The sequence below is a fragment of the Pseudomonas sp. 24 E 13 genome (assembly GCF_900004715.1).
In the GTDB taxonomy this organism is placed as follows: domain Bacteria; phylum Pseudomonadota; class Gammaproteobacteria; order Pseudomonadales; family Pseudomonadaceae; genus Aquipseudomonas; species Aquipseudomonas orientalis_A.
Window position 1 is genome coordinate 1 of the sequence record NZ_CVTO01000127.1, and the last position, 45,226, is coordinate 45,226.

Genomic DNA, 45,226 nt, shown 5'->3' on the forward strand with positions numbered 1-45,226 from the left:
GATAGGTCGCGCCACACTGCCAGGCGGCGAGCATGTGCATCACCAGTTCGCGGCTGCGCGGCAGGCAAAGGGCAACCCGATCACCGCTCGCACTCAGCGAACCGTGCAGGCGCTCGCCACGGGCGACCACGGCGCTGGCGAGTTCGGCATAGCTCAGTTGCCCCTGCTGATCCTCCAGGGCGATGGCCTGGGGATTCTCCATGCAGTGTTTGGCAAAAGCGTTCCAGGCGCTCTCTTCCGGTACCGGCAGGCATTCGCCAGACAATTGCGAACGCTGGTCGAGAGGCAGCCAGTCCAATTCGGCAAACGGCACGTCCGGCTGCTCCAGGGCCGCCATGACCAGGGCAATGAACTGCGCCTGGAAGCGCTCGACGCTCTCGCGCCGATACAGCGCCTTGCTGTAACGCCAGCGCCCGACGAACTCGGGCAGGTCATCGATGATCACCAGGTTCAATTCGTGGGCCGCACCACGCTGCTCGCCAATCATGCGCTCGATGTAGCGCTCGAACGGCACGTCACGCTCCTTGTTCAGCGTGAACATGTGCTGGAACACCGGTGCCCGGCCCATTTGCCGCGGCAGATCCAGATGCTTGGCCAGGCGCGCGAAGGGATAGTGACGATGGCGCAAGGTCTGCCGGACAGTGGCCGCCACCTGCTTGGCCCACTCAGCACTGGACAGGTCACGGCGCAAACGGCAGCGCACCGGCAACGGGTTGACCAGATAGCCCGGCAGTTCAGCCTGCTCGCGCTTCAGGCGCCAGCCACTGGGCGTACCGAGAACGAAATCATCCTGCCCGGACAGCACCCCGAGAAATTGCTGGAACAGTGAGAACCAATAGACGTAGGGCGTCACGCCCAGGCGTTTGGCGACCGCACGCAGCCGCTCGCTGTTGTCCGCGCCAAAATGGAACGACAGCTCTGCGCCCTCGAAGCCCTGGGTGCTGCCACGGGCGAAGTCGATGGGCAGGTCCAGCGCCGGCGCTTCGGCCAGTTGCGCCTGCCACCAGGTCAGTTCCTCGGCCTCGATCGCCTCGCTGCGCAGGTACAACGCGCTGCCCCAGTTGCGATAGGCCTCGGGGTCGACATCGGCAAGCACGTCGCCATCGACCAGGGCGAACAGCTCACCGAACAGCACGTCGAACGTGGTCAGGTCGGAAGCGATATGGTGGATGCCCAGCAGCAGCGTATGCTCGACACGGTCGCCCAACTGGTTGCTCAACAGCACCAGTCGGCTGACCTCACCGGCAGCCAGATCGAAGGGTTTGTCGGCCAACTCAATGACACGTTGCTGCACACTGGCGGCATCCGCGTCCTGCCGGATTTCGCATTGCAATGAGGTGGGCTGCGGGCGGCTGTCCCACTGCAGCAACTCGTCATCACGTTCGACATAGGCGCTGCACAGGTGCGGATAACGCTGCTGCACCGTCTGCCAGGCCCGCTCCAGACGATGCGGCAGATCTGCCCAGAGGTACTGCGGCCTGATACGCCCGGCCAGGGCGATGTTGTAGGCGCAACTGCCGGGCTCCATACGCTGCAGGAACCACAGGGCCCGCTCGTTATCGTTGAGCGGGCGCGCCTGGAAATAGTCAGGGTGAAGCGCCAACCAGGGCAGAATTTCCGCACTGCGCACGTGCAGCTCACGCTCCAACTCGGTACTCAGAGCCTCAGGCAAGCCCGTGGAAATCATCAGGCGGCCTTCGCTCGCGGACAGGCGGATACCGCGCAGCCAGCAGTCATGCATCAAGCGATCGAGCATGTGTCGTCCTTCATCGTGCGGATTCGAGGTCAGCCACCCTGGCAGTGGCTTCGAGGATTATTCAGCGTCAGACGGCCGAGGCGGGCTCAGCCATGGCCACCACCACCTTGCGTGCCCCCTGAAAGGTGGAGCGGCCATGGGCGACCAGCATGTTGTCGAGCATCAGCACATCGCCCGCCTGCCAGGGGAAGCTGATCTGGGTGCGCTGCAGGACATCGCGCACATGCTCCAGCGCCTCCAGCTCGATGGGCGAGCCATCACCGTAGAAGACGTTACGCGGCACGCCCTCCTCGCCGACGATCGACACCAGCGTTTCGCGCAGCGCTTCGGGGAGGTTGGAGATGTGGAACAGATGCGCCTGGTTGAACCAGACCCACTCCCCGGTGACCGGGTGCTGCGCGACGGCCTGGCAGACCTGGCGCGTGCGCAGCTCGCCGTCGTCCTTCCACTCGAAGTCGATGTGGTTGAGCCGACAGAAGCGCTCGACCTCGCTGCGATCCTCGGTGCTGAACGCCTGCTGCCAGGAGAGATCCAGACCATTGCCATAGTTGCGCACGTACATCAGGCGCTTGTCGGCGAAACGCTGGCGGATGGCGGGATCGATGCGCTGGTAGACCAGGCGACTGTCGGCGATGGGCGTCTCACCGCCGACCGGCGCGGTCTGGATGCAGTGAAACCAGATTTTCATCGGCCAGTTCAACGAGTAGGACTGCTCGTTGTGCAGCGGAATGACCTGGTGGGCGGGGTATTCGGTCGACGTATACACGCGGCTGTTGAGTTTGGTGCGTGGCGTGGAGGCGTAGTCGTAGGTCAGCAGTTCGTGACCGAAACAGCGGGCGAACTCCTCGAAGTCGTTAGCGTCGCGAAAGGCGAAATCGCGAAAGAGGATGCCACCGGTGGTCTGCAGGTTGCTGTCGGCGGCACGCCGGATCAGCTCTGCGTGATCACGCCAGGAGTCGCCTGGCACAGGGGCCCGCAACACGAAGGGCAGCGGTCCCTCGACACCCGCCTGAACCTCATCGAGTGAATGGTTTGCGCGGTTGAGCAAATCGGTAAGCATCTGCGTTCCTTTGTGCTACTGACGAGGGGCACAAAATTATCGCAAAACCGACTCATTATCAAACAGGAATTAATATTACTTAAACATAAGGTCCTGGGCACTATTTAGCCATCACCTGCGCGGCCGCAGCCGCTTACCCAGGCTGGATGGATCACTTTTCCTGCAGGTTGTAATCGCGCTCGCCAATATGCGACAGCAGCAGGTAGGCCGAGCCGATCATGCCCTGCATGGTGTCGGCAAAACGACTTCGGTTGAAATACAGGAACTGATGGTTCTTCACCGCGAACAGGTTCTGCCACTGCGGCGAACGGCGGAAGGCCTCGGTGCCAGCCTGCGAACCGAGCATTTCCTCATAGGTATCGATGATGAAATCACTGTCGAAGTCGCCAATGCGCTCCAGGCTGTAGGGCACGTTCTGACGCGCCTCCTTGAAGGCCGACACACGCCCCAGGCCGAAGTCGGCGATTACGTCATCCATGCCGGAACGGCCGATCAGCTGGAAACCGTCCGGATACACCTCCAGGGTGGTGACCGTGATACGCCCCGGCTCCTTCACCCGCTTGGCGAATTCGCCGACGATCCATTCGTATTCGTTCAGCAGCTTCTGGTAGCGCTGCTGCTTGCCTACCAGTTCGGCCAGCTCCTTGGCGTAAGTCTTGATGTCGGTCTCGCGCGCCGGCAGCAGCACCACCGGGGCAATGCGGCTGAGGCGCTCTTTCAGGTCCTGGTGATAGGACAGTCCGATGATAAGGTCAGGCTTGAGCGCCGCGATGGCCTCGAGATCGGGTGACTGGTGCGAACCCACATAGCGAATACCGGAGACATCGAAGCGCTGCTGAGCGCCACGGAACAACGCGTCCGAGAACATCTTCTTGCGCCCCGTGGACCCGCACGGGGTTATGCCCAGTTCGAGCAGTTGGGTTGTCAGGCTGAGGTCATGCAGGGAGACCACGCAACGCGGTGCGACGGGTACCTCGACACGGCCGAAACGGTTCTCGAAGACACGGGTTTCGGCGGCGACGGCCTGCATCGAACTCAGGCCCAACAGTACACAGGCTATCAGGGAAAGGGCTTTGAACTTCACCAGCATCTTCGTCATATCCTTAAGTGACCACGCGTCAACGGTTGCGTTGCCGCGCCAGCAAAACCAACAGATAAGGCGCACCGATAATCGCCACCACCAGACCGGCCGGCAGTTGCAACGGCGGCAGCAAGCCGCGCCCCAAAGTGTCACCCAGCAGAACCAGTACGGCCCCGAACAGGGCCGACAGCGGCAATAACGCGCCATGCCGGTCACCGCACAACTGCCGCGCCAGGTGCGGCGCGACCAGACCAACGAAGGTCATCACGCCGATATTGGCCACCGTTGCCGCCGTCAACGTGACGCTGCACAGCAACAGCAAGAGCATTATCACCGGTGCATTCAGGCCGCGACTGAGCGCCACGCTCTCGCCCAGTTGCAGGAGATTGAGCTGGCGATGACAGAACAACAGGGGCGTGCCCGCCACCAGCAGCCAGATCAGCAGGCTCTGCACCTGCGGCCAACCACTGCGATGCAGGCTGCCGCCAAGCCACATCAGCGCCGATTCGACCCGATCGATATTGCCGTAGGTGATCAGCAGATCGGCGACGGCACCGAGCATGGCCGTGAGCCCCACGCCAACCAGAATCAGACGCAGCGGGGCAATGCCGCCGCGCCAGGATAGCGCGACGATAAACAGCGCCACCGCCAGACCGCCGAGCAACGCTGCCAGGGGATAGAGCGACAGCGGCAAGGCCTCCGGCCACAGCACCAGGATCAGCAGCATGGTGACGCTGGCGCCCGCCTCCACCCCGACCAATCCCGGCGCAGCCAGTGGGTTACGCGTCAGTGACTGCATCAACACGCCAGCCAGAGCCATCGCCGCGCCCCCGAGTATCGCCAGCAGGATACGCGGCAGACGCAACTCCCACAGCACGCTGGCCGCCAGCGCCGTCTCATCATCGGCGAACAGGCTCTGCCAGAGCTGAGCCATGCCCGTCGTGTAGCTGCCTACGCTCGCCGCGTACAACGTTAGGCCCATCAGCAACAAGAGCAGCACCAACGCCGCCAGCACATCGATGGGTCGGCCGACCCAGGGCAACCCGGGGCAACGCCTTGGCGTAGTCAGCCAGCGACTCACTTGAGCTTCCTCAGTACCAGCGCGACGAATACCGGGCCGCCAATCAGCGCGGTGACGATGCCGGTATTGAGTTCGTACGGGCTCACGAGGGTGCGCGCCACTATATCGGCCAGCACCAGCAGCAAGCCGCCCAGCAGCGGCGCGGCCAGCATTAGCTGCCGCAGGTCGTGGCCAACCAGCAGCCGCGCCGCATGGGGCACTACCAGCCCGACAAAACCGATGGGGCCAGCCAACGCCACCGCGCAACCGGACAGCAGCACCACGGCCGCCAAACTCAACAGCCGCATCCGCAACAGGTTGACGCCCATGCTGGAGGCCACCTGCGCGCCCAGCCGATAGGCATTCAACGCCCGCACGTTGATCAGGCAAAGCAACATGCCGACGATCAGGTAGGGCCAGAGCCAGCTTGGCAGGTTTGCCCCGCTGATACCCAGCGAGCCGGTCAGCCAGCGACGCAGGCTGTCCAGCCCCTGCTGATCGAGCAACAGCAGAATCGCGGTGATGGCGCCGAACAGCGCGGCCATCATCGCTCCCGAAAGCGTCAGGCGCACCGGATTGGGCGTGCGCCCGGCCAGCAGCATGACGCCGATGGCGGCCACCAGAGCGCCGCTGAAGGCAAACAGGGGAATCATGGTCATGTCATTGCCGGGTAGCACCAGCAAGCCAATCACCACGAACAAGGCCGCACCACTGTTGATGCCGAGGATGCCCGGGTCGGCCAATGGATTGTCGCCCACCGCCTGCATCACCGTGCCGGCCAGCCCCAGGCAGGCGCCCACAACCATCGCCACCCACAGGCGCGGCAGGCGCGAACCGCGGATGACACTGTGATCAGAATTACTCGGGTCATACGCCAGCAGCGCCTGCCAGACATCGCTCCAGGGGATCGACTTGGCCCCCACGGCCAGGTGCAGCGTCGACGCCAGACCGATGCCGATCAAGATCGATAACCAGATCGACCAGCGCCACCCACCCGTCATCGGGCTACCTGGCTGTGGAGTGCGCGAATGCGCGCAGGCGAAGCCGGCACGCACAGAGGATCACCGGAATGTGGATCGATGAGAATATGCGCATCCAGATCGAACACCGCCTTGAGGTTGGCCGCAGTGAAGACCTCGGCGGGCGTGCCCTGGGCGTGCACCTTGCCCTGGCGCAACATCACCAGTTGATCGGCGTAGCGCGCGGCCTGGTTGAGGTCATGCAGAACCGCGACGACAGTGCGTCCCTGGTCACGCAGATCGGCGAGCAATTCGAGCAAGGCGATCTGATGAGCGATGTCGAGAAAGGTGGTGGGCTCGTCGAGCAGGATGACCGGGGTCTCCTGCGCCAGAGTCATGGCAATCCAGCAGCGCTGTAACTGCCCTCCGGACAGGCTGGTCAGGGTGCGGTCCAGCAGCATGCCGACGTCGGCCAGTGCCACGGCGCGGTCGATCGCCTGCTGATCGGCGTCACTCCACTGCTGCCACCAGCTTTGCCAGGGGTAGCGCCCCTGCATGACCAGCTCGCGCACGGTTATCCCGGCAGGCGAAGCGGTGCGTTGCGGCAACAGCGCTATTTGCCTGGCCAGATCACGTCGCGAGAGCTGAACGTGAGGCTTCCCCTGCAGCAGTACGTCGCCGCTGGCCGGGCGTAGCATGCGCGCCAGCACGTTCAGCAACGTGGTCTTGCCACAACCATTGGCCCCGATCAATGCGGTAAAGCAGCCTTCGTGAATGGTCAGACTGATGTCATCGAGCACCTTCAATTCGTCGAATTGAAGATGAAGCCCCATCGCTTTCAACATGCATACACACTCGAATTCGAACCACCGCGCCAGCGCCCTCTTGGCTCAGAGCCAGCGCAGATTGCCGGGCATGCGGGTTCACCGCGAATCTCGTCCAGCTCAGGGCGGACATTGCCTATCGGGCAGCGTCCAGGCCTTGAACATTTATGCGCATTAGCTTGCAGTAATATCTTGGTGATGACAATAACGCGTGAGCTAGTACAAATATTTCTCATTTAGATGTAGAGTTCGCGCGCTATTGCTGACTGCCACGGCGCACTGGCGTGAAGGAACACAGAAAGTCCTCCGCATTGCGCACACATACCAGAAGACCAGAGGATGTACCTTCACCATGCGCCAGGTTACGCACCTAAGCCACGAACGTTTCGCCCGACGCCCAGCCTTCAGCATTACCGCGCTAGCACTGGCCATTGCCAGCCTGGGCTCGGGCAGCCTGCATGCCGCTGAGACCAACCCGGCAGCCACGGCTGCGCCGTTGGAGATTGATGCCATCAACGTTACCGGGCAAAGCGTTGAGCAGCCCACCGAACATGTGGTCGGCTATGTAGCCAAACGCAACATGAGCGCTACCAAGACTGACACGCCGATCACCGAGACGCCGCAGTCGCTGTCGGTGGTGACGAGCGACGAGATCCGCGACCGCCAGGCGGAAACGTTGGCCCAGGCGCTGAGCTACACGCCAGGGTTCACCGCCAGCGCGACCTCGTTCAACCGCACTGCGGACCGCTTCCGCATGCGCGGCTTCTCCGTCGAATCCGCCACCGGCGGCTCGCTGCGCGACGGCCTGCGCCTGCAGAACAACTCCTACGACGGCATTCAGGAACCCTATGGCCTGGAGCGCGTCGAGGTCATTCGCGGCGCTGCCTCGGTGCTCTACGGCCAGCTCTCGCCCGGCGGCATGGTAAATGGCGTCAGCAAGCGCCCAACCGAAACGCCGCTTCATGAGCTGCAACTGCAGACGGGCTCCAATGACCGCAAGCAGCTCGCCGCCGATTTCAGCGGCGCACTGCCCGGTAGCGACACCCTGAGCTATCGCCTGACCCTGCTCAGCCGCAACAGCGACACCCAGCAGGATCATCTCAACGACGACAAGATCTACATCGCCCCGGCGCTAACCTGGCGCCCTGACGAAGACACATCGCTGACCCTGCTGTCCTTCTACCAGAAGACCGATACGCGTTTCCCCGCACCCCTGCCCTATCAGTTGGTCAAAGGTGCGGGTGACGGCACCTTCAAGATCGGCCGCCACGACTTCATCGGCGAGCCGGGCTACGACGACATGAATGGCGAGATGTCGGCCCTGGGGTACGAATTCACCCACCACTTCAACGAACACTTCACGCTTAATCACAAGCTGCGTTACTCCGAGTCCGATGTGAAGTGGAACTACCTGCAAGCTCAGACGTCCGCAGCGGCTATCCGCAATGCCGCCAACACCGGCATCCTTGCACGGCAATACAGTGATCGCCGTGAGCGTGCTCGAACCCTGGGCAGCGACACCAATATCGAATCGAAATGGCAGCTCGGCAGCGTCGAGCACACCGTTCTGGTCGGTTTCGACGGCTATGACACTTCCTACGACTCCCATAACTTCCGAGGCGCAGCCCCCAGCCTGGACCTGAGTCGCTACAACTATGGTCAGCCCGTAGTGGTCAACAAAAACCGCTCCTTAGACCGTGGCTCGCAGCTCGACATGCTGCAAAAAGGTGCCTATTTCCAGGATCAGATCAAGTTCGGCGACAAATGGGTCCTGCAGGTGGGTGGCCGCCACGACTGGGCTGACCAGCAGCAGACAGCGCATCGCAATGGCGCCAAGGCCAGCCAAAGCGACGAAGCCACCACCTGGCGCGCAGGCCTGGTCTACCTGGCGGACAACGGCCTGGCGCCCTACATCAGCTATAGCGAGTCGTTCTTCCCGGTTTCCGTTGCGCAAGTCACCGGCCAGACCTTCACCCCCACCGAAGGCAAACAGTACGAAGTGGGTGTGCGCTATCAGCCCAAGGACAGCAATATGCTGCTCAGCGCAGCCGTCTACGAGCTGACCCAGACCAACGTGCTCAAGCAGGATCCAGCGACCGACGAGTTCCGCCAAACCGGCGAGGAACGCTCCCGCGGTCTGGAGCTGGAAGCCAAGGCGGATATCACCCCGGCACTCAGCGTGATCGCCACCTACGCCTATACCGATGCACGCACCACCAAGAGCGCGATCGCCGCCGAAGTGGGTCAACGTACCGACGAAACGCCCTACCACCAGGCAGCCCTGTGGACCCGCTACGACTTCGTCAACTGGGGCATTCCGAAACTGACCGTGGGCGCCGGCGCTCGCTACATGGGCACAACACAGGCCTCGGGTATGGATTCGGCCATGCCAGCCTATACCCTGTTCGACGCCATGGCGCGCTACCGGATCGACGAACACTGGGACGTGACCGTCAACGCCAACAACCTGACCGACAAGCGCTACGCGCAGTGCAGTTTCTCCACCTGCCTCTACGGTGACGAGCGCACCCTGCTGACCTCGGTGAACTTCAACTGGTGACCCGCCGCTCCGCGCGCCGAGCAAGCCCCTTGCTGCGGCGCGCGGCCTTACCTGCCTGACTGACAGAGGCAGTGGGCGACCCATTCTCCGCTCTGGAGAAACCAGATCCTTGATTAATTCCCACGATGCGTCAGAGAGTTCGTAACGCTTTGCCAACCCGGCATGGCGGCATCCTCGGACGCCCCCACGCTCGGGTTAAAGGTTAGAAATCCACCGACGCCGACAGCTGCAGCGTACGCGGCGTACCCAGGCCACCGGACAATCCGCTGCCGTCGCCGCCGCTGTACGAACCGATCCAGTAGGCACGGTTGGCCACGTTTTCGACATTGGCGCGCAAGGTCACGGGCTTGGACATGACCTTGGTGGTGTAGCGGCCGCCCACGTCAAACACGGTGTAGGACGGCAGTTCCATACGATGGTCGTCGGTGACGTAGCGGCGGCCCACGTAGTTGGTGTTGGCGGTCAGGGTCAGGCCCGGCACCGTTTCCAGGTCGTATTCGGCGCCCAGTTTGGCGATGATCTTAGGTACGCCGGTCACTTGGTTGCCTTCGTTGGATTTGACCAACGCCTTGGTCAGCTCAGCCTGGGTATAGGACGCGCCGCCCATCAGGCGCAGGCCGGGTTGGACTTCACCGAAGAAACTCCATTCCACGCCACGGTTACGCTGCTCGCCGTTGGTGGCGTAGATATTGGTGACAGGGTCGGTGTAGGCGCTGGGTTTTTCAATCTGGAACACGGCCAGGGTGGTGGCGAAGGTGCCCAGGTCGAACTTGGCGCCGGCCTCATACTGCTTGGTCTGGTAAGGGCTGAGGATTTCACCCGAGTTGGCGGCGCTGGTGGGTGCCGTGCCTCCTTGGGACAACCCTTCGATGTAGTTGGCATAGAGCGAAACGTCGTCGGTGACCTTGACCAGCAACGCCGTCGCCGGCGACACCTTGCTGTCGCTGTAGCGGGACGTCTTGACCCGGGCCGGCGTCAGGCCGGCGCTTTCCACGGTCTGGTTGCGCCAGCCTACGGTCCATTGCACGCGGCCATCGAGGAACGACAGGGTGTCGAGGAACGCAAAGCTTCTCAGCTTGGCTTCGCTGCGGGAGGTGACGGCGCCATATTTGCCCAGGGGCGGTGTCGGGCCGAAGTCGAGGTTGTCGTAGTTGGTGACCACATAGTTGGGGATCATCAAGTCCTTGTAGCTCATCTCCGTTTTGTACTGGGTGGCGGCCACAGACCAGGCGTGGCCTACCGGGCCGGTGTCGAACGTGCCCTTGAGGCCGGCTTCACCGGACTTCTGCGTGCCCTGCCCGTCCGAGCGATAAGCCAGCACGTTGATGTCCCCGGTGTTGTTGATCAGCGTGTCACGGGTCATCAGGGCATTGCGGCCACCGTCGCGCTGGCCATAGGCGGCAAAGGCGGTGAGCGAGTCATTCAGGTCGACCTCGCCACGGACCAGCACGGTTTCGGTGTCGTTGATGGTGTAGGCCCAGTCCGGTGCCAGGGAGTGGTTGCCCTTCCTCGGGCTGGGCACTTTATTGACCGCCGGCGAGATGCCGATGCCGAAATAGGTGGCGCCATCCAGGCGCTCACGCTGCTTGTAAGCGTCCAGGGACAGGCGTACGCGCTTAGTGCGCCAGTCCAGGCCCAGGGCGTTGAGTTGCATTTTTTGCTGCTGGTCGTTCACGCTGGTGTCGCCATCGCGGTACACGCCGTTGTAGCGGATACCGAACTGGTTCTGCTCGCCAAAACGTCGACCCACGTCAGCGTGGGCGCCGTACAGCCCCCTGGATTCGTAACTGGTGGTGATCCGCGTCAGCGGTTCGTCGGCGGCGCGCTTGGGCACCATGTTGATGCTGCCGGCGACGCTGCCATCGGGCGGCATGCCGTTGAGCAGTGCGGACGGGCCCTTGAGCACTTCGATGCGCTCGGCCAGTTCGGTCGAACCGCGCAGGTTCGGCGCCATGCCGGCCAGGCCGTTGAAGGTGACGTCGTTGGCGCTGGTGTTGAAGCCGCGGATGAAGAAGGTTTCGAGGATGGAGCGCTTGGACGGCACGTTGACCGACGGGTCAGTGGCACCAATCACCGAGCCGATGTCCTTGGCCTGGTGGTTACGCACGAATTCATCGGTGTAGCTGATGGCGTTGAACGGTGTTTCCATGAAGTCCTTGTTGCCCAGCAGCCCGATACGCCCGCCCGTGGCGACCTGCCCACCCGCGTACGCAGGTGGCAGGTCGTCTGCGGCGAGCCGCTCGCCCACAATGGTGGTTTCCGACAGCACCAGGCGGTTCTTTTCCGCTTCGGGCCGGACCTCGGTGGCCGCCTCCGGTTCAGGCGCCGCCGACACGGCCAGCGAGCCGCCGCTCAAACCGAGCAGCAAGGCCATCTGCACGGCGCAGAACGTGCGGTTCAAGGTAAACGGGAAAGTACGCGGTGTGGCCTGGGATAAATCAGGGTGGGCGCGAGTTGGGCGGCCGTGTTCCGACATGCTGGATTCCTTTCGATGCGAAGTATTGAAGTGCATTCACTAGGATTCCGTACCAGAACCACAAACCCTCAATCTAAATGATAAATATTCGCAAAAAAAGCCGCGACCGGAATGGCAGCGGCTTTGGGTACACGAACGCGTGTCTGGATCAGCCTTTGTAGCCTTGCACCACCTCGTCCGCCATGCGGTTAAGGCAGGTCACACTGGCCGTGCACAGGTACCAGGTCTGGGCGTCGACGAAGATCACGCGGCCGTTGTTCCATGCCTTGGTCTTGCGCAACAGGGGGTTGTCCAGGCTCTTGAGGTCGAGGGCCGGGCGGTGCTCCATCACTGCCGTGCGGTCGATGACGTACAGAATGTCCGGGTCGGCCTGCTGAATGAACTCATTGGAAATCGGCTGGCCATGCAGGCCGGCCTCGATGTCGGGGCTGGCCGGTTTAACGCCCAGGGTGTCGAACACAAAACCGTAGCGTGATTTCACGCCGTAGGAGGTAAAGGCACCGTTGTTATGCAGCACGATCAAGGCCTTCTCGGGGCGACCGGCAGTGACTTGGCGGGTCTGCTCGACCTTGGCATCCATTTCCGCCACTTTCTGGCGGGCCAGTTCCGGCTTGGCGAGGATGCGCCCCAGCAGGGTCATATGGGCCTTGGCGGTCTCGATGAAATTGCCCTTTTTGTTGGTCAGGTCCACGTCGTCGTACACGGTTGGCGCGATCTGGCTGAGCTCCTTATAGCTCTGGGCCTGGAGCGGAGAGATCAGGATCAGGTCGGGCTTGAGCGCATGCAGGCGCTCCAGGTTGGGCTGGATGGTCGTGCCCACATCCGCGACATTCGTGTCGTCACGGTAGCGAGTGAGGAAGCTGGCGACGTAGTCCTTGGCGATGCCGACCACCGGGGCCCCGAGTTGATCCAGGGTGTCGAGCTCGCTCATGTCGAAGGCCACTACCCGCTGGGGCAACTGAGTGACCACGGTGGTGCCCAGCGGATGCTCGATGGTGATCGGCGCGTAGGCCGCCTGCGCCGCGACCGGGGCCTTGGCCTCCGGTGCCGGTTTGTCACACCCCTGCAGCCCGGCCGCCACGGCCATCGTCAGCAGCAGCGCGCGCATTCTGTTCGTGTGATCAGTGCTCATGTCAGTTCCCTTGAAGGTGATGGATTGAAGTAGTTGCAAACGAAGCCTTGTTGGCTGTGCAGAATCTCGAAATCCAGGTCGAACAGCTCGCGCAGGTTGGCCTCGGTCACTACCTGGTCGACCGGGCCGTGACGGTGGATAGCGCCGCCCTTCATCGCCACGATATGGTCGGAATAATTGGCCGCAAAGTTGATGTCATGCACCACCAGGATCACTGTGCGACCTTGCTCATCACACAGGCGGCGCAAGGCGCGCATGATGTGAACAGCGTGCTTCATGTCGAGGTTATTGAGCGGCTCATCCAGCAGCAGGTAATCGGTCTGCTGGGCGATGGTCATTGCCAGGAACGCCATCTGCCGCTGCCCGCCGCTGAGCTCGTCGATGTAGCAAAGGCGCAGCGGTTGCAGTGAAAGAAACTCGATGGCTTCGTCGATCACCACCCGGTCCTGGGCGGTGAGTGCGCCTCGGCTGTAGGGGAAACGCCCGAAGGCCACCAGCTCTTCGACGGTCAGGCGCAGGTTGAAATCCGGCGACTGGCGCAAGGTGGCGACGCGCTTGGCATAGTCACGCACCGGTACGTCGGCGATGTTGCGCCCGCCTATCAGTACATCGCCACGGGTAGGCGTCAACAGACGGGCGATCAACATCAACAAGGTGGATTTGCCCGCTCCATTGGGGCCGATCAATGAGGTCACTTGCCCCGGTGGGAACTGCACGCTGACGTCACTCAGCACCTGCTTGGCGCCATAGGCTTTGTAGACGTGTTGCAGAGAGATCATGCCGTGCCTCGGGTTCGGATCATCAGCGCGAGCAAATACACACCGCACACCAGGTTGATGAGAATGCTCACGGAGGTGTTGTAGTTGAACCATTGCTCCACCAGGTACTGAGCGATGATGAAAATGCCAATGGCAATCGCACAGCCCAGGGGCAAGGTGACCCGGTGCCGCGTGGTGCCGGCCAGGGCGTAGGCGATGTTGGCGACGAACACGCCCATGAACGCGGTCGGCCCCACCAGACTGGTGGACACCGCCACCAGAATGGCGATCAGCGCCAGTTGCAGGTGCACGCTGCGTGGGTAATCGACCCCCAGGGAAATCGCCTTGTCACGTCCCAGGGCCAGGACATCGAGCACCGGCAACGTGCGCTGGGCGATGAAGCACACCGCCGCCGCCAACACGCCCGAATAGATCACCTGCCCCGGTTGCGCCTTGTTGAATGAGGCGTAGTTGAATCCCTGGAAAATCGAGAACTCCCCGGGGCTGATCTTCAACTGGATGAATTGGGTGAAGGTGCCCATCACCATGCTCAACACCAACCCGAGCAGCAACAGCAGGTACACGTTGTGACTGCCGTTGCGCAACAGCCAACGGTGGATGAGCCACGAATAGCCGAGCATCAACAGCACCGATAACAGCACATTGCCGTCACGCCCCAGCAGCAGGCTCTGGGTGCCCAGCAGCAGAATCAGCAACGCCTGGAACAACAGGTAGATCGCCTCGTAGCCCATGATCGCCGGCGTGAGAATGCGGTTGCCGGCGATGGTCTGGAAAATCACCGACGAATACGCAATGCACACGCCGGCGATGCCGATTGCGGCCAGGCGGGTAAGCCGCTTGGGAATGACGTAATCGAAATCCAGGCCCGAGCCCAGCAACAGAAACCCAACGGCCAGCAACAGGACCAGCAGCCAAAGGCCATAACGGGTAGCCATGTGTCTCATGTGTACTTCCGGATCAGCAGCACCAGGAACACCACACCGCCAATGCAACCGGCAGTCAGGCCGATCGGCACTTCGAAGGGGTAGATCAGCAGGCGGCCGAGGATGTCGCAAATCAACAGCAACGAGGCACCGCACAGGGCGACGATGGGCAGCGTGCGCTCCAGGTTTTCACCGTAGTGCAGGGCCACCAGGTTGGGAATCACCAGCCCGACGAAGGGAATCGCGCCCACGGTAATCACTGTGGCGGAGACGGTGACGGCCACCAGCATCAAGCCCAGCGCCGCGTTGGCGGCGTAGTTCAGGCCCAGGCTGCTGGCCATGCCCTCGCCCATGCCCAGTACGGTGAAACGATGGGCATACAGGTAGGTCAGCACGACAATGGGCAGGATCAGGTAGATGATCTCGTAATTGCCCTGCACGATCTTCGAGAAATCGCCGAGCATCCAACCCTGCATGCTCTGCAGGATGTTGTGGCGGTAGGCGTAGAACTCGGCGACGGCGCTCAGCACGCTGCCGTACATCAGGCCGATCACCGGCACCATCACGGTGTTCTTGAACTGGATGCGCCGGATGATCGCGACATAGATCAGGCTGGCGGCAAAGCAAAAGGCCAGGGCGAACAGCATTCTGCCGGCGGCCCCGGCGCCCGGCGCGACCGTCAGGGAAATCAGGATGCCCAGCTTGGCGGCATCCAACCCACCGCTGGTACCGGGCTCGACGAAGCGGTTACGCACGATCTGCTGCAGGATCACCCCGCACACGGCCAACCCGACCCCGGTGAGGATCAGCGCGGCCAGGCGTGGCAGCCGGCTGGCGGTGAGGGTCAGCCAGGCGTCGTCGGAAAAGCTCAGCAGCTCGACCCACGACACCTGCTTGACCCCCACCATCAGCGACAGGCCGCACAGCACGACAAACAGGACGACTACTGCTGTACGACTCAAGAAGCGTCCTCACCCGCGATCCGCCAGCCTTTTGCCGCCCTGCGCTGGGCAAGAAAGTGGGCATACAGCCCGGGTTGGGCGCTCAATTGGGCATGGGAACCTTGCTCGCTGAGCCGGCCTTGATCGAGCACCAGGATCTGGTCGGCCATGACCACGGTCGACAGCTGGTGGGCGATAACGATCAGCGTGCGTTTGCCACGCAGCCGCGCCAGCGCTTCGGCGATGGCGGCCTGGTTTTCGGCATCAAGGGCCGCGGTGGCTTCGTCGACCAGCAGGATCGGCGCATCCTTGATCAGCGCACGGGCGATGGAGATCCGTTGGCGTTCGCCACCGGACAAGCGTGCCCCGCCCTCGCCCACCGGTGTGTCCAGGCCCTGGGGCAGTCGCTCGATGATTTCCAGCACGCCGGCTTGTCGCGCCGCGTCCATCACTTCGGCATCGCTGGCCGCTGGTTTGCCGATACGGATGTTGTCGGCAATGCTGCCCTGGAACAGGTAGGCATCCTGGAAAATCTGGCTGATCTGGCCGGCCAGTTGCTCACCGGACATCTGGCGCACGTCCACGCCGCCGACGCTCACGTGGCCCTGGGTCACATCGAAGAAGCGTGCGATCAAGCGCACCAATGTGGTCTTGCCCGAGCCGGAAGCGCCCACCAGTGCGGTCATGCTGCCCGGTTCGATGCGCAGGCTGACCTCGCGCAGCACGTCGGGCTGGCCCTCGGCATAGGCGAAACTGACGTTGCGCAGTTCGACGCTGCTATCGACAGGCGCCTCGGGGGCCTGTGGCTGCGGCAGCGGCTTGACTGCAAAAATCTCGCGCACCGCGCCCAACTGGCCACGGGCACCGCGCAACACTTCGCTGTAGCCGGCCACTTCCAGCAGCGGGTCGATAAAGCGGCTGACCAGCAATAGCGTAATCATCACGGCGATGACCGAGCCTGCTTCCAGGCCGGCGCCCAGCAGGTCGCCCAGCCACAGGGTGGCAGCCACCAGCAGCGCAGCAAAACCGGCCTGCACCGCCCACGCATTGAACACCACCGACATCGCCGATACGTGGATCAGATGCCTGGCAGCCTGCTGCTGGCGACCGATGGCCTGTTCGAGGAACCGGGTACCGCCGTCCTCGCCATTGAAGGCACGCAGTACCGACTGCGCCTGGGCGAACTCGACCATGCGCTGACTGGTCAGGGCGGCGTTGTGCTGGAAGTCGTGGTCGGCTCGCTGCCCCAACCGCGCCGTCAACACGAACACGCCCAGCAGCACCGGCAGGGTCGCCAGGGCCACCAGGCCCATTGGCCAGTGCAGGATGAACAGCGCGATGAGAATCACCACCGGCGTGACCACACCGGTCAACAGTGGTGTGAACACGTGTGCGGGCAATTGCGCCATTTCCATCATGCCCGAGGTCGCCAGGTGGCTGAGCCGCGCCGTGTTGTGCGCGCTGAACCAGCCGACGGGCAACTGCGCCACATGGTCGCCAAGGCGGTGGCGCCCGCGCTGGAGCACGGCGATGCCGACGCGGATGCCGGCTTTTTCGACGCTGCGTCGCAGTGCCCAGCACACCACCACACCGATGACCAGCGCGATCAGCCACTGCGCGGCGGCGCGGGTATCCCCCGCCAACAAGTGGGTGAGGATCGGCACCAGCATGACAATCGTCACCCCGCAGAGCAGGCCATAGACCAGCGCCATCGCCAGGTAGCGGCGCAGCACCGAAGCGTCTTCGCCGAGCAGTTGAATAAAGGTTTTCAGCATGACGACACCGCCTGTTCCTTGGCTTGTTCATAACCGCCCAACGCCCACAGCCTGGCGTAGCGACCTTTGCGCGCGAGCAACTCGGCGTGGGTGCCTTGCTCGCAGAGGGTGCCGTTGTCGATCAGGATGATCTGGTCGGCGTGCATCACCGTGTCGAGCCGGTGAGCGATCACCATGAGCGTGCGCCCCTGGGCGAATCGCGACAGGGCTTGTTGCAGCTTGACCTCATTCTCGGCATCGGCTGCCGCCGTGGCTTCATCCAGTACCAGCACGGGTGGGTCGAGCAACACGGCGCGGGCGATGCTGACGCGCTGCAACTCACCGCCGGAAAGCTGTGCATCTTCACCGATCACCGAGTCATAGCCCCGTGGCAGGTCCAGGATGCGTTCGTGGATGTTCGCAATACGCGCGGCGGCCTCGATTTCCTGCTGGCTGGCCGAGGGACGGCCCAGGGCGATGTTGTCGCGCAGGCTGGCGTGAATCAGGCGTACTTCCTGCAAAACGAAACCGATGCGCCGGTACAACTGGGTGCTCTCGATGTGGCGCAGGTCGACACCTCCCAGGGTGATACGCCCTTCGGTAGGGTCGAAAAAACGCAGCAGCAGGCGCGCCAGGGTCGACTTGCCGGAACCGGATGCGCCGACGATGGCGGTCACGGTGCCGGGCTTGAGGGTGAAGTTCAGGTCCTGGAGCACCGGGGCGTCGTCGTTATAGTGGTAGCTCAGGTGTTCGACGCGAATTTCAGCGTTTGCCGGCAGTGGTGCTGACGCGCCTGGCAGGGTTTCGAGCACCGGGGTTTGCAGCAGGGTCTGCACGCGCTGGGCGGCGGCGGTCGCGTTGTTCAGGTCGTGGGTGATATAGCTCAGCAGCAACAGCGGCGCGCAGATGCCTGGAGCGACCAGCGCAAACGGCAGGATGTCCACCGGAGCCAGCCAGCCCTGGCTCACCCCCAACGTACCGGACGCCAGCACCACACCGAGTACCGCCACGGGCGTGATCATGGCGTGGGCGTTGGCCATTGCACTGACCAGTGGCCGGGTGAAGTCGGTAAACGCAGCGGCAAAAGCATCCACCGCACTCAGGTAACTGCCATGGGCCTTGCCCTCGGCGCCAAATGCCTTGACCACGGGAATGCCGTTGACGAACTCGATCACGGCATTGTTGATGCGCATCATGCCGGCGCCGAACGCTTGCATGTTCGCGCCACTGGCCTTGGTGGCGCGGGTGAAAAACAGGAAAAACAGCGGGAATGGCAGCAGCGAGACAATCGCCATGCGCCAGTCCATGGCAAACAGGTAGAGGATGGCGATGATCACTGCCCCAAGCGTACGGCCGAGGGTGGTGAAAAAATGCGCCGTCAAGCTGTGCAAGGTGCCGATGTCATCCTGCATCGCCTGCTTGACCTCACCCGAAGCACGACGGGTGAACCAGCCCAGCGGCACCCTGGCCAACCGGCGGGTGATGGCCTGGCGCAGGTGGCCGGTGATGTGGTTGTCGGCCAGGTGCGCGACCATCTCCCCCAGCGAAATCAAGGTCATGCCCAGGAACAGGCAGGCCAGGCTGACGCCGACTACTTGCCAGACCGGGCCTTGCAGCTGGACCCAACTGGCTGCGTCACCCATGGCCAGTCGCGCAATGTGGGCGATGCCGGCCAGGGGCACCAGGGTCAGCATGGTCCCAAGGGCGGCCAGTACCGCGGCAAGTATCAGCCGCCCACGAATGGGGCGTAATACCTGGGATACCGAACCGATGGGTGTGTCTTTAACGCTCATGAGCTCTCCTGAATAACCACTGCCGGCCACCGTGTGGCGTACCTGGCGTCCTTTTGCGTTCGAGCGTTTTGCATCGTGCCTACCGTGTATTTCGAACGACGCGACGAAACCCTCAATGGCGCTGCGGATTTAATTGTTCACAGCCCGGCCGTCGATGCGAAGGGATGGCAGGCCCGCAGGCCCGCCGCGATGTATTTTTCGACAGAGGACACCGACACGTTCAATTCGGCAGCGATGTCCCGATGGCCCATGCCATGCAGCTTGCACAGCAACAGTGCTTCGCGGGCCTTGGGCGGTTTGGCCTGCAGCGCGTCATCGATTTGCACCAGCGCCTCGGCGGCCAGCGCCCGCTCCTCTTCGGACGGCACCAGCGGTTCGGCCTGCTGCATCAGGGATTCCAGGTGGCGGGCTTCGCGGTGACGGCGACGATAGAGGTCAATCACCATGCCTTTGGCGATCTGGGTCAAATGGCAGCGCGAGTCTTCGATCGAAGGCACGCGGCCCTTCTTGATGAGGTTGAGATAGATATCGTGGGCCAGATCCGCAGCATCCAACGAATTGCCCAGCTTGCGCCGCAGCAGGCTGCACAACCAGCGGTGATGGTCGATGTACAGCTTTTCGAATTGCCGTTTGGACGCAAACGCTCCGTTGTTCACAACACCTCTCCTGAGACGAATCCACCCGCGATCAGATTTTGACTAATGCGAATATGTATGATTATTATTTGCGATCATACGGTGTTCATAAAGCCCCTGCAACGCACCGGATTGCACGTCCTCTGACGCCCGGGTTCCCAGGCGTTACACCAGACCGAGGATGGGTCTGTCGGCACTTGGTGCCATCTCTACTTCTGACTGTTCAGTTTGATAAGGCGGGAAACTTCCATGATGGAACTCACTCCAGATACGTTTTCAAAACGATCTGCCACTGATTACGAAGCGCATATCTGGCTCTTGCAGCAGCAATATCCCGAACGCATTTCAAAGCACCTGAGTGCGTGGAAACTCGACGCAAATGTCGACCCCGCAAGGCTGGAGTCGGCACTCCAGGCGGTGATCGAATCAATCCCCGAGCTCAATGCCCGCTATCAGTTCAACGATGACGGCGAAGTCGACAAGGTCCAGGCGCGCGACTGGCAAGCGTGCATCGAGCGCATTCAAGTGACCGGTGACGCCGGCCACTACCTGCTCTCCGAACAAGCCGCGCCGTGGGACGCCGAACACCAGCCGCCATTCAAGGCGCTGATTATGCAAACGCCGGATGCGCCCATCCTGGCGCTGGTCCTGCACCCGATTCTGGACCAGACCTGCCAGGCGAACGACCTGTACCGCAAGATCATGCACACCACTGATACGCCACTGCCGTGGCTGCACCGCCAGGCGGACATCGGCGAGAACGCCGCCCAAACCGAAACACCTGAAGTCGCGGCCGTTATCCTCGCCGAGTTCCGCGAAGCCCTGGCGGAACCGGGCATGCTGGCGACGGATGACTTTTTCGACTTTGGCGGCCACTCACTGCTGGCCACCCGCATCATCGGCAAGCTGTCGAGCAGCCACGGCATCGAAGTCCAGTTCAACGATTTCTTCAGCGCACCCTCGGCAACCGCCTTGGCGGCACGCGCCCGGGTCATCGCGAAAAACGCTGCACCAACGACCGCCATCGGCTTGTCGCAAGATGTACAAAAAGCGCCGTTCGCACTGGCCCAGGCGTCCCTGGGACGCGCTTACGCCGCCTTCGAATTCGGCACGATCTTCAACCTGCCGTTTGCCATGGAGTTTCTCGACCCGGTGGATGAAGCGCTGTTCGAGCAGGCATTCCATGACCTGCTTGAGCGCCATGCCAGCCTGCGCAGCACCTTCCACTTCGAGCGTGGCGAGGCATACCAGCAAATCGTGCCGACCTCGCAGCTAGGGCAGTTCAAGTGGTTCTGGCCCAGCCGCGAAAGCCAGGGTGCCACCCTGCAAAGCGAAGCCACCTATCAGTTCGATCTGACCCGCGAGCTGCCCCTGCGGGTGCGCTTCATTCAGGACACTCAACATCAACGGCAAACCTTGTCGCTGCTCGTCCATCACATGGCCATTGATGAATGGTCGCTCAACGTGATGATGGAAGAACTGGCCCAGGCCTACCTGGCCCGAGCGGCCGACAAAGCGCCCGTCTGGAAAAGCCCGGCACCGTCCTTTCATGAATTCGCCGTGCGCCAGCAAGCCGCCGGGATCAACCAGAAGCACCTCGACTACTGGACCGGCATGCTGCGCGATGCCACCCGTGGCCTGACGCTGCCCTCCTCCGAGGCACCGCCGGCACAGGTATCGACCAGGGCCCAGTGGTTCGAGATCAAGCCCACCCAAGGCACGACCGACCACCTGTACGCCTTCGCCCGGCAGAACAACGCGTCACTGTTCGGCGTGGTCTATTCGGCAATCGTGCTCTCCCTGCACAAGCTCGGCGATTTGAAAGACCTGGTCGTGGGCACCTCGGCTTCCGGTCGCACAGATCCGGCGTATTACGACACGGTTGGCTACTTCACCACCATGGTCGCGCACCGCGTGCAATTCGATCCTCGGCAAGCCGTCGGCGCCCTGATTGAAAACGTCAGTCGCCTGATCAACGACTCGATGGCCTACGCCGATGTGCCGATGGAGCAGATTCAACAGGCCCTGGGCATGACCCCGGCGGATGGACTGCTGTTCGACGTGTACATCCAGATTCACGCCAACAACGCCTTGAACGGCGCCCTGCGCACACCGGATAACGGCGCGATCCGCTACCGCCAGATTGACCCGGAAAAGACCCAGTCGATGTTCGGTATTCAGTTCGAGATCATGGAAAACACGCTGGGCGGCAAGCGCGCATTGCGCCTGGTGGTGACCTACCGTTCGGACCGTTACAGTGCACAACAGATGGCGCGCATGAGCGCCACGATTGAGCAGATGTTCGCGCTGTTTGCGACACCTGGCGCCGATACCCTCACCCTGGACCACATCCGCGTCTGACCTTCAACAGGGCCTTGGTAACACCAAGGCCCTGTCGTTCACGCACTACACCTCATGCATGCCATAACGCTGGAACGACGAGCGTTTGGGCAGGCGGTAGTGCGGGCGGCCGAGCAGTTGATTGGCAATGCTCGCGTTACGAATCGCGGCAACGCCCAGGTCCGGCGAGCCCACGCCATGCTGGAAGATCTCGGCGTTCTGCACAAAGATACGCCCTGCCCCGTCATCACAGCGACGCGCAGTGAAGTCATCCTCCACAAGACAGTCACCGTGCTCATCGGTCTCCAGTACCGTCCCCTTAAGCCGCTCGAACCACTGCGGCCAGGCATGCCCGTAGCCCGTCGCGGCCACGATCGCGTCGGCCTCCAGGCTGCCGGCCTGGTCCAGCTCACGGTGCCGATAGGCAATACGCAGCGTACCGGCGACGTCCTCGACCGTCTCGACTTCACAATTCGACAGCAACGTCAGGCCAGGGTCACTGCCGCCGATGGAGCGCTCATAGATCAAGTCGTAGATAGCGGCGATCGTGGAAAAACTGATGCCTTTGTACAACAGGCCCTGCTTGGCCACGACCTCGCGACGGCGCTCGCGCGGGAGGCTGTGGAAGTACTCCATGTAGGACGGCGTAAAGCACTCCTGCCCCAGCTTGGAGTATTCCATGGGGTGGAAACCGGCTGAACGGGTGATCCAGCGGATCGAGGCGCCTGCGGCGATTCGCTCAGGGGTCAGCTCGTTGAACAACGCGAGCACGCACTCGGCGGCGCTCTGGCCGGAGCCAATCACGGTGACACGCCGACATTCCGACAACTGTGCCTGGCGCTTGCCAAACTCTGCCGAATGCAGGATCGGTGCCGCGCTTTTCACCTGAGCCCATTGCGGCAATATCGGCGTAGTGCCGATGCCTACCGCCAGGTTTCGACTGGAATAGCAGCGTTTGAAGCCTGACACGGACTGGCTTTCAATCAGGAACTTGCCGGCTCCCGCGTCGTAAGTCACATCACAGATATCCTCGCCGAAGTGGCACGTCGGCAACTGCTGCGAAGCCCAACGGCAATAGTGGTCGTACTCGCGGCGCGGCACCTGGAAGTTCTCGTAGTAATAGAACTGGTACAGGCGATCGTGCTGGTGCAGGTAATTCAGGTAGCTCAGCTCGTGGGTCGGGTCGGCCATCGTCACCAGGTCCGCCAGAAACGGCACCTGCAACGTGGTGCCCGGCAAGAGCAACCCTTCATGCCAGCGAAATTCGGCTTTGCGATCCAGGAAAAGACTGGTCACCTCGCAATGTTTGGACAATAAAGCGGCCAACCCGAGGTTAAAGGGCCCGATGCCAACACCGGCGATATCTACAGTGGTTAAATCCGTCATCCAATCTGTCTCCCTGGGTAGTGCTATGTGGTTATGCGCAGGCGAGCAATCGCTCGACATCGTGTGCGTTACGGCAACGCAGTAATTGTCCGGGGGAAAGTGTCACCGCCAGCTCCTCCTGGAACCGCGCAGCGATGGCTTTCAAATGCTGGGGCCGCAGGCCCAGACTGATGAAGTCGACCGAGGCATTGGCGCCGTCCTGCGGGGGCCTGCCCAACACACTCAGGTAGATCGCCAAGACCTTGCTGCACAGGGTTTCAACGACCTCTTCGGCAGGCTCCAGCAACAAGCTGCGCGCGCGCGGGCGATCAGGCTTGCCGTTTTGCGATAACGGCAGCGCCTCCACCGCCAGGAAACGCGTGGGCACGTGGGATTGCGGCAAGTGCTCGCGGGCGAACTGGCGCAACGCGGCGGCGGTCAAGGGGGCGGCGTCTTCTGCGCTCACGTACAGCGCACCGATGTTGACCTCGCCCTGGCGCTGTTCGCCGTAGTCCACCACCAGCACGTGCCTGACCGCAGGATGCTTGATCAGCTCGTTCTCGATGTCGGGCAGCGACACGCGCACGCCGCGCACCTTTACGTAGCCATTCACGCGGCTGTCGAACATCAACGTGCCGTCACGGCGATAGCGCCCGCAGTCACCGCTACGAAATGCACGTACGGCCTGGCCGTGCTCATCGATCACGCTGATGAATTCGGTGTGTGCCATCGCGCCGTCTTCCAGGTAGCCCAGGGCCAGGTTGACGCCTGCCGTATGAATGCGGCCGACAACCCCTGCCGGGCAATGCGCGCCCTGGGCGTCGAGCACCAGATAGCGGTTGCCCGGTAACGGTCGCCCGTAGGGAATTTGCAGTTGGTCATCGGCAGTGATGTCGTGCCAGATGCTCCAGATCGTGGTTTCTGTCGGCCCCCCCAGGGAAATCAGGCGCGACGATGGCAGCAGCCCGCGCAACTCGGCGATCACGCCCGGCTTGATGTAGTCGCCGCCCTGGGCGATCAGGCGCAGGCTGGCCAAGTCATAGTCACCACGGCACGCCAGCAGCATTTCCAGGATGGCCGGCACGGAACACCACAGCGTCACACCGTGCCTGGCGATCAACTGATTCCAGCGCAGCGCATCCTTTTCCTCGCCGACGCCAGGCAGTACCAGCGTGGCGCCAGCCGTCAGGCAGCCGAGCACATCGAATACCGACATGTCGTGGTGCAGCGGGGTAACCGACATGAACACGTCGCTCTCACTCACGCGCCAGTGTGACAAGGTGCTGCCGATGACATTGGCCGTGGCGCGGTTGCACAGCACCACGCACTTGGGTTTGCCGGTGGTGCCCGAGGTGTAGAGGTAGTACGCCGGCGCTTCGCTCAGCGAGCGATCATCCAGTATTGGCGCACTGGCTTGCGGCCCGGCCAGCAACTCGTTCGGCGTGGCGTGGGCCTGCTCGACCGTCTCGCCTGAGCTGATGATCGCCAGATCGGGGCGGCAGTTTTCCAACAGATACTGCCGACGCTCGTCCGGCGCCGCAGCGTCGATAGGCACCCAGATCACGCCCGTCAATGCACAGGCCAAGGTCAGCGTGGTGTGCTCCGGGCTGCGTGGCAGGCAGATGGCGACCACTTGGCCCGGACCGATGCCACGGGCCTTGAGCGCCGCAATGACTCGCGACACATCCGCTCCCAGTTCGGCGTAGCTGATCTGCCGCTCGCCGCTGATCAGGGCGATCCGTTGGTTGGCGGGGTCGAACAGGTGCCTGGCGACTTGCGCCAGGAACCCTTCGGCACGGGCCTCGGTTGCCGCGCTATTAAGGCAATAGTGAGACGTGTCGATGATCGCACCGGCGTCCACGGCAAACTCACCGCTGGCGCTGATCTGGCTGATGGCCTTTTCCAGCGCATCCAGGATGTCGTGAACCACCGCTGGGTCGAGGACTTCCCGTGCATAGTCGATATCCAGCACCAGCGCGCCCTCGGCGTTTGCCCAGAAGCGAATGTCCATGGCCACTTGAGGCGTCTGGGTCAGGCCGCCTTGCAACTGCATGGGACTGTCCGCCGCCGACACCGGCCAGGAAAAGCCATTGGTAATCACCACCGGCAGCACGGGTCCAGGGCCGTGGGATTCGAACAGCAACCGGGCAAGGTCCACGCCCGAATAGGCCAGGTGTTGCAGCCCTTCCAGCACGTCCACTTGCAGCTTCGCCGCACGCTCCGTAAAGGTGCCGGGCGCCTCGCTTCGGTTGATCGCGATAAAGCTGGAACGGTTGGCAAATGCACCGCCCGTTTGCGGCGCAACGGGCACCGCCACACACAAGCCGCCTTCATCGAGCCAGTGGGACAGCACCTCCATCACCAGCGCCATCAGGGCGGAGTTCTTGAATAGCCGCTGCCGGGCGCCCAATTTGCAGAAACCGTTGAATACCGCCTTGGGCACCTGTCGGCTCTGACGCTCGTAGCGCGAGGCCCGCACTTGATCGAGCGGCACGCGCCATGGCAAGCTTGGTGCGCCCGTCACGTCGGCGAGCTTGGTCTTCCAGTAAACCGCGTCGGCCTTGCGTTGATGGGCCTGATCCACCTGGGCAGGCGCAGCCTCGGCAGCGGGCTCATCGCCGGTCAGTCCGTCGAACAGCTCGACCAACAACGCCGCAATGGAGCGGCCGTCGAGGATCAACGCATCCAGGCGCACGAACACGGTCAACTGGTCGTCGCGCAGGTGGAAGAGCGTGACATTCCAAGGCGCACGGTCCAGCTCGAAGATGGCGTGGGCGTAGGCCTCGCGGCGTTCATCGATGTACGCCGACGCGGCTTGCGCCGACATCGATGTAAGGTCGACTTCGTCTAGATTGATGCGAGCTTCATCGCTGACGTAACTGACCAACTTGAGCGCATCCACCCGTGTGCGCAGGCTGTCATGGCGCTGCACCATCGCTGCCAGGCGACTGCGCAGCAGCGTCGGGTCCATGGCCCCGTGGTATTCACGAAACTCCTGCATGGCCACGCCGCCAAGAGGCACCTGGGTGCCACGGCCCAATAAGTACGCCTGCTGCAGGGCTGACAGTGGTTTTTCGAGTGTGCGCGAAACACCGACATTGAGCGCTTGATCCAACGCGCGCGAATCGGCCGCCACTTCCTGCGTGATCGCCACAAAGCGCTCAAAGAACGTCGTTACCCACGGCAGTGGCAACGCATCAAGACGAATATCCCAATTGATCAGGATACCGCCATCGGCGCAGGCGATCTGTGCATCAAGCGCTACCTGAGGCCCTTGGGATATGACCCAATTCATCGGGCCGAATACACGCTGCACGCGCGGCGAAAGCAAGTCGCCACCGGGCATGTCCAGCGCGGCAGTAAAGACCACCGGCGCCAGCTGTGGCGAGCCGTGATGGCGGGACAGGTCGCGCATCACATTCACCCCCGGATAGGCGCAATGCTCAAGCAGGCCGACCATTTTTTTCGCCAGTTGCGCACACAGCGCGGCCGGCGTGGCGGCGGACTCGATGTCCACATCCAGAATCAACACATTGGCAAACTCACCCACCACGCGCTCGACATGATCCACCAGCGGTTGGCGCCAGAACGTCGGTACATTGAGACGAAAGCTACGGTCGCCGGTCTGCTCCCCGAGCACCGCCGCAAACAGCCCCATCATCAAGGTCGACAGGGTGATCCTGCGTTCCCGTGCCAGGTGTTCCAATGCCTGACGCTCGACGGGGCCCAGCCAGGTATGGAGTCGGTGGCTTTGCGCGTGCTCCGGCGGGTGTTCAAGCAATGGCAAGGTGGGGGCCGGAGCAACGTGCGCCAGGCGTTCACGCCACCAGGCACGGTCGCGATCCCGGGCGGCCTTGAGCGCCGGGTCGACACGCACCTTGTCGTACCAGTCGAAGAAGGATGGCGTGTTCGCCAGCGTGTCATCGGGCTGCTCGTAAAGCCGGGCCAGGTCTTCCATCAGCGTGCGGAAACTGGAGGGATCGATGGCGATCATGTCGGTATCGACATGCAGGCGAAACCTATCGTCGGCCATCAGGCTCACTGCAAACCGGGCGCCCGGCTCATGGCGCAGGTCCAGTTGCTGATGTGTCCACGCCTCCCGTTTGGCCAGCAGGTGGCGGGTGGCCTGCGACTCGGTCATGGCACGCAGGTCTTCGACTTCCAACCGCGGCGATTGGTCCATGGACGCGATGGATTGCAGCCCTTGCACATCCACGCGCATTCGCAGCATCGGATGCAGCAGGCTGGCCCGCTCTAGCGCTTGGCGTAACCGGTCCAGGTCAATGCACTGGCCATCGAACTCGGCATAAAGATGAGCCGAAACTCTCCCTAAAAAGGCATGAGCAGTACGCCCGATCCAACAGGCGGCCTGCATCGAAGTTAACTCTCTCATGGTCCACTCATGTGATTGACAAATCTAAATGATTAGCGTCACCTATTAGAAACGATAATGATTATATTTCAAGGTATAATTTTTTGACCACAAGCCACGGAGGCTTTCTGCACATGAGAACGGGCACCCTTAGGACGAGCGACATGGATGAGGTGCAACAGCTTGACGAAACGCGGAGTTTTTCATTCACCTCCGGCGATCGTGAGCTGGCGGTCAGCGGCATGTTGCAACGAATCGAAACGCCGGCCATCGCCGGTGAAAACGCCAGCAGCCTGTTTCAAAAAACCGTCTCGCACGCCTTTGAACAAGCGCGCAAAGCGGGCCAGGCCAACCCGATGATCGTCGGCGCCATCCCCTTCGATCCCGCTGAAGCGTCCTGCCTCTACATCCCCGAACACGCCGAGTGGCGCGCCCGCAGCGGTGCCGTGCACACCGGTGCGGCCTCGATGCCGGAACTGCTTGAACAAAAAAACATACCGGACGAGCAAGGCTTCAAGCGCACGGTCGAACACGCCATCGTCAACTTCCGCCACAGCGACGTGCGCAAGGCCGTGCTCTCGGTGCAGCGTGAATTGCTGTTTGCCCAGGATGTAGACGTGAGCGCCATGCAGAACAATCTGCGTGCCCAGAATCCCAGCGGCTACCACTTCCGCGTGCCCATGCCGGACGGCGCCACGCTGATCGGCGTCAGCCCCGAATTGCTGGTGCACAAGGACGGTCTGGAATTCGTGTCCAATCCCCTCGCCGGCTCGGCCAAGCGTATGGCTGACCCCGAAGCCGACCGGCGCAACGCCGACTGGCTGGCCGCCTCGGAAAAAGACCACTATGAACACCGCCTGGTGACCGAAGACATCGCCTCCCAGCTCGGCCCATTGTGCACACGGCTGGACGTGCCACAGCGCCCTAGCCTGATCAGCACGCCCGCGCTGTGGCACCTCTCCACCCGTATCGAAGGCACCCTGGCCGACCCCGGCATTTCCGCCTTGCAGTTGGCGTGCCGCCTGCACCCAACCCCTGCGGTGTGTGGCTTCCCTACCGAGCGCGCGCGGCACCTGATCCGCTTCGTCGAGCACGTTGAGCGAGGCCTGTTCACCGGCATGGTCGGCTGGTGCGACGCCCAGGGTAACGGCGAATGGGTCGTGACCATCCGCTGCGGCACCATCAAGCGCAACAAGGTCCGCCTGTTCGCTGGCGCCGGCATCGTCGAAGCCTCAAGCCCCGACTCCGAATGGACAGAAGTCCAGACCAAGCTCGGCACCATGCTGCGCGCATGCGGCCTGGCCCACTAATTTCCCCATTTTTCAGCAGTGACCCTCATGACCCTAGAATTCACGCACTGGCCCCTCGAAAGAGCACAACGCTATCGGGAAAACGGCTACTGGATCGATCAACCCCTCACCCACCTGCTCCAGGCCCGCAGCCAAGTACAGCCCCAGGCTTGCGCGATCATTTGCGGCGAGCGTCGCTTCAGTTATGACGAGCTGGATCAACTGTCTTCCAACCTCGCCTCGCGCCTGGCCGCCAGCGGGCTTGGCCACGGCGACACCGCGCTGGTGCAACTGCCCAACATCGCCGAGTTCTACATCGTGCTGTTCGCGCTGCTCAAGGCCGGCATCGTGCCGCTTAACGCGCTCTACAGCCATCGCAAACTGGAGCTTAAAAGCTACGCCAGGCAAATCACGCCAAAGCTGTTGATCGCCTCCCGTGAGCATGAAGTGTTTCGTGATGACGGCTACCTCGCCGACCTCAACGAAGTCGGCGCAAGCCCTGAGGTCACGCTGTTCCTCGGCGAACAGCACGCCCCCAACAACCTGGTTGCCTGGATCGAAAGCCCGAGCGACAGCCGCGTGGATTTCTCCCCCAGCGCACCGGATGAAGTGGCCCTCTTCCAGTTGTCCGGCGGCAGCACCGGTACACCCAAGCTCATCCCACGCACCCACAATGACTACCACTACAACGCCCGCACCAGTGCCGAGGTATGCGGCCTGACCGCACAAACACGCTTCCTGTGCGCCCTGCCGGCAGCGCATAACTTCCTGCTCAGTTCGCCGGGCGCCCTGGGCGTGCTGTACGCAGGCGGTACCCTCATCATGGCGCCGAGCCCAGAACCGCAGACCTGCTTCGCAATGATCCAGCGCCACGAAGTCAACACCGTCGCCCTGGTGCCCAGTGCCGTCGCGTTGTGGCTGCAGGCCGCGCCGCAGCACACCGAACAACTGCAATCGCTTGAATTCCTGCAGGTCGGCGGCGCCGTGTTCGCCGACTCGCTGGCCCGCCAGGTGCCCGGGGTGCTCGGCTGCAAACTGCAGCAGGTGTTCGGCATGGCCGAGGGCCTGATCAACTACACTCGCCTGGATGACACCGACGAGCAAATCTTTACCACCCAAGGCCGCCCGATCAGCCCGGGGGACGAAATCAAAATCGTCGATGAACAGGGTGTGCCCGTAGCGCCCGGCGAGCCCGGCCTGTTGGCTACCCGCGGCCCCTACACCTTCTGCGGCTACTACAAGAGCCCCGAACAGAACGCCCAGGCCTTCGACAACGAGGGTTACTACTACTCCGGAGACCTGGTGCAAATGACACCCAGCGGTGACCTGCGCGTCGTCGGCCGGGTCAAGGACCAGATCAACCGGGGTGGCGAAAAAGTCGCTTCCGAAGAGATCGAAAACCTCATCGTGTTGCACCCCGACGTCACCCACGCCGGTCTGGTCGCCATGCCCGACGCCGCACTGGGGGAAAAGAGCTGCGCCTTCGTCGTCTCGTGCAATCCCAACCTCAAGCCGCCCGCCCTGCGTCGCCACCTGATGGAACTGGGCATCGCCGAATACAAACTGCCCGACCGCATCCGGCTGATCGACACCATGCCGCTCACCGCCGTGGGCAAGATCGACAAGAAACAGCTGCGCCAACTGCTGACGGCGGAAACCACCCGCGCCTGGCTGAAAACCCGCGTATTGCAATTGATCGAAGACGGCGAAGCACTGGACCCCGAGGAAAACCTGATTTTCTACGGCCTCGACTCCCTGCAAGTGATGAAACTTGCCGCCGAACTCAAGGCGCGTGGAATCGCCGTCACCTTTGAAGAGCTGGCCGACTCGCCCACGCTCGCCAGTTGGTGGTCGCTGGTGGACACGCGGCAAAAAGCGGCCTGAACGGGCCGCTTCGCCCAGTCGATTTAAAAGGAGTTAGAGATGACGTTATCCACGGCCGACCAAAGCAGGCTTGAGCACTTCTGGCAGCACTGCGTGACCCATCAGTACTTCAACATCGGCTACCCCGAATCCGCCGATTTCGATTACTCCCAGTTGCACCGTTTCCTGCAGTTTTCGATCAACAATTGCGGGGACTGGAACGAGTACAGCAACTATGTGCTGAACTCGTTCGACTTTGAAAAGGACGTGATGACGTACTTCTCCGAGCTGTTCCACATTGCGCTCGAAGACAGCTGGGGCTACGTCACCAATGGCGGCACCGAAGGCAATATGTTCGGCTGCTACCTGGCCCGCGAACTGTTCCCTGACGGCACCCTGTATTACTCCAGGGAAACCCACTACTCGGTGGCCAAGATCGTCAAGCTGCTGCGCATCAAATGCCGTGCCGTCGAATCCCTGCCCAACGGCGAGATCGACTACGACGACCTGATGCTCAAGATCGCCGCCGACCAGGAGCGTCACCCGATCATCTTCGCCAATATCGGCACGACGATGCGTGGCGCGGTGGACAACATTGCGACCATCCAGCAACGGCTGCAACTGGCGGGCATTGCCCGGCGTGACTACTACCTGCATGCCGACGCGGCGCTGAGCGGGATGATCCTGCCCTTCGTCGACCACCCGCAACCCTTCACGTTTGCCGACGGCATCGATTCGATCTGCGTGTCCGGGCACAAGATGATTGGTTCGCCGATCCCGTGCGGCATCGTGGTCGCCAAGCGCAAGAACGTGGCGCGCATCTGCGTGGAAGTCGACTACATCCTGGCCCATGACAAAACCATCAGCGGCTCACGCAATGGCCACACGCCGCTGATGATGTGGGCGGCACTGCGCAGCCACTCGTTCGCCGACTGGCGCCAGCGTGTCCGCCACTGCCTGGACCAGGCGCAATATGCCGTGGATCGCTTCCAGGCAGCCGGCATCGATGCATGGCGCAACGAGAACTCCATCACCGTGGTGTTTCCCTGCCCGTCGGAAAGCATCGCGAAAAAGTATTGCCTGGCCATCTCCGGTGGCACCGCGCACTTGATCACCACGCCCCATCATCACGACAACTGCATGATCGACGCCTTGATTGATGAGGTCATCGCCGAGCGTGACAGCAACGCCTGGGGCACTGGCGCCGCCCGTGCGCGTCAAGGCGCCCATGAACAGCCGCCCACCGCTGCCCGGCTGGCGTGTCCACGCTTCGACGTCATCTGAAACGAACCCTTTATTAGAGACAAACACTATGTCGTCACTGAAAACCCCCGAGGCGTGCGAAAGCCTCACCGACATCCGCGCGGGCATCGACTTTTTCGACCGTCAGATCCTGGAGTCACTGCAACAACGCTTGGGTTACGTGAAGGCCGCCGTGCGCTTCAAGGCCAACGAACAAGCGATCCCCGCGCCGGAACGGGTGGCGGCGATGCTGCAGGACCGCCGCGAGTGGGCCGTCGACACTGGATTCGATGTGGATTTTGTGGAAAAACTCTACGAGCACATCATTTATTGGAACATCCAACAGCAAATCTCACATTGGCGAGCGCTTTATCCGCAGCGAAGTATGGAAAACGCTGGCTAAAGCATCGAAAGGCCCGCGCATTCAGGTCCATCCGCCAGGGTGGACTTGACCCCCACGTATCACACATTTCCATGGCCAGTTTGAGGCGGGTTGCACGCTGCTCCAACATGCAACGCCGCCTCTACCGCCTGTTATATCGCGAAAATAGCTTCAATTTCGATATTCAGTTCCGGGGAAAACAATTTGGAAACCTCGACCAGGGAGCTGGCAGGGAGATGCCCATCATAGTGCTGCGCCAGCACCTTGCGCAGTTCGCCGGCCTGGCTGAAGTCGGTGATGAAGATAGTCACTTTCAAGAGTGCAGACATATCGGTGCCCTCTTCGACTGCAACCGTTTTAATCTGCTGCAAAATAGCATTGGCCTGTTTTTCAAGACTTTGCCCTTGAGCCTCAGTGCCGAATGCAGTAAAGCCTGACAGATAGAGCGTGTGGCCATTTTTTACTGAATGCGAATAGGGCCCCACTGCGGGAGGAAGTGCCGGGTAATTTTTACGTTCGATATTAGCGCTTGGCATATGAGTAAGTCCGAATTTTAGTGCATGGGTGATTGTGAGTTTATGAATTAAAGTACGTGGTCAGGTGACTTTCAAGTTTGCCATGTTCTCAAAGTCCGGCAAAAGACAATAGTCACGTTTCTGCACGATTACTGCCTGATTCTCTACGTGTGGAATTTTCCAACACGCTGCGCTTTCTGCATGTGTCATAATTTCGTATGACAATGTGTAAATATGGGGCTTACCCCACTGTGCCTGCAAAGGAGGCCCTAATTGGCGGAAAACTATCGTTTTGCGGCTGAAGATGGCCGAGTGGCGCTCAGGGATATGATTCGTGGGCTTCTCCCTGAGGAGGGCCGCTTCCCAACCCCTATCGAGGGTTTTACGCTGCACCGCTATGACCATTCAGACACGGCAAAACCCCACTTCTATAAGCCAATACTTATTATCGCAGTACAGGGGAGGAAGTGGGTTCGTATGGGTATCAATGATATTTCATTCGGGGAGTACACATGTTTTATCGCCGGCGTGAACATGCCCGTCTCCAGTTGTCTCCTGGAAGCGACTTCCGAGATGCCCTACCTGTCAGTTTCCCTGGATCTGGACAGGCCTTCGATAGCTGCATTAGCTGCTAAAATTCCAGCGCCGACGGAATATAATCACGACATTGCAGTTGGCGCAGCGGTACAAGAACTCAGCCCGGAATTGCTTGATGCTTTTTTAAGAATGCTTGAATTACTCGATAAGCCAGAGCACGCCAAGGCATCAGGAGCGCTAATATCGCGAGAAATTCACTACCGACTGCTCACAACACCCTTCGGACATCAACTTCGACTTTTGAATACAGTCGGTTCTCAAAGCAATAAAATTGATCAGGCGATCATGTGGCTGCGGGAAAATTACCGAGAAACGTTGCAGGTAGATAAATTGGCCGGGACATTGAATATGGCGCCTTCCACTTTATACAAGTATTTTAAAAAAATAACGACACTCAGCCCTTTGCAATATCAGAAGCGTCTGCGTTTGGATGAGGCGCAACGCCTGATGCTGGTTGAAGATTGCGATGTGACAGAAGCGGCCTTAATGGTCGGCTATGAAAGTGCCAATCAATTTGGTCGAGAATATAAGCGGCTGTTTGGCGAGCCGCCCAGAAAGAATGTCGTCAACATCAAGACCGGTAGGCAGTAGCCGCTTGGAGCCGCGATTTTGATGCCCCTGCGGATCAGATCAGGTTGAACCTCTGTCACTCAGGCGGGCTCCCAAACCTGAATCCAGGAGAAACATATGAGCCAAACAGCTTTGGTCGTCGGCGCCAGCGGCATCGTCGGCAGCGCCATCACTCAGTTATTAATCGACAACAACTGGCAGGTCGCCGCGCTGTCCAGGCACCCATCGCAAGCGCCAGGCGTGATCCCCGTGGCGGCAGACCTTCAGGATCCCGCTTCGCTGGAACACGCGCTCGCGGGTTTGAAGCCCACGCATGTGTTCATTACGACATGGTCACGGCAAGCCACGGAAGCCGAGAACATTCGTGTCAATGCGGCCATGGTTCGCAACGTGCTGGCCGCCATTCGTCCAGCCAGGAGCGTTGAACACGTAGCGCTGGTCACGGGGCTGAAACACTACCTCGGCCCATTCGAAGCCTATGGTAACGGCAGCCTTCCGCAAACACCGTTCCGCGAGGATCAGGGTCGTCTGGACATCGAAAATTTCTACTACGCCCAGGAAGACGAACTCTTCGCCGCAGCTGAAAAGGACGGCTTTACCTGGAGCGTTCATCGCCCGCATACGGTCACCGGGGTTGCTGTAGGCAACGCGATGAACATGGCCACCACCCTCGCTGTCTATGCCTCGATTTGTAAACAGACCCATCGCCCTTTTGTATTTCCCGGATCAACAGTGCAGTGGGACAGCCTCACTGACATGACGGATGCCCGGCAGTTGGCCAAACAACAATTGTGGGCGGCCACTACGCCGGCTGCGGCCAATCAGGCATTTAACGTCACGAATGGCGATGTCTTTCGTTGGAAATGGATGTGGAGCCGAATTGCCGAATACTTCGACGTGCCTGCCGCCGATTATCCCGCTTCACCCTCCCCCCTTGCCGGGCAGATGGCTGACGACCAAGCCGTATGGACGCAAATGGTCGCGCAATTCGGGCTGAAGGAATCCGATATCGGTCGGCTGATATCCCCATGGCATACCGATGCGGACCTGGGTCGACCCATCGAAGTGGTCACGGACATGTCGAAAAGCCGTGCCATGGGCTTCACCGCCTACCAGGCGAGCGATCAGGCATTTTTCGACGTGTTCGACAAACTACGCGAGACACGCTTGATACCTTAGGCCGTTCCTGAGACGCCAGGCCGTTTGTTGCCTCTCACCGCAGGCATCAATCGGCCAGGAGTGCCCAGCGTTCGTGATCACACCAGACTCCGCCGATCTGAAGGTATTTCGCAGAAAACCCCTCTTTCGTGAATCCGAGACGTTTGACCAGTGCTATTGATCGCACATTTTCAGGTTGAATATTGGCTTCGATACGGTGAAGCCCTAATTCCTCAAAGGCATACCTCGTTGTCAACCCCACCGCCTGGGACATTCTTCCAGTCCCGGCAAACGAAGCCATGCCCCAGTAACTGAGATAGGCGTTTTGAAATCCTTTATAGAAGATCTGGCTTAGATGGGTGACTCCCACAATGTGCCCGGATTCTCTATCGCGGGCCACCAGCCCAACGCTTGCGCCCGTAATGTGTGCCGAATACCACTCCTCGAACCCTGAAGCGGTCGTGAACGGCTGTACCCAGCGGCCATGATATTCAAGGCTTTCCCGATTCGCGTGGAGAAGCTCGTCCCTATCTTTGCGCGTGACCCGGGCAAGCCTGACGTTCGACATTTCCATAGCGGCACCTCTTCTTACCTTTTGTCCTGGGCTACAGCTCCAATGAGAGTCGAAAACATCTCTTCTGCCTCGGCAACGGAGCAATTTCCACGTGTAACGGCGCATGTCAGCGCGTCTCCCGCCGCAACCAGTGCCGCGCAGGCCAATGCCAGCGATTCCAGGCGAACGCTTGAGTGAGGCCGTAGGACTTCCACGAACATCTCGATCACCGCGTCAACCAACTCTTGGTACACGCCAGCTTTCTCATCGCTTCCTGCAAGCGCCGCGCCGACAGCATGAAATTCGTCACCCTGGTCGGTTCCGCAGGCCAGATAGGCTTTAGCCAAAGCCAATACAGTGTCTTTCGCCGGTCGATTTTCCTGAGCCATAAGCGTGCGAAACGCGGTAATACGTTCGGTGTCTATCCAACGATAGAGGTCAATCAAAAGACCGGTTCTGGTCTCGAAATGCTCGTAGGTCACAGGCTTTGAAACGCCTGCGCACACTGCCAGGTGGCCCAGCGTCAGTCGATCCGCACCTTCCTCCCGAACGATCACACGCGCCGTTTCGAGCAGTTGCTGACGCCGCTCGGGCTTCGGCAGACGACCTGAGGTCCTCTTGTCGGCGACGATCTTTGTGTTTTTCACTTGCATACCTACAACCTACTATCTGTAAAGTTAGTGGAGCACAGGTGTTGAGACGTTACAAGCGTCTGGAAGAATGCAAGGTAGGGGTTGAGGCCTTGATCAGCGTGTAAACGTTTTTTCGAGCACAGAATTTGGCCAGGTTGCCTCTGCAATACGCATGAAATTATTGCCGTAGATCGCTTGGATATCCGCATCTGAATAACCCAAGCGCGTCAATTTCTGTGCGACCTCACCCAGGGTCTCGGGCTGCAACTGAACATGTCCGTTCATCTGGCCATAGTGCTCAATCGGCCACCAGTCGTTCTCGTCTTCACCTTCCGGCAAATCTTTGTGCTCGGGGTACAACTCGGTATCCAAACCTATGCCGATATGGCTTGTCCCGATGCGCTCTGCCAGATAGTCGATTTGTCGAACGTAAGCGTCTACGGAGGCCGATGGGTCGCCCAGGAATATGCCTAGGCCTGTAAGTCCGATGACGCCACCTTGAGCCGCACAGGCGAATATTTGTTCATCATCGATTGTTCGCGGGTGATCAAAAACCGCTTTGACGTTGGTGTGGGAGAAAATCGCGGGGCGCTGTGACATTTCCATAATTTCAAGACTTGAGCGTTTGCTGGCGTGCGAACAGTCAATAACAATTCCCGCTGTATTAATACTCTGAACGACCTTGCGTCCCAGGGTGGTCAATCCGCTACCTGCGCCATGGCAGCCGCCAGCACAACTGTTGTCGCGGTTGTAGGCAAGCAACATCTGGCGAACCCCCAGGCTTGCGAACAGTGCCACCATCGCAGGGTCCTGCCGCAGCATATTGGAACCTTCGAGGTCAAAGGAGACCGCAAGCTTTCGAGACGTGTGCGCATGGTAGATATCGTCAACGCTGGCGACCAGGACAAAGTCTTCAGGGTGTTGAGCGAGCCAGCTCCTGAAACCCGCAAGCGTTCGCATCACGGTTTCAAACGGGGTCATGTCCATGCCCACGTTGATCGAGACATGATGAAAGCCGGCTTCTCGGTACCTGTTCAGGCGCGACATATCCTGTCCGGGAATCAATGGCAGGCACGCATGGGCCTCCCATTGAATCGCCGGGACCTTACTGACTCCTGATGGGTCAAGCTTCATCATTTAAACCCCGTCCAATCGGTTCGCTGTCCACTCGTGCGCCAATGATGCCATGGCGCACTTCGCAATCTGAGCATCCTGCACATGCAACCCATTACATCTGCGAACTGTTAACGCTATCACGGGCTACCGTCTACAGGTATTTAAGACGTTCCAGAGCAGCCACTGGCGCTCAACAAAACTGATGACTTGAAGGTGAACCAGACAATTCATCGGTCCCCTCCTCCACCCGTAAGCGCGAACTGGCCCGCGAAGAATCTCGGAGCGCCGCGTGAGACCTGCGTCGCGGCGTTACCGTTGACGTTCTTCGCGAGCCAGTTCGCGCCTACAAAGGGGTTGCGTTGGTCACCGCAGGTTCTTGTCCAGGAACGCCCGTATCACTGGAATGATCTCCTTGGCATGGGTTTCCAGCGCAAAGTGCCCGGTGTCATAAAAACGAATATCCGCCTTGGGAATATCGCGCTTCCACGCCTCGGCGCCGGCCGGCACGAAGAATGGGTCGTTCTTTCCCCAGACCGCGAGCAGCGGTGGCTGGTACTGGCGGAAGTACGCCTGGAAGGCCGGGTACATCGCTACGTTGGAGGCGTAGTCCAGCAACAGGTCGAGCTGGATGTCGGCATTGCCCGGCCGGGATACCTGCAGCCCTTCCAGGGTGTAGCCATCGGGTGAAACCGCGCTTTGGTCGGACACGCCTTCCAGGTACTGCCACTTGATCGAGGCGGGGGTTGGGAAGTCGCGCAGGGCGTCACGGTTTTGCTGGGTCGGGGCCTGCCAGTAGCGTTGGATAGGCGCCCATCCTTTGCCCAGGCCTTCTTCGTACGCGTTGCCGTTTTGGGAAATGATCGCGGTCACCCGCTCCGGATGGGCGCTGGCCATGCGCCAGCCCACGGGGGCGCCGTAGTCGTGGACCATCAGCGCGTATTTATCGAGTTTGAGCTGTTCGGTGAACTGGCCAATGGTCTTGGCCAGTTGGCTGAAGGTGTAGGCGTATTCGCCGCGTGGAGGGCCTTGGGTGAAGCCGAAGGCCGGCAGGTCTGGCGCGATGACGTGATAGCGGTCGGCAAGCTCGGGCATGAGTTCGCGGAACATGAAGGATGAACCGGCGAAGCCGTGCAGCAGCAACACGGTCGGCGCGCTGGGGTCGCCGGCCTCGCGGTAGAACACCTTGACGGCACCGACCTGCTCATAGCGGTAATGCACTGTGTTGTCGGCATGGACAGCGCCGCTCATCAGCAAGGAGGCAGCGAGCCCGGCAGCGGCCAGGGAGGCGTTGGATGGAGTCATGATGTGGCTTCCTGTGTAACCGTTAAAGTTGGTGTTTGAAGGTTATTCCCGGATTTGGTAACCTGTCAAACATAATTTATTGGTTACAGGCTGCCCCCATGAATCCGAACAGCACTGCCTCAGGCGCACTTTTTCTGGCTGACAACCTTGCCCTCGATTTCATTAACTCCGAGTACGGGGTGGGTGATCAGCGCCATGACTGCTTCGTCGATGATCACAGCGTCATGAGTTGGCTGACGCAAGCGGGGCTGTTGTCCGAGCACGTTGAACTGCAGGCTCCGAGTGGGCTGCTGGCGCTCGCGCGCACGCTTCGCGCGAGTTCAAGGGCGGTGGTGAATGCCGCAATGACAGGCGTTCCCGTCGATCCTGCGGTGATCAACCAGGTGCTTGAAGCGGGGCAGCCGGTGAGCCGGCTGGAATGGGCACAGGAGAAGAAGGCATTTCGAGCGGCCACTTATCCTCGGGACAGCAGTCCGGCCAGCTTGCTTGGGCCGGTGGCCGAGGCGCTGGTGGGCCTGGTCACTCACGATAAGTTTGAATACGTCCGGCAGTGCGAGGCTCACGACTGCGTGCTGCTGTTCCATGACCTGAGCAAATCACACCGCCGCCGCTGGTGCAGCATGGCGACCTGCGGCAACCGGATGAAAGTGGCGGCGTTTCGTTCCAGGAATAAACCTTGATCGTTCTTGCCGCCCGTGTCCGGCGAAGGCGGTGCGCGCGCCATGAATGGTCGCGCCCCTTTTCTTATTGATGAGTGTCCGCTTCCTCAGCCGGATAAAACTCGCCCTCCTTGCCGATTTCTTTCAGGCGTTCGCGCACAATGGCCTCAATGCTGGCGACGGCGGCTTGATCGTCAGGGTTGACCAACTGCAAGCACAGGCGTCGGATATTCTGATCGTGGGTGCCCTCGCTCATCATTTCGTGGGTGAAGGCTTGTTCGCCACGCCACAGGCACAGCTGGGTATGCGTCCCGCCGAGCCATATTTCGTTGATGGGTCCAAGGTCGGTAGTGGCCAGTTTATCGGCGGTGATTGTCTTATCCATTGCGCTGTACCTTAGCCATGAGTAGATACAGGTAGACTTACAGGCAGAGTGGGTCGTTCCAAATGACATGTCGGATCCAGATCTGCATGATTGAGCTAGGCTCCAGCGGCCCCCTGACGGCCCCCGGGCTGGCGCCCACTCGGCAGATTTTCTATCGCGCAAACCACCTGCCTCGTCGCCTCCTCGATCGATCCCTCATTGCGGCATAAAACCCAACCGTGATCGGCAACCGCCCGCTCAAACGCATGGGTGCAGGCGGCATGCTCTTCCAGCGTGTGCAGCACCGTACTGTTCAGCCCGCGCCGTCGTGCCGCCGCCCTCGCCCATGAGATGTGCGCGTCGGTGACAACCCCGACATGCAGGTCCGGCACCTGCACCTGACGGTCGAGGTTGAGCTGTAAAATCTGCGCAAACGGAATCAGCCGGCGAAAGGCCGCGTCGGACGGATACCAGCGGTCGATGAGGATGATGCTGTCAGAGGGCTGTTCAGGCAGTACGTGCCTGGAAATCCAGCCACGGCTGTCGGCGAACCGCTCACACACCGCCCACTCCAGCGCCGGGTCGGGATGTCGCACGAGTTGGTTGACCAGCCCCATGGTTTCACCCCGGTGGGGATCGCTGTTTTTTTCGCACAGCCTGACGACCTTTTTATGATTGGCCCTCAGCGCTGCCGTCACCGCCTCCAGCAGCGTGGTCTTGCCGGTGCCCTTGGGCCCGTCCAGCGAAATGAACAGCGGGCGACTCATAGCTCCCTTGTTATCCTGTTGCCAAACGCCAAGCATAGCATCGCGACTGGTTTATCCCGCCAGCCCTTTCGGGCTTTCGGGCAACTCGGTCTCGAACCTCAACGCCCATGCCGCGATCAGACGCTGCGGGGTCTGGCAGGTTTTGCGCTTGAGTACGAAATTGCGGCACTTTTGCGCAAACTGTTGGCGGTCTTGCACCATGTCCAACTGCATCTGCGCCAGCTCCCGTTCGCGACAGCGCTCAACCTGTTCGATCTCCATCGTGGCTTTACGGGTGCGTGCGAGCAGGTATCGCTCATCGGTCAGCGCGCTGCCGGCTTGTTGCGCGAGCCACAGGTCGAAGGCGTGTGGGCAACGGGGGCCGATGTCCTGGATCATTCCATAGTGCCGGGCCTGGAAGGCACTGATGGGCAGGCACTCTTCGGTGAGCCTGTGCGCGACTTCACTGCCGACGGCCCGTGGCAGGCTGTAGGTCCAGTATTCGGAACCGTACAGTCCCATGCTTTTGTAATGGGGGTTCAGCACCACGCCTTCGCGTGCCAATACGATATCGGCAGCCAGCGCAAGCATGACGCCGCCTGCGCCCGCACTGCCGGTCAGGCCGCTGATCACCAGTTGCCTGGCGGTCAGAAGCGCCTGGCAGACATCGTCGATGGCTTGAATGTTGGCCCAGGCTTCCAGCCCCGGCACCTCGGCAGCCTGAATGACGTTAAGGTGAACCCCATTGGAAAAACTGCCGCGACCGCCCTTGATCAACAACACCTGGGTGTCTCGCCCCTTGGCCCACTCCAACGCAGCCACCAGCCGCCGGCATTGTTCAGTGCTCATCGCACCGTTGTAGAACTCAAACGTCAGTTCGCCGACGTGACCAAACTCCCGGTAGCGAATCGGTTGATAGACCTGCGGATTGAACGCCTGGTGGGCGATGGTGCTATCGAGCACCGGAATACCGAGCAGGCCGTCGGCCAGAACATGCCGCGCCGGCCGCTTGAAAGTCTCTTCCCCTGGCTGGGCCTTGCGTTTGAGCGAGCCGATCCAGACGCTGTGATCCCCGGCAGCCACCAGCACGGCGTCGTCCTGTACCGCAAGGATTTCCCCCGGCGTCCCCTGGCGTGAATCCAGGTGCGCGTCGTACAGGTAATATTGCTCGCCCTGGAGGCTGGCCAACACACCGGGCTGGCCATCGGCGGCGTCGATGCTGCGCTTGATGAAGGTTGCGCAATCGAACCAACTGAAGGTGCGGTCAGCCTGGGTCATGTTCGACTGCAAACGCCCGACAACGTCGGCTCGCGTGTAGTCGAGCGGCACAGGCACGAAACCCTTGGCGAACTTTTCCACTACGTCGCGGATGCACACCATCGCGGCGTCACTCACCGCACTGTTGTACAACTCGGATTTGCGCACATCGGCGGGCATGTCGAACTCACAGGTCGACCAGACCGGCCCGGCATCCATTTCCTCGACCGCCTGTAGCGCCGTGACGCCCCAGCGGCCGACCTGCCGGGTGATGGCCCAGTCCAGCGCACTGGCGCCACGGTCGCCGACAATGCCCGGATGGATGATCACCACCGGGCGCTGCGGATTGCGCCACAGTTGCCGGGGCACACGGTCCTTCAAAAACGGACAGATCACCAGGTCCGCGCCTGAGTCTTCGACCTGCCGACACACCGTGGCTTCATCCGTGAACACGACAACACTGGGGTCATGACCCGCCTGGCGCAAATCCAGCCAGGCCCGCTGGGTCAAACCGTTGAATGCCGATGATAATAAAAGGATCTTCACTGATCGCATGGCTGACTCGTCCTTGAGATGCGCGACCAGGGACGCGTGTTGAACCGTCCCTGGTCTTGAATGGAGGCCTGATGTTACAGAGCGGGCCGGCAAGGACACCTGATCAGGATCAATGACGAGCCTCGCTGGTCACTATATTTTAGCTGACCTTGATAACAACCTTGCCGAATGGGCCGCGTGCCAAGTGCTCGTAGGCCTCACGCGCCTGTTCAAACGGGTAGACATGGTCGATCACCGGCCGGATGTGATGGGTGTCGAGAAACGCATTCATCCGATCAAATGACGCGCGAGGAGCAACTGCAATGCCACGAATGGTGGTTTGGCGGAAGATCAGTGGCATTAAGTTCAGGTTAGCCGTTTGTCCGGTCAGGAAGCCAATCTGGGCAATGCGGCCGCCCACTTTGGTTGCCTGGACGGAGTCGTTGATACCCTCGCCGCCCGCCACTTCCAGAAGCAGGTCTACGCCCTTGCCGTCGGTGAGTTTCAATACTTCAGCGGCCCAGTCAGGTGTTTTGCGATAGTTGACGCCGGCGACCGCGCCCAGCTTGATGACTGCATCAAGGTTTTCATCACGGCTGGAGGTGACGATGACCTTGGCACCCAGGGCCATGGCGATTTGTGCGGCGAAGATGGACACGCCTCCTGTGCCTTGCACCAGCACGCTCTGGCCAGCTTCAATCTGGCCGAAGTCCACCAGCGAGTACCATGCGGTCAAGGCCGCGATGGGAAGGGTCGAGGCTTCTTCGTCACTCATGTCATCGGGGGCACGCACTGCACTGTCTTGATGGATGATCATGAATTCAGCCAGGCCACCCGGCAGTGGTGAGCCGAAGCAGTAGTCTGGTTCGTCGTGGGCAGGCATGCCGTCTATCCAGCGCGAGTACAGGTGCGAGTTGACACGGTCGCCTACTGCGAATCGGCTGACGCACTCGCCCACTGCCACGACAGTGCCCGCTGCGTCGCTGACAGGGATCAGCGGCTTGGGAACCATGTGCGGCTCATAGATCCCATCCACAATTGCCTTGTCGCGAAAATTGAGGGCGACAGCACCGACTTTGACCAGCAGCTCACCGGCCTTGGGGGTGGGCGTTTGGGTCTCGCCCTGTTTCAGATTTTCAAGACCAAAATCCTGCAGCAGCCAAGCTTTCATATTTTTACTCCAAGCAATGTGGGGCGTCCCGACAAATTCGGTGTGCCCAGGCTGGAGGCATTGTTTCTCTCCCGTGACGCTGGATAAACAGCCCTTGAAGCACAAGATTGTTATCAATCCAATTACAATCGAGTTCACTCACGTAACGGTTTAATCAAAGGCCTGACAATGAACATGATCGAGGCGATGGAAATTTACGTGGCCGTGGTTGAGCAAGGCAGCTATACCCGCGCCGCCGAGTCGCTGAGGCTTCACCGGCCCGCGCTTTCCAAAGCGATTCAGAATCTTGAACAGGAACTCAACGTCCAGCTTTTGCATCGCACGACGCGCAAGATCCACGTGACGCCTGAGGGGGAGGAGTTCTACGATCGATGCAAGCAACTGCTGGCCGATCTGTCTGATACTGTGGCGTGGTTCTCACCGGATCGACCTGCCCGGGGAAAGCTCAGGGTGGATGTTCCGGTGACCCTCGCCAAGGCATTTATCATCCCTTCCCTTCCAAAGTTCCGGGCTCTCTACCCCGAAATCGAGTTGATTCTCGGGTCTTCGGATCACCAGGTTGATTTGATCGCGCAGGGCGTAGACTGCGCCGTTCGGCTAGGGGAACTTGACTCGTCGAGCCTGATTGCCAAACGAATCGGCACCGTGCCCATGGTCACCTGCGCCGCGCCCTCCTACCTCGAACAGTACGGTACCCCCACCACTTTTGAAGCGTTGTCCGATCACCTTGCGGTCAACTTCCTGATTGATCATCGCCAGCAAATCATGCCCTGGAGGTTTCAAATCGGCGGTGAAAGCCTGTTGGTGACGTTGAAAAGCGGCATCGTGGTCGATGACTCGCAAGCCTTCCTCTGCTGCGGCCTGGCGGGGTTGGGTATCGTGCAGGGCTTGCGTCCCTCGCTGCAGCCGCATATCGCGTCGGGCGAACTGATTGAAATTCTGCCGGATCTGCATACCGTTCCCAAACCTGTCTCGCTGCTTCTCACTGACCGCAAATACCGCTCGCCCAAAGTGCGCGCTTTCATGGAATGGCTCGTCGCTGTTTTTGCCGAGCAGGGGCTCAGTTAGCCAGGCCACTGCTCCCGCATTGCCGAACTCAGTCTATCGGACCGATGTTGATCGTGCGATCGGCGCCCGGACAGCCGTGCCCGAATGCCGAATGCCATTGCGAGTCGAGTGTGAAGGTGCAGGACCGCGCGGTCAGCGATAGCCAGCTTGATGAGGCTATCGAAGAAACCTTCCCGGCCAGCGCCCCTATATCCCCTTGATAACGTCTCGGTCCAAATGTGGGAGGGGGCTTGCCCCCGATTGCAGTATGTCAGCTTGCACATCGGTGCCTGACTGACTGCTATCGGAGCATAGGCAACTACACAACTTTCCAGACCGTAGCAGCCAACGGTAACCACGATGCGAAGCGAGCCGCTCTTGATCTTGATCTGCTTTTGATCTCAGGCGCCCCGTTAAAC

35 protein-coding genes are annotated in these 45,226 nt (G+C 60.9%); 10 read left to right on the forward strand and 25 right to left on the reverse strand.

What is annotated here, in order from left to right; translation table 11 throughout:
* The 6 genes from BFP90_RS16210 to BFP90_RS16235 all read right to left on the reverse strand — a co-directional run.
* Window positions 1–1,756: condensation domain-containing protein (locus BFP90_RS16210; RefSeq protein WP_141688969.1), on the reverse strand; the 1,756-nt coding region annotated here is incomplete at its 3' end.
* Between the two features lie 67 nt (window positions 1,757–1,823).
* Window positions 1,824–2,816 carry a TauD/TfdA family dioxygenase gene (locus tag BFP90_RS16215; protein ID WP_130138465.1) on the reverse strand — a complete coding sequence of 331 codons (993 nt, stop codon included), beginning with the start codon at window positions 2,814–2,816 and terminating at the stop codon, window positions 1,824–1,826.
* 151 nt (window positions 2,817–2,967) lie between these two features.
* On the reverse strand, window positions 2,968–3,906 hold the full coding sequence (locus tag BFP90_RS16220) for an ABC transporter substrate-binding protein (protein WP_163003348.1): 939 nt from the start codon (window positions 3,904–3,906) through the stop codon (window positions 2,968–2,970).
* Window positions 3,907–3,934: 28 nt separating this feature from the next.
* On the reverse strand, window positions 3,935–4,978 hold the full coding sequence (locus BFP90_RS16225) for a FecCD family ABC transporter permease (RefSeq protein WP_065891673.1): 1,044 nt from the start codon (window positions 4,976–4,978) through the stop codon (window positions 3,935–3,937).
* Window positions 4,975–5,958, reverse strand: coding sequence for a FecCD family ABC transporter permease (locus BFP90_RS16230; protein ID WP_065891674.1), 984 nt, complete (start codon window positions 5,956–5,958; stop codon window positions 4,975–4,977). Before BFP90_RS16230 ends, BFP90_RS16225 begins: the two co-directional genes overlap by 4 nt.
* Window positions 5,955–6,761, reverse strand: coding sequence for an ABC transporter ATP-binding protein (locus tag BFP90_RS16235; protein WP_065888169.1), 807 nt, complete (start codon window positions 6,759–6,761; stop codon window positions 5,955–5,957). Before BFP90_RS16235 ends, BFP90_RS16230 begins: the two co-directional genes overlap by 4 nt.
* Before the next feature lie 331 nt (window positions 6,762–7,092).
* Between BFP90_RS16235 and BFP90_RS16240 the strand changes: the two genes are divergently transcribed.
* Entirely contained in the window at window positions 7,093–9,300 is a 2,208-nt protein-coding gene (locus tag BFP90_RS16240; RefSeq protein WP_240996949.1) for a TonB-dependent siderophore receptor, read from the forward strand.
* 202 nt (window positions 9,301–9,502) lie between these two features.
* Here BFP90_RS16240 and BFP90_RS16245 read toward each other — a convergent pair whose 3' ends face one another.
* The 8 genes from BFP90_RS16245 to BFP90_RS16280 all read right to left on the reverse strand — a co-directional run bounded on the left by BFP90_RS16245 (window position 9,503) and on the right by BFP90_RS16280 (window position 19,754).
* A complete protein-coding gene (locus BFP90_RS16245) occupies window positions 9,503–11,776 on the reverse strand; it encodes a TonB-dependent receptor (protein WP_065897373.1) in 2,274 nt (757 codons plus the stop codon).
* 148 nt (window positions 11,777–11,924) lie between these two features.
* Window positions 11,925–12,908, reverse strand: coding sequence for a siderophore ABC transporter substrate-binding protein (locus BFP90_RS16250; RefSeq protein WP_065897375.1), 984 nt, complete (start codon window positions 12,906–12,908; stop codon window positions 11,925–11,927).
* Window positions 12,905–13,687: an iron ABC transporter ATP-binding protein gene (locus tag BFP90_RS16255; RefSeq protein WP_065897377.1), complete on the reverse strand. Its 783-nt coding sequence runs from the start codon at window positions 13,685–13,687 to the stop codon at window positions 12,905–12,907. Before BFP90_RS16255 ends, BFP90_RS16250 begins: the two co-directional genes overlap by 4 nt.
* Window positions 13,684–14,631 (reverse strand): iron chelate uptake ABC transporter family permease subunit, encoded by a 948-nt coding sequence (locus BFP90_RS16260; protein ID WP_065897379.1) that lies wholly within the window; start codon window positions 14,629–14,631, stop codon window positions 13,684–13,686. Before BFP90_RS16260 ends, BFP90_RS16255 begins: the two co-directional genes overlap by 4 nt.
* The gene (locus BFP90_RS16265; RefSeq protein WP_083203258.1) at window positions 14,628–15,572 is read right to left on the reverse strand and encodes an ABC transporter permease; all 945 of its coding nucleotides are present in this window, start codon (window positions 15,570–15,572) and stop codon (window positions 14,628–14,630) included. The genes BFP90_RS16260 and BFP90_RS16265 overlap by 4 nt, the downstream gene beginning before the upstream one ends.
* On the reverse strand, window positions 15,569–17,326 hold the full coding sequence (locus BFP90_RS16270) for an ABC transporter ATP-binding protein (protein ID WP_065891680.1): 1,758 nt from the start codon (window positions 17,324–17,326) through the stop codon (window positions 15,569–15,571). The genes BFP90_RS16265 and BFP90_RS16270 overlap by 4 nt, the downstream gene beginning before the upstream one ends.
* Window positions 17,320–19,098 carry an ABC transporter ATP-binding protein gene (locus BFP90_RS16275; RefSeq protein ID WP_065897381.1) on the reverse strand — a complete coding sequence of 593 codons (1,779 nt, stop codon included), beginning with the start codon at window positions 19,096–19,098 and terminating at the stop codon, window positions 17,320–17,322. The genes BFP90_RS16270 and BFP90_RS16275 overlap by 7 nt, the downstream gene beginning before the upstream one ends.
* Window positions 19,099–19,235: 137 nt before the next feature.
* On the reverse strand, window positions 19,236–19,754 hold the full coding sequence (locus tag BFP90_RS16280; protein ID WP_065888161.1) for a sigma-70 family RNA polymerase sigma factor: 519 nt from the start codon (window positions 19,752–19,754) through the stop codon (window positions 19,236–19,238).
* Window positions 19,755–19,982: 228 nt separating this feature from the next.
* Here BFP90_RS16280 and BFP90_RS16285 point away from each other — a divergent pair, with 228 nt between their 5' ends.
* Window positions 19,983–22,094 (forward strand): condensation domain-containing protein, encoded by a 2,112-nt coding sequence (locus tag BFP90_RS16285; protein WP_065897385.1) that lies wholly within the window; start codon window positions 19,983–19,985, stop codon window positions 22,092–22,094.
* A 45-nt stretch (window positions 22,095–22,139) separates the two neighbouring features.
* Here BFP90_RS16285 and basC read toward each other — a convergent pair whose 3' ends face one another.
* Window positions 22,140–23,459 carry a putative histamine N-monooxygenase gene (gene basC, locus BFP90_RS16290; protein ID WP_065897387.1) on the reverse strand — a complete coding sequence of 440 codons (1,320 nt, stop codon included), beginning with the start codon at window positions 23,457–23,459 and terminating at the stop codon, window positions 22,140–22,142.
* Window positions 23,460–23,490: 31 nt separating this feature from the next.
* Complete coding sequence (locus tag BFP90_RS16295) at window positions 23,491–27,831, reverse strand: amino acid adenylation domain-containing protein (protein WP_065897389.1); 4,341 nt, start codon at window positions 27,829–27,831, stop codon at window positions 23,491–23,493.
* A 113-nt stretch (window positions 27,832–27,944) separates the two neighbouring features.
* Here BFP90_RS16295 and BFP90_RS16300 point away from each other — a divergent pair, with 113 nt between their 5' ends.
* From BFP90_RS16300 to BFP90_RS16315, 4 genes are read left to right on the forward strand one after another with little or no spacing between them, the layout of a single operon-like run.
* Entirely contained in the window at window positions 27,945–29,120 is a 1,176-nt protein-coding gene (locus tag BFP90_RS16300) for an isochorismate synthase (protein ID WP_065897391.1), read from the forward strand.
* 27 nt (window positions 29,121–29,147) lie between these two features.
* Entirely contained in the window at window positions 29,148–30,983 is a 1,836-nt protein-coding gene (locus tag BFP90_RS16305) for a (2,3-dihydroxybenzoyl)adenylate synthase (protein WP_065897393.1), read from the forward strand.
* A 39-nt stretch (window positions 30,984–31,022) separates the two neighbouring features.
* Window positions 31,023–32,246 carry a histidine decarboxylase gene (locus BFP90_RS16310; protein ID WP_065897398.1) on the forward strand — a complete coding sequence of 408 codons (1,224 nt, stop codon included), beginning with the start codon at window positions 31,023–31,025 and terminating at the stop codon, window positions 32,244–32,246.
* Between the two features lie 28 nt (window positions 32,247–32,274).
* Complete coding sequence (locus BFP90_RS16315) at window positions 32,275–32,607, forward strand: isochorismate lyase (protein ID WP_065891688.1); 333 nt, start codon at window positions 32,275–32,277, stop codon at window positions 32,605–32,607.
* 131 nt (window positions 32,608–32,738) lie between these two features.
* Here BFP90_RS16315 and BFP90_RS16320 read toward each other — a convergent pair whose 3' ends face one another.
* On the reverse strand, window positions 32,739–33,122 hold the full coding sequence (locus tag BFP90_RS16320; protein ID WP_065897400.1) for a RidA family protein: 384 nt from the start codon (window positions 33,120–33,122) through the stop codon (window positions 32,739–32,741).
* Between the two features lie 252 nt (window positions 33,123–33,374).
* On the opposite strand from BFP90_RS16320, the gene BFP90_RS16325 reads away from it, so the two are divergent.
* Together BFP90_RS16325 and BFP90_RS16330 are read left to right on the forward strand one after the other, a co-directional pair.
* Window positions 33,375–34,289 carry an AraC family transcriptional regulator gene (locus tag BFP90_RS16325; protein ID WP_218061247.1) on the forward strand — a complete coding sequence of 305 codons (915 nt, stop codon included), beginning with the start codon at window positions 33,375–33,377 and terminating at the stop codon, window positions 34,287–34,289.
* A gap of 96 nt (window positions 34,290–34,385) precedes the next feature.
* Entirely contained in the window at window positions 34,386–35,447 is a 1,062-nt protein-coding gene (locus tag BFP90_RS16330) for an SDR family oxidoreductase (RefSeq protein ID WP_065891689.1), read from the forward strand.
* Between the two features lie 46 nt (window positions 35,448–35,493).
* On the opposite strand, the gene BFP90_RS16335 is transcribed toward BFP90_RS16330, so the two are convergent.
* The 4 genes from BFP90_RS16335 to BFP90_RS16350 form a co-directional block, all read right to left on the reverse strand.
* The gene (locus BFP90_RS16335; RefSeq protein WP_240996978.1) at window positions 35,494–36,000 is read right to left on the reverse strand and encodes a GNAT family N-acetyltransferase; all 507 of its coding nucleotides are present in this window, start codon (window positions 35,998–36,000) and stop codon (window positions 35,494–35,496) included.
* Between the two features lie 14 nt (window positions 36,001–36,014).
* Entirely contained in the window at window positions 36,015–36,632 is a 618-nt protein-coding gene (locus tag BFP90_RS16340; protein ID WP_083203259.1) for a TetR/AcrR family transcriptional regulator, read from the reverse strand.
* Window positions 36,633–36,725: 93 nt separating this feature from the next.
* Complete coding sequence (locus BFP90_RS16345) at window positions 36,726–37,748, reverse strand: membrane dipeptidase (protein ID WP_240998952.1); 1,023 nt, start codon at window positions 37,746–37,748, stop codon at window positions 36,726–36,728.
* 342 nt (window positions 37,749–38,090) lie between these two features.
* Window positions 38,091–39,029 (reverse strand): alpha/beta fold hydrolase, encoded by a 939-nt coding sequence (locus BFP90_RS16350; protein ID WP_065891690.1) that lies wholly within the window; start codon window positions 39,027–39,029, stop codon window positions 38,091–38,093.
* 98 nt (window positions 39,030–39,127) lie between these two features.
* Here BFP90_RS16350 and BFP90_RS16355 point away from each other — a divergent pair, with 98 nt between their 5' ends.
* The gene (locus BFP90_RS16355) at window positions 39,128–39,709 is read left to right on the forward strand and encodes a CGNR zinc finger domain-containing protein (protein WP_065897402.1); all 582 of its coding nucleotides are present in this window, start codon (window positions 39,128–39,130) and stop codon (window positions 39,707–39,709) included.
* Window positions 39,710–39,773: 64 nt separating this feature from the next.
* Here the strand turns inward: BFP90_RS16355 and BFP90_RS16360 are convergent, their stop codons facing one another.
* The 4 genes from BFP90_RS16360 to BFP90_RS16375 form a co-directional block, all read right to left on the reverse strand.
* The gene (locus tag BFP90_RS16360; RefSeq protein ID WP_065897403.1) at window positions 39,774–40,073 is read right to left on the reverse strand and encodes a hypothetical protein; all 300 of its coding nucleotides are present in this window, start codon (window positions 40,071–40,073) and stop codon (window positions 39,774–39,776) included.
* A 95-nt stretch (window positions 40,074–40,168) separates the two neighbouring features.
* A complete protein-coding gene (locus BFP90_RS16365; RefSeq protein WP_065891692.1) occupies window positions 40,169–40,819 on the reverse strand; it encodes a dTMP kinase in 651 nt (216 codons plus the stop codon).
* A gap of 51 nt (window positions 40,820–40,870) precedes the next feature.
* Window positions 40,871–42,610, reverse strand: coding sequence for a hydrogenase maturation protein (locus tag BFP90_RS16370; RefSeq protein WP_065897404.1), 1,740 nt, complete (start codon window positions 42,608–42,610; stop codon window positions 40,871–40,873).
* A 139-nt stretch (window positions 42,611–42,749) separates the two neighbouring features.
* On the reverse strand, window positions 42,750–43,760 hold the full coding sequence (locus BFP90_RS16375) for a zinc-dependent alcohol dehydrogenase family protein (protein WP_065897405.1): 1,011 nt from the start codon (window positions 43,758–43,760) through the stop codon (window positions 42,750–42,752).
* A 168-nt stretch (window positions 43,761–43,928) separates the two neighbouring features.
* Here BFP90_RS16375 and BFP90_RS16380 point away from each other — a divergent pair, with 168 nt between their 5' ends.
* Window positions 43,929–44,828 (forward strand): LysR family transcriptional regulator, encoded by a 900-nt coding sequence (locus BFP90_RS16380; protein WP_065891695.1) that lies wholly within the window; start codon window positions 43,929–43,931, stop codon window positions 44,826–44,828.
* Window positions 44,829–45,226: the final 398 nt, after the last annotated feature.

Coding starts and splice junctions, on each gene's coding strand:
- BFP90_RS16350 (WP_065891690.1), bottom strand. CDS start 39,029: ATGACTCCATCCAACGCCTCCCTGGCCGCTGCCGGGCTCGCTGCCTCC.
- BFP90_RS16345 (WP_240998952.1), bottom strand. CDS start 37,748: ATGATGAAGCTTGACCCATCAGGAGTCAGTAAGGTCCCGGCGATTCAA.
- BFP90_RS16230 (WP_065891674.1), bottom strand. CDS start 5,958: ATGACGGGTGGGTGGCGCTGGTCGATCTGGTTATCGATCTTGATCGGC.
- BFP90_RS16240 (WP_240996949.1), top strand. CDS start 7,093: ATGCGCCAGGTTACGCACCTAAGCCACGAACGTTTCGCCCGACGCCCA.
- BFP90_RS16255 (WP_065897377.1), bottom strand. CDS start 13,687: ATGATCTCTCTGCAACACGTCTACAAAGCCTATGGCGCCAAGCAGGTG.
- BFP90_RS16320 (WP_065897400.1), bottom strand. CDS start 33,122: ATGCCAAGCGCTAATATCGAACGTAAAAATTACCCGGCACTTCCTCCC.
- BFP90_RS16365 (WP_065891692.1), bottom strand. CDS start 40,819: ATGAGTCGCCCGCTGTTCATTTCGCTGGACGGGCCCAAGGGCACCGGC.
- BFP90_RS16285 (WP_065897385.1), top strand. CDS start 19,983: ATGATGGAACTCACTCCAGATACGTTTTCAAAACGATCTGCCACTGAT.
- BFP90_RS16250 (WP_065897375.1), bottom strand. CDS start 12,908: ATGAGCACTGATCACACGAACAGAATGCGCGCGCTGCTGCTGACGATG.
- BFP90_RS16275 (WP_065897381.1), bottom strand. CDS start 19,098: ATGAGCGTTAAAGACACACCCATCGGTTCGGTATCCCAGGTATTACGC.
- BFP90_RS16220 (WP_163003348.1), bottom strand. CDS start 3,906: ATGCTGGTGAAGTTCAAAGCCCTTTCCCTGATAGCCTGTGTACTGTTG.
- BFP90_RS16245 (WP_065897373.1), bottom strand. CDS start 11,776: ATGTCGGAACACGGCCGCCCAACTCGCGCCCACCCTGATTTATCCCAG.
- BFP90_RS16235 (WP_065888169.1), bottom strand. CDS start 6,761: ATGTTGAAAGCGATGGGGCTTCATCTTCAATTCGACGAATTGAAGGTG.
- BFP90_RS16305 (WP_065897393.1), top strand. CDS start 29,148: ATGACCCTAGAATTCACGCACTGGCCCCTCGAAAGAGCACAACGCTAT.
- BFP90_RS16215 (WP_130138465.1), bottom strand. CDS start 2,816: ATGCTTACCGATTTGCTCAACCGCGCAAACCATTCACTCGATGAGGTT.
- BFP90_RS16335 (WP_240996978.1), bottom strand. CDS start 36,000: ATGGAAATGTCGAACGTCAGGCTTGCCCGGGTCACGCGCAAAGATAGG.
- BFP90_RS16330 (WP_065891689.1), top strand. CDS start 34,386: ATGAGCCAAACAGCTTTGGTCGTCGGCGCCAGCGGCATCGTCGGCAGC.
- BFP90_RS16360 (WP_065897403.1), bottom strand. CDS start 40,073: ATGGATAAGACAATCACCGCCGATAAACTGGCCACTACCGACCTTGGA.
- BFP90_RS16370 (WP_065897404.1), bottom strand. CDS start 42,610: ATGCGATCAGTGAAGATCCTTTTATTATCATCGGCATTCAACGGTTTG.
- BFP90_RS16310 (WP_065897398.1), top strand. CDS start 31,023: ATGACGTTATCCACGGCCGACCAAAGCAGGCTTGAGCACTTCTGGCAG.
- BFP90_RS16315 (WP_065891688.1), top strand. CDS start 32,275: ATGTCGTCACTGAAAACCCCCGAGGCGTGCGAAAGCCTCACCGACATC.
- BFP90_RS16355 (WP_065897402.1), top strand. CDS start 39,128: ATGAATCCGAACAGCACTGCCTCAGGCGCACTTTTTCTGGCTGACAAC.
- BFP90_RS16340 (WP_083203259.1), bottom strand. CDS start 36,632: ATGCAAGTGAAAAACACAAAGATCGTCGCCGACAAGAGGACCTCAGGT.
- BFP90_RS16295 (WP_065897389.1), bottom strand. CDS start 27,831: ATGAGAGAGTTAACTTCGATGCAGGCCGCCTGTTGGATCGGGCGTACT.
- BFP90_RS16375 (WP_065897405.1), bottom strand. CDS start 43,760: ATGAAAGCTTGGCTGCTGCAGGATTTTGGTCTTGAAAATCTGAAACAG.
- BFP90_RS16270 (WP_065891680.1), bottom strand. CDS start 17,326: ATGCTGAAAACCTTTATTCAACTGCTCGGCGAAGACGCTTCGGTGCTG.
- BFP90_RS16300 (WP_065897391.1), top strand. CDS start 27,945: ATGAGAACGGGCACCCTTAGGACGAGCGACATGGATGAGGTGCAACAG.
- BFP90_RS16260 (WP_065897379.1), bottom strand. CDS start 14,631: ATGAGACACATGGCTACCCGTTATGGCCTTTGGCTGCTGGTCCTGTTG.
- basC (WP_065897387.1), bottom strand. CDS start 23,459: ATGACGGATTTAACCACTGTAGATATCGCCGGTGTTGGCATCGGGCCC.
- BFP90_RS16380 (WP_065891695.1), top strand. CDS start 43,929: ATGAACATGATCGAGGCGATGGAAATTTACGTGGCCGTGGTTGAGCAA.